54 protein-coding genes (1 of these 54 running past the window's edge) are annotated in these 57,671 nt (G+C 53.4%); 37 read left to right on the top strand and 17 right to left on the bottom strand.

Annotated elements, in window-relative coordinates; translation table 11 throughout:
• Both G5168_RS09305 and pbpC read left to right on the top strand, forming a co-directional pair.
• Positions 1-243 carry the end of an alpha-2-macroglobulin family protein gene (locus G5168_RS09305; protein WP_421252116.1) on the top strand. 4,641 nt of this gene lie to the left of the window's left edge, so only the last 243 of its 4,884 coding nucleotides appear in the window; the start codon falls outside the window, past its left edge; its stop codon occupies positions 241-243.
• The gene (gene pbpC, locus G5168_RS09300) at positions 209-2,641 is read left to right on the top strand and encodes a penicillin-binding protein 1C (protein ID WP_421252115.1); all 2,433 of its coding nucleotides are present in this window, start codon (positions 209-211) and stop codon (positions 2,639-2,641) included. The genes G5168_RS09305 and pbpC overlap by 35 nt, the downstream gene beginning before the upstream one ends.
• Before the next feature lie 426 nt (positions 2,642-3,067).
• Here the strand turns inward: pbpC and G5168_RS09295 are convergent, their stop codons facing one another.
• Positions 3,068-4,033, bottom strand: a complete 966-nt coding sequence (locus G5168_RS09295) for a hypothetical protein (RefSeq protein ID WP_421252114.1) — start codon at positions 4,031-4,033, stop codon at positions 3,068-3,070.
• A 177-nt stretch (positions 4,034-4,210) separates the two neighbouring features.
• Between G5168_RS09295 and thiI the strand changes: the two genes are divergently transcribed.
• Positions 4,211-5,659, top strand: a complete 1,449-nt coding sequence (gene thiI / locus G5168_RS09290; protein ID WP_421173042.1) for a tRNA uracil 4-sulfurtransferase ThiI — start codon at positions 4,211-4,213, stop codon at positions 5,657-5,659.
• A 72-nt stretch (positions 5,660-5,731) separates the two neighbouring features.
• Here the strand turns inward: thiI and G5168_RS09285 are convergent, their stop codons facing one another.
• Together G5168_RS09285 and G5168_RS09280 are read right to left on the bottom strand one after the other, a co-directional pair.
• On the bottom strand, positions 5,732-6,124 hold the full coding sequence (locus G5168_RS09285) for a hypothetical protein (protein WP_042053183.1): 393 nt from the start codon (positions 6,122-6,124) through the stop codon (positions 5,732-5,734).
• 99 nt (positions 6,125-6,223) lie between these two features.
• The gene (locus G5168_RS09280; RefSeq protein ID WP_129503709.1) at positions 6,224-6,856 is read right to left on the bottom strand and encodes a trimeric intracellular cation channel family protein; all 633 of its coding nucleotides are present in this window, start codon (positions 6,854-6,856) and stop codon (positions 6,224-6,226) included.
• Between the two features lie 382 nt (positions 6,857-7,238).
• Here G5168_RS09280 and flaA point away from each other — a divergent pair, with 382 nt between their 5' ends.
• The 12 genes from flaA to G5168_RS09220 all read left to right on the top strand — a co-directional run bounded on the left by flaA (position 7,239) and on the right by G5168_RS09220 (position 18,840).
• Complete coding sequence (gene flaA, locus G5168_RS09275; RefSeq protein WP_129503710.1) at positions 7,239-8,150, top strand: flagellin A; 912 nt, start codon at positions 7,239-7,241, stop codon at positions 8,148-8,150.
• Positions 8,151-8,729: 579 nt separating this feature from the next.
• Positions 8,730-9,635, top strand: coding sequence for a flagellin B (gene flaB / locus G5168_RS09270; protein ID WP_129503711.1), 906 nt, complete (start codon positions 8,730-8,732; stop codon positions 9,633-9,635).
• A gap of 33 nt (positions 9,636-9,668) precedes the next feature.
• Complete coding sequence (locus G5168_RS09265; RefSeq protein WP_129503712.1) at positions 9,669-10,109, top strand: flagellar protein FlaG; 441 nt, start codon at positions 9,669-9,671, stop codon at positions 10,107-10,109.
• Positions 10,110-10,135: 26 nt separating this feature from the next.
• Complete coding sequence (gene fliD, locus G5168_RS09260; protein WP_216954022.1) at positions 10,136-11,554, top strand: flagellar filament capping protein FliD; 1,419 nt, start codon at positions 10,136-10,138, stop codon at positions 11,552-11,554.
• 25 nt (positions 11,555-11,579) lie between these two features.
• Positions 11,580-12,002, top strand: a complete 423-nt coding sequence (gene fliS, locus G5168_RS09255) for a flagellar export chaperone FliS (RefSeq protein WP_005346697.1) — start codon at positions 11,580-11,582, stop codon at positions 12,000-12,002.
• Positions 11,999-12,307: a hypothetical protein gene (locus tag G5168_RS09250; protein ID WP_129503714.1), complete on the top strand. Its 309-nt coding sequence runs from the start codon at positions 11,999-12,001 to the stop codon at positions 12,305-12,307. Before fliS ends, G5168_RS09250 begins: the two co-directional genes overlap by 4 nt.
• Positions 12,308-12,313: 6 nt before the next feature.
• On the top strand, positions 12,314-14,398 hold the full coding sequence (locus G5168_RS09245; RefSeq protein ID WP_421173043.1) for a 6-hydroxymethylpterin diphosphokinase MptE-like protein: 2,085 nt from the start codon (positions 12,314-12,316) through the stop codon (positions 14,396-14,398).
• 85 nt (positions 14,399-14,483) lie between these two features.
• Positions 14,484-16,103, top strand: coding sequence for an HAD-IIIC family phosphatase (locus G5168_RS09240; RefSeq protein ID WP_421173044.1), 1,620 nt, complete (start codon positions 14,484-14,486; stop codon positions 16,101-16,103).
• Positions 16,096-16,329, top strand: coding sequence for an acyl carrier protein (locus tag G5168_RS09235; RefSeq protein WP_227340795.1), 234 nt, complete (start codon positions 16,096-16,098; stop codon positions 16,327-16,329). Before G5168_RS09240 ends, G5168_RS09235 begins: the two co-directional genes overlap by 8 nt.
• Positions 16,326-17,081 (top strand): AAC(3) family N-acetyltransferase, encoded by a 756-nt coding sequence (locus tag G5168_RS09230; RefSeq protein WP_408082949.1) that lies wholly within the window; start codon positions 16,326-16,328, stop codon positions 17,079-17,081. Before G5168_RS09235 ends, G5168_RS09230 begins: the two co-directional genes overlap by 4 nt.
• Positions 17,078-17,482 carry a VOC family protein gene (locus tag G5168_RS09225; RefSeq protein WP_005346679.1) on the top strand — a complete coding sequence of 135 codons (405 nt, stop codon included), beginning with the start codon at positions 17,078-17,080 and terminating at the stop codon, positions 17,480-17,482. Before G5168_RS09230 ends, G5168_RS09225 begins: the two co-directional genes overlap by 4 nt.
• Positions 17,479-18,840 (top strand): DUF4910 domain-containing protein, encoded by a 1,362-nt coding sequence (locus tag G5168_RS09220; protein WP_227340793.1) that lies wholly within the window; start codon positions 17,479-17,481, stop codon positions 18,838-18,840. Before G5168_RS09225 ends, G5168_RS09220 begins: the two co-directional genes overlap by 4 nt.
• Here the strand turns inward: G5168_RS09220 and G5168_RS09215 are convergent.
• From G5168_RS09215 to pseF, 6 genes are read right to left on the bottom strand one after another with little or no spacing between them, the layout of a single operon-like run.
• Positions 18,822-19,568: a crotonobetainyl-CoA--carnitine CoA-transferase gene (locus tag G5168_RS09215; protein ID WP_005306746.1), complete on the bottom strand. Its 747-nt coding sequence runs from the start codon at positions 19,566-19,568 to the stop codon at positions 18,822-18,824. The genes G5168_RS09220 and G5168_RS09215 overlap by 19 nt on opposite strands.
• A complete protein-coding gene (locus G5168_RS09210) occupies positions 19,568-19,828 on the bottom strand; it encodes a hypothetical protein (RefSeq protein ID WP_010635733.1) in 261 nt (86 codons plus the stop codon). Before G5168_RS09210 ends, G5168_RS09215 begins: the two co-directional genes overlap by 1 nt.
• The gene (locus tag G5168_RS09205) at positions 19,825-21,120 is read right to left on the bottom strand and encodes a motility associated factor glycosyltransferase family protein (RefSeq protein WP_421252113.1); all 1,296 of its coding nucleotides are present in this window, start codon (positions 21,118-21,120) and stop codon (positions 19,825-19,827) included. Before G5168_RS09205 ends, G5168_RS09210 begins: the two co-directional genes overlap by 4 nt.
• On the bottom strand, positions 21,113-22,159 hold the full coding sequence (gene pseI, locus G5168_RS09200; RefSeq protein WP_421249889.1) for a pseudaminic acid synthase: 1,047 nt from the start codon (positions 22,157-22,159) through the stop codon (positions 21,113-21,115). Before pseI ends, G5168_RS09205 begins: the two co-directional genes overlap by 8 nt.
• A gap of 6 nt (positions 22,160-22,165) precedes the next feature.
• Positions 22,166-23,422, bottom strand: a complete 1,257-nt coding sequence (pseG, locus tag G5168_RS09195; RefSeq protein WP_323912166.1) for a UDP-2,4-diacetamido-2,4,6-trideoxy-beta-L-altropyranose hydrolase — start codon at positions 23,420-23,422, stop codon at positions 22,166-22,168.
• Positions 23,412-24,107, bottom strand: coding sequence for a pseudaminic acid cytidylyltransferase (pseF, locus tag G5168_RS09190; RefSeq protein WP_421252112.1), 696 nt, complete (start codon positions 24,105-24,107; stop codon positions 23,412-23,414). The genes pseG and pseF overlap by 11 nt, the downstream gene beginning before the upstream one ends.
• Positions 24,108-24,271: 164 nt before the next feature.
• Between pseF and G5168_RS09185 the strand changes: the two genes are divergently transcribed.
• From G5168_RS09185 to G5168_RS09095, 19 genes are all read left to right on the top strand, one after another.
• Positions 24,272-24,808, top strand: a complete 537-nt coding sequence (locus tag G5168_RS09185; protein WP_323912163.1) for a GNAT family N-acetyltransferase — start codon at positions 24,272-24,274, stop codon at positions 24,806-24,808.
• Complete coding sequence (locus tag G5168_RS09180) at positions 24,805-25,038, top strand: acyl carrier protein (protein WP_021230851.1); 234 nt, start codon at positions 24,805-24,807, stop codon at positions 25,036-25,038. Before G5168_RS09185 ends, G5168_RS09180 begins: the two co-directional genes overlap by 4 nt.
• Positions 25,038-25,787: an SDR family NAD(P)-dependent oxidoreductase gene (locus G5168_RS09175; RefSeq protein ID WP_421249891.1), complete on the top strand. Its 750-nt coding sequence runs from the start codon at positions 25,038-25,040 to the stop codon at positions 25,785-25,787. Before G5168_RS09180 ends, G5168_RS09175 begins: the two co-directional genes overlap by 1 nt.
• A complete protein-coding gene (locus G5168_RS09170) occupies positions 25,784-27,142 on the top strand; it encodes an AMP-binding protein (protein WP_421173047.1) in 1,359 nt (452 codons plus the stop codon). The genes G5168_RS09175 and G5168_RS09170 overlap by 4 nt, the downstream gene beginning before the upstream one ends.
• Positions 27,139-28,194 carry an acyl-protein synthetase gene (locus tag G5168_RS09165; RefSeq protein ID WP_421252111.1) on the top strand — a complete coding sequence of 352 codons (1,056 nt, stop codon included), beginning with the start codon at positions 27,139-27,141 and terminating at the stop codon, positions 28,192-28,194. The genes G5168_RS09170 and G5168_RS09165 overlap by 4 nt, the downstream gene beginning before the upstream one ends.
• On the top strand, positions 28,173-29,378 hold the full coding sequence (locus G5168_RS09160; RefSeq protein ID WP_421252110.1) for an acyl-CoA reductase: 1,206 nt from the start codon (positions 28,173-28,175) through the stop codon (positions 29,376-29,378). Before G5168_RS09165 ends, G5168_RS09160 begins: the two co-directional genes overlap by 22 nt.
• Before the next feature lie 169 nt (positions 29,379-29,547).
• Positions 29,548-30,519 carry a glycosyltransferase family 2 protein gene (locus G5168_RS09155; protein WP_227340783.1) on the top strand — a complete coding sequence of 324 codons (972 nt, stop codon included), beginning with the start codon at positions 29,548-29,550 and terminating at the stop codon, positions 30,517-30,519.
• Entirely contained in the window at positions 30,516-31,697 is a 1,182-nt protein-coding gene (gene glf / locus G5168_RS09150; RefSeq protein WP_216953989.1) for a UDP-galactopyranose mutase, read from the top strand. Before G5168_RS09155 ends, glf begins: the two co-directional genes overlap by 4 nt.
• A 112-nt stretch (positions 31,698-31,809) precedes the next feature.
• Entirely contained in the window at positions 31,810-34,170 is a 2,361-nt protein-coding gene (locus G5168_RS09145; protein ID WP_421204702.1) for an HAD family hydrolase, read from the top strand.
• A gap of 19 nt (positions 34,171-34,189) precedes the next feature.
• Positions 34,190-35,812 carry a glycosyltransferase gene (locus tag G5168_RS09140; protein ID WP_216953985.1) on the top strand — a complete coding sequence of 541 codons (1,623 nt, stop codon included), beginning with the start codon at positions 34,190-34,192 and terminating at the stop codon, positions 35,810-35,812.
• 14 nt (positions 35,813-35,826) lie between these two features.
• Positions 35,827-36,990 (top strand): hypothetical protein, encoded by a 1,164-nt coding sequence (locus G5168_RS09135; RefSeq protein ID WP_421252109.1) that lies wholly within the window; start codon positions 35,827-35,829, stop codon positions 36,988-36,990.
• Positions 36,991-37,050: 60 nt separating this feature from the next.
• Positions 37,051-38,859, top strand: a complete 1,809-nt coding sequence (gene asnB / locus G5168_RS09130) for an asparagine synthase (glutamine-hydrolyzing) (protein WP_129505123.1) — start codon at positions 37,051-37,053, stop codon at positions 38,857-38,859.
• A gap of 220 nt (positions 38,860-39,079) precedes the next feature.
• Positions 39,080-40,078 carry a hypothetical protein gene (locus G5168_RS09125; RefSeq protein WP_421252108.1) on the top strand — a complete coding sequence of 333 codons (999 nt, stop codon included), beginning with the start codon at positions 39,080-39,082 and terminating at the stop codon, positions 40,076-40,078.
• 257 nt (positions 40,079-40,335) lie between these two features.
• Complete coding sequence (locus G5168_RS09120; RefSeq protein ID WP_421252107.1) at positions 40,336-41,925, top strand: hypothetical protein; 1,590 nt, start codon at positions 40,336-40,338, stop codon at positions 41,923-41,925.
• A gap of 1 nt (position 41,926) precedes the next feature.
• Complete coding sequence (locus G5168_RS09115) at positions 41,927-42,628, top strand: WbqC family protein (RefSeq protein ID WP_421252106.1); 702 nt, start codon at positions 41,927-41,929, stop codon at positions 42,626-42,628.
• An 11-nt stretch (positions 42,629-42,639) separates the two neighbouring features.
• Complete coding sequence (locus G5168_RS09110; protein WP_216953974.1) at positions 42,640-43,593, top strand: radical SAM/SPASM domain-containing protein; 954 nt, start codon at positions 42,640-42,642, stop codon at positions 43,591-43,593.
• A complete protein-coding gene (rffA, locus tag G5168_RS09105) occupies positions 43,590-44,729 on the top strand; it encodes a dTDP-4-amino-4,6-dideoxygalactose transaminase (protein WP_227340776.1) in 1,140 nt (379 codons plus the stop codon). The genes G5168_RS09110 and rffA overlap by 4 nt, the downstream gene beginning before the upstream one ends.
• Before the next feature lie 161 nt (positions 44,730-44,890).
• Positions 44,891-45,916: an NAD-dependent epimerase gene (locus G5168_RS09100; RefSeq protein WP_216953972.1), complete on the top strand. Its 1,026-nt coding sequence runs from the start codon at positions 44,891-44,893 to the stop codon at positions 45,914-45,916.
• The gene (locus tag G5168_RS09095) at positions 45,916-47,082 is read left to right on the top strand and encodes a nucleotide sugar dehydrogenase (RefSeq protein WP_216953971.1); all 1,167 of its coding nucleotides are present in this window, start codon (positions 45,916-45,918) and stop codon (positions 47,080-47,082) included. The genes G5168_RS09100 and G5168_RS09095 overlap by 1 nt, the downstream gene beginning before the upstream one ends.
• Here the strand turns inward: G5168_RS09095 and pseC are convergent.
• The 7 genes from pseC to suhB form a co-directional block, all read right to left on the bottom strand.
• Positions 47,079-48,200 (bottom strand): UDP-4-amino-4,6-dideoxy-N-acetyl-beta-L-altrosamine transaminase, encoded by a 1,122-nt coding sequence (pseC, locus tag G5168_RS09090; RefSeq protein ID WP_227340775.1) that lies wholly within the window; start codon positions 48,198-48,200, stop codon positions 47,079-47,081. The genes G5168_RS09095 and pseC overlap by 4 nt on opposite strands.
• A complete protein-coding gene (gene pseB, locus G5168_RS09085; protein ID WP_421252105.1) occupies positions 48,197-49,201 on the bottom strand; it encodes a UDP-N-acetylglucosamine 4,6-dehydratase (inverting) in 1,005 nt (334 codons plus the stop codon). Before pseB ends, pseC begins: the two co-directional genes overlap by 4 nt.
• A 159-nt stretch (positions 49,202-49,360) precedes the next feature.
• Positions 49,361-50,206 carry a cobalamin-binding protein gene (locus G5168_RS09080; RefSeq protein ID WP_227340773.1) on the bottom strand — a complete coding sequence of 282 codons (846 nt, stop codon included), beginning with the start codon at positions 50,204-50,206 and terminating at the stop codon, positions 49,361-49,363.
• Entirely contained in the window at positions 50,199-51,161 is a 963-nt protein-coding gene (locus tag G5168_RS09075; protein ID WP_421173053.1) for a cobalamin biosynthesis protein CobD/CbiB, read from the bottom strand. The genes G5168_RS09080 and G5168_RS09075 overlap by 8 nt, the downstream gene beginning before the upstream one ends.
• Positions 51,158-51,850 carry a 5'-methylthioadenosine/S-adenosylhomocysteine nucleosidase gene (gene mtnN, locus G5168_RS09070; protein ID WP_021230869.1) on the bottom strand — a complete coding sequence of 231 codons (693 nt, stop codon included), beginning with the start codon at positions 51,848-51,850 and terminating at the stop codon, positions 51,158-51,160. Before mtnN ends, G5168_RS09075 begins: the two co-directional genes overlap by 4 nt.
• A gap of 168 nt (positions 51,851-52,018) precedes the next feature.
• On the bottom strand, positions 52,019-52,951 hold the full coding sequence (locus G5168_RS09065; RefSeq protein ID WP_103251745.1) for a ZIP family metal transporter: 933 nt from the start codon (positions 52,949-52,951) through the stop codon (positions 52,019-52,021).
• Between the two features lie 321 nt (positions 52,952-53,272).
• Complete coding sequence (suhB, locus tag G5168_RS09060) at positions 53,273-54,076, bottom strand: inositol-1-monophosphatase (protein WP_021230872.1); 804 nt, start codon at positions 54,074-54,076, stop codon at positions 53,273-53,275.
• Between the two features lie 199 nt (positions 54,077-54,275).
• Here suhB and G5168_RS09055 point away from each other — a divergent pair, with 199 nt between their 5' ends.
• The 3 genes from G5168_RS09055 to emrD all read left to right on the top strand — a co-directional run bounded on the left by G5168_RS09055 (position 54,276) and on the right by emrD (position 57,021).
• Entirely contained in the window at positions 54,276-54,731 is a 456-nt protein-coding gene (locus G5168_RS09055) for a hypothetical protein (RefSeq protein ID WP_227340771.1), read from the top strand.
• A gap of 168 nt (positions 54,732-54,899) precedes the next feature.
• A complete protein-coding gene (locus tag G5168_RS09050) occupies positions 54,900-55,562 on the top strand; it encodes a glutathione S-transferase family protein (protein WP_118853671.1) in 663 nt (220 codons plus the stop codon).
• Between the two features lie 262 nt (positions 55,563-55,824).
• Positions 55,825-57,021: a multidrug efflux MFS transporter EmrD gene (gene emrD / locus G5168_RS09045; RefSeq protein WP_005333920.1), complete on the top strand. Its 1,197-nt coding sequence runs from the start codon at positions 55,825-55,827 to the stop codon at positions 57,019-57,021.
• Between the two features lie 179 nt (positions 57,022-57,200).
• Here emrD and G5168_RS09040 read toward each other — a convergent pair.
• Positions 57,201-57,671 (bottom strand): IS3 family transposase (locus tag G5168_RS09040; RefSeq protein WP_421252104.1); only part of this gene is annotated, 471 nt, incomplete at its 5' end.

Raw genomic sequence — 57,671 nt, 5'->3', positions numbered from 1 at the left:
ATCGAGGGGAAACCGGCGTGGCAGAGCGAGTGGAACGATTATCTCAAGCATCAGGAGTTTCGCGATGACCGCTACACGGCAGCGCTGGATCTGAGCGAGGGGAGCAACCAGCAACTGGTCTACCTGATGCGGGCGGTGACGCCGGGTCGCTATCAGGTGCCGCCGACCCAGGTGGAGGATATGTACCGCCCCGAACTGCGTGCCGTGGGTGAGGATATTCACGAGGTGCGTATCTCTGAGTAACAAACCCTCACTTGAGCGGGTTCGCCCGCTCACTTTCTGGCAGCGTGGCTGGCTGAAATTAGTTCGCACTGGCCACGCTTGCTGGCGCTGGCTTGGTCGCCTGCCACGCTGGCTGCTCTTCTCGGTGCTGGGAGTTGTAGCACTGCTCCTGTCATTGCTGGCGCTGGATAGACTCTTCCCGCCGCCACCGCTCGACCCTGCCTACGCACGGGTGGTGCTCGACATGAAGGGACGACCGCTGCGTGCCTTTGCCGATACCAGCGGCGTGTGGCGTTACCCCGTGACCCTGGAGCAGATCTCCCCCCGCTATATCGAGGCGCTGCTGGGCTACGAGGATCGCTACTTCTGGCGTCATCCCGGGGTCAATCCGGTGGCCATGGTGCGCGGGGTCTGGCAGTGGCTGCGCTATGGGCGGGCTGTATCGGGCGGCTCGACCCTTACCATGCAGGTGGCGCGTCTTATCGAGCCCTACCACCGGAGCGTGCCCGGCAAGCTGCGCCAGATGGCCCGCGCGCTGCAACTGGAGTGGCACTACGACAAGCGCACCCTGCTCACCGTCTACCTCAACCGGGCGCCGTTTGGCGGCAATCTGGAGGGGGTGCAGGCGGCAAGTTTTGCCTATCTCGGCAAGAGTGCGGCCAAGCTGACCTATGCCGAGGCGGCGCTGCTGGCAGTGCTGCCGCAGGCCCCCAGCCGCAACCGGCCTGACCGGCATCCTGAGCGGGCCCGCACCGCCCGTGACAAGGTGATGCAGCGGCTGGTAGCGCAAGGCGTCTGGCCCGAACAGGTGTGGCTGGAGGGGCGTATCGAGCCGGTGCTGGCCCGCGGTCACTTCACGCCGATGGAGGCGCCGCTCTTTGCCCGTCTCGCCGCCGACAATCAGGCCGGGGCGCTGGTGCACACCACCATTGATGGCGATCTGCAGCGCTGGTTGGAGGGGCGGGTGGCGAGCTACATTCGCCGCTTCCCCGAGCAGACCTCAGCGGCGTTGCTCTTGGTAGATAACAAAACCATGGCGGTGCGCGCCTATGTGGGCAGCGCCGAGTATGGCAATTTGCGCCGCCACGGTTATCTGGACATGGTGCAGGCGATTCGCTCTCCCGGCTCTACGCTGAAGCCCTTCATCTACGGTCTGGCCATGGACGAAGGGTTGGTGCACTCGGCCTCTCTGCTCTCCGATGCGCCAAGGCTGGGCTCGGAATATCGCCCCGCCAACTTCTCCGGTGCCTTTCAGGGACCGGTGACGCTGGCTCAGGCGCTGCAGCAATCCCTCAACGTGCCGGTGGTGCAGGTGCTGGAGGCGCTGGGGCCGGACAAACTGGTCAGTCGCCTCGACAACGCCGGAGTGCGGCTGGCGCTCTCTGACAAACCCAATCCTGCCATCGCGCTGGGGGCGGCGGGCATTCGACTCGAGCAGCTGGTGGCGCTCTACAGCGCGCTGACCCGGCAGGGGCAGGTGGCGATGCCGGTCTGGCTGGCGGGGCAGCAGGCGGTGTCACGCCCCTTGCTGAGCCCGGGAGCGGCCTGGATCATCTGGCAGATATTGAGCGCGCAGGGACGGGCGGACCAACCCTTTGCCAGCGAGGCGACCGGCCGGGTCAACAGGCTTGCTTGGAAGACCGGTACCAGCTACGGCTATCGCGACAGCTGGGCGATGGGGGTCTCCGGTCGCTGGACCATCGGCGTCTGGCTGGGGCGCCCCGACGGTACCCCTATGCCCGGTTTTTACGGCCAGAGCGCGGCGGTGCCGCTGCTGCTTTCGGTCTACTCGCGACTGGCTGACAACAGCCCTCTGCCGGCACAGCCCAACACGGTGAGCGAGGCCGAGATTTGCTGGCCGCTGGGGCGCAAGGCGAACGCGACCCTGCCTGAAGCCTGTTTGCAGCGCCAGAGCGCCTGGTTGCTTGAAGGGCGCGATCCTCCCACCTTGCCGGATCCCATGGACTGGCCCTCGCCGCTGCGGCAAGTTGCACTCACTGCCGAAGGCAAGCCGACGCTGACCCGTTGCCCCGATGCGGCACAATCCGGTTTTCGGGCACTCTGGCCATTGTCGCTGGAGCCGTGGCGGTCCCCCGGCGAGCGGCGGCAGTCGCTGCTCGCCAGCAGTTGTGCAGGGGAGGGGCAGAGCGCCGAGCTGCAGGCCCCCATTCGCATCGTGGCGCTGGGGGAGGGCAACCTTATCCGCAGCCAGCGCTATCGGTTGCAGCCCAAGGTGCTGGGCGGTGTCGGCAAGTCGGCTTGGTTTCTCAACGGCCAGCGACTGCGCTGGGACGGGGATCAGGTGCTGAGTGTGGCGGGTCGTTATCAGCTGGTGGTGGTGGATGAAGCGGGCAACAGCGATCGTATCGAGTTTCGCGTGGTGCATCCTGACAGTGATGCCAGCACCATCACCCGTTGATCGTTTTGCCGACAGCCATTGAGTTGGATGTAATTAACTATTTGAAATGCATCAATATTTGATTGGATGAATTAATTTGCGAATAATTACGAATTCATTCAAATCCAATCGGGAGTTCTCTTTTGCTGCGTGTTCTGTATCCCTTGCTGGTGCTGATGAGTTCGGGTTGTGCCACAACCAATCATGGTGATCACCATGTTTCTCCTGAACGTACCGGGTTCTATTCACCTTTCGAACCTGCTTCCGAGAGTTTTGCGCGTTGCTATCAGAAACAGTTTGCCTGTACCCCTGCCAATATCCGCCGTGACAGGGCGATGGAGGCGCGCAGGCAGGCGCAAGAGCGGGCTAATCACCGGGGTGATGATTGGTAGGCCGCAGAAAACGAGAGGGGTTGGCAGATGCCAACCCCTTTTTCATTCCGCCAATTCAGCCCGGTTGGCGCAGATGACCGAGCCGGGTGAAGAAGTGCTGGCTCTTGCGTTGGTGAAAGTGGCTCTTCTTGATGGGATGGAAGATGAGGTTGCTTTCGGGATGGCTCGCTTTTAACTGGTGGAGCATGGCTACGGCGGGCAGGCTGGTGCTGACCAGGGTTGTGAGTGGCATGCTGAGGGTCTCGGGCCCGAGCAGTTGATTGAGCCCTTGCTGAGCCTGCTCAAAGCGGGTCAGGGCCGCCGGGTCGGCATAGCCGCTACCCAGCATGGTGAGCAGGTTGTCGAGGGCCAGATGAAATTCGGCCAACTGCTGGCGAAAGCCGCTGCGCCGGCGCAGGGCGATAAGCTCGGCGAAGGAGATCTCGCCGAGGTGAGTGGGTACTTGCAACGGGATTTCGAGGTGGAAGCAATCCTGACCGCCGCGATTGTGGTAGCGGGATTCGAGCAGATGGAGCAGGCGGTCGAGATAGTCGTGATCGGTAATAAGCGCCCCGTCATTGGCGAGTGCCCACTCACGGGCAAGGCGCATGGAGATCAGGTTGGCAAAGCGCCGCGCCATTCTGATCCCCCCTTCATCTCGGGTCGCAAAGCCGTGAGTAAGGCAAAAGCCGTGCAGCCGCTCCAGCCCCACCTGATCCGGGCAGAAGCAGTCGTGGTTGGCCTCCTGACGCCAGCGACCAATCAGCTCCTTGTTGCCAAACACCTTGTGGCGGACGAAATCGGGGGCCACCAGACCGCTTATCTGGCTCTCCAGCTGCGGGGTAATGGCGGCAAAGAAGGCGGCATCGGGCCGCTCGGCCAGCAGATCGGTCTGCTGTTGCAGGGTATCGAGCAGGGTGGTGAGGCCACTTTTTTCACTGACGGTGAAGACGAAGGCGAGCCGCTCCAGATAGAGCAGGGCAAATTTGAGCCAGAGCTCGTCGCGTACCTCCATGCCGGGGTAGTAGATATAGGTCTTCATCGGATCAGTCTGTTGTCAAAAATCTGGCGAGGCGCAGGGTCGGGAATATACGCAAGATTGGCGCTGCACGGCAAACACTGCGTGGGGGAATGTGAGCAAACGCTCATCCAGTAGGCGCTGGCCACAAAGTTCTGATATAATTCGCGCCCTTAAATCAAGGTCACCCGAGTCATTACCATGAAGTTCATTATCAAGCTGTTCCCGGAAATCACCATCAAGAGCAAGTCGGTTCGCCAGCGCTTTATCAAGATCCTGCAGGGCAATATCCGCAATGTCCTGCGCCGCTTCGACGACGATGCCCGCGTACGGATGGATTGGGACAAGCTGATCGTGAGCTCCCGCAATGACCAGTTCCGCGAGCAGGCAATCGAAGCCCTGGCCTGCATTCCCGGCATTCAGGCCTTCCTCGAGGTACAAGCCAGCAAGTTTACCGATCTGCACGACATCTTCGAGCAGGTGAAAGCCGTGTGGGGCGACCAGCTCAAGGGCAAAACCTTCTGCGTGCGCGCCAAGCGCCACGGCAAGCACGAGTTTTCCTCTCTCGAGATTGAGCGCTATGTGGGCGGTGGACTGAACCAGCACTGCGAAAGCAATGGTGTGCGCCTCAAGAACCCGGATGTGAAGATCAACCTCGAGATCGACGGCGAAGAGCTCTTTATTGTCAGCGCCATCCATCAGGGCCTGAGCGGCATGCCCATCGCGACCCAGGAAGATGTGCTGAGCCTGCTCTCCGGCGGTTTTGACTCCGGCGTGGCATCGTTCCAGTTCATCAAGCGCGGCTGCCGCGTGCACTACTGCTTCTTCAATCTGGGCGGTGCTGCCCACGAAATCGGCGTCAAGCAGGTGGCCTACCACCTGTGGAACCGTTTCGGCTCCTCCCACCGGGTACGTTTCACCGCCGTGGACTTCGAGCCGGTGGTTGCCGAGATCCTCGAGAAGATCGACAACGGTCAGATGGGCGTGGTGCTCAAGCGGATGATGATGCGTGCCGCTGCCAAGGTGGCCGATGAGTTCCAGATCCCGGCGCTGGTGACCGGCGAGTGTGTGGGTCAGGTCTCCAGCCAGACCCTCACCAACCTGAACGTGATCGACCGGGTCACCGACAAGGTGATCCTGCGCCCGCTCATTACTTGGGACAAGCCGGATATCATCAGTGAAGCCCGCCGCATCGGCACCCTGGAGTTCGCCGAAACCATGCCGGAGTATTGTGGGGTCATCTCCAAAAAGCCGACCGTTAAGGCCGATCTGGCGCGCATTGAAGAGGAAGAGGCCAACTTCGACTTCTCCATTCTGGACAAGGTGGTGGCCGAGGCCCGTTACCTTGACATTCGTCGCATTGGTGAAGAGACCGCCGCCGAGGTGCAGGAAGTGGAGACTACCGCCGAGAGCGGTGACAACGAGGTGATCCTCGATATCCGCTCCATGGACGAGCACGACGAGAAGCCATTGCTGGTGGAAGGGCGTGAGGTCATGCATATCCCCTTCTTCAAGCTGGCCACCGCCTTTGGCGATCTGCCCAAGGAGAAGACCTACCTGCTCTACTGCGATCGCGGCGTGATGAGCAAGCTACAGGCGCTTTACCTGAAAGAGAAAGGCTTTGCCAACGTCAAAGTTTACCGTCCGTAATTTGACGCTCAATCTCCCATAAAAAATCCGGCCAATGTGCCGGATTTTTGTTTTATAGCTCGGAGCTTGGATTTATGGACAGGGAACGGGAGTGAAGGAGTGCTCCCCCAGGCAGCGCCAACCCATTTCCGCTCCCCTCATTTGCCAAAGGTTATCGCTGCGATAGAGAGTCAGGATATAGAGCATGTCGTTCTTGCTGCCATCGAGGGCAACCGAGAGTACCAGATCATTATCCAGTTGCTGGGCATGGATGCGACTGGGGATGTCGCTATGACCGACAAAACGAAGTGCTACCTCACGGTAGTCATTGACCCATTTCTGATGTAGCTCGTTCGCCTGACGTATCTGCTGGTTGAACTGCTGCACTGGCGCCGATGCCAGTCGTCCAAAAACGGCTTGTGCTTCGGCATGTGCTGCCGTCACGTTCGCAAGGAGGAGAGTGGTAAGCATACCGATTTTGTGCATGAGAATATCCGGCTAACAACGACTGCTTCTATGACAACAGAAAAGCCCATTTGGTTCAACGCACAACCCACAGAGCCATATTCCACTGCGGGTGTGCTTTCAGTTGCGTTGCAGCGAGAAGGTTGGTAGCGACAGGTGCCAGTAGATAGCAGCTACCCGCAAACCGAACACGGCTGTCATACAGATGAGCATGGCGGTTACTCTGTCCATGTTCGCCTCCAGTGCCAGGGTGTAGAGGATTCCGCCCAAAATGCAGGCTGTTGCATAGATCTCTTTTTGCAACACCATAGGCACTTCCCTGGCCAGTACATCACGGATCATGCCGCCTGCTACCCCTGTCATGGTCCCCATCAGCACGGCGATCAGTCCCGGGGTACCGAAGTTGAGGGCTTTTTGCGCCCCAATCACCGTAAAGAGGGCCAGTCCGAAGGCATCCGCCACCGGCAGCACATACCAAGGCATTCTGCGGGGCAGTTTGACCATCCACATACCGATCAGCGCCGTTGCAATGACCACCCAGATATAGAGAGGATCGCGAACCCAGAACACCGGGGTTGCTCCCAGGATCATGTCGCGGATGGTACCACCGCCGATGGCGGTGACTGCCGCCAACACCATGACGCCAAATCCGTCCATTCTGAGCCGGCCCGCCACCAGAACCCCTGAAAACGCGAATACCGCAGTACCAAACATATCGCTGATGTAAACAATCTGCTCAACCAGTGTCTGCATGGAAAACAACTCACGCCAAATTGTTGATGGGGCCGCGATTTTAGGGGCTGGAGAGCCCAATCGCCAACTGTGCTCGACAAAATTGAGAGTCGACACCGTTTTTTTCTCGCATCATGGACAAGGAGGGGCTCGAGTGTGCCTGTTTACCTCCTTGTTGGAGGAGGGGCGCGATGAGTTTCTGCCACGTTTTAGTGGGCGTTTTTTTCCTTAAGTTTATCCCCGACCTGTCGATATATAGGGTAAGCGGCGTTAACGTGATGAAGCGTTGAAAAAAATGCTAAAGACATCGAAAAACGGGCCGTTAAATAAGACGCATCGGGCACAGAAAATAATAAAGCCAGAGCAAATAGAAGAGTAAATTTAATAGCTTAGGAGAATAGTCATGGGCCTTTATATCAACACTAACGTTTCATCACTCAACGCTCAGCGTAACCTGATGAACACGACCAAATCACTGGATACATCCTACACTCGACTGGCATCCGGTCTGCGTATCAACAGCGCCAAAGACGATGCCGCCGGCCTGCAAATTGCCAACCGTTTGACCTCCCAGATCAACGGTCTGGATCAAGGTAATCGTAATGCCAATGACGGTATCTCTGTTGCCCAAACTGCCGAAGGGGCAATGGATGAAATTACCTCCATGCTGCAACGGATGCGTACGCTGGCTCAACAGTCAGCCAACGGTTCCAATAACACTGATGACCGTACTGCGCTGCAGCAAGAGTATACCCAGTTGATGACTGAAATTGACCGGGTAGCCAAAGATACCACGTTTGGTGGTCAGAACCTGCTTAATGGCGGCTATGTGGGCACCTTCCAGGTGGGGGCAGACGCAGGGCAGACCATCACCTTCCGGATGACGACCGCCTTTACTATCTCGGGCATGGCCTCTGCCACCAGTGGTAGTGCGACAGTGGCAACCACGACCTCGGGCGAGCCGTATAACATCACGAAGACAGCAGGAACGCCGGTCACATCTACCAGTATGTCGACCATTACAGCTGCAAGCTCGGCCCAGTCGGCTATGGCCAACCTGGATTACATGATAAAGGTGGTGGACAGCAAGCGTGCTGAACTGGGGGCGGTACAAAACCGGTTTGACTCGACCATTCGCAACCAGGCGAACGTCTCCGAAAACGTTAGTGCTGCACGCTCACGTATCCGTGATGCAGACTTCGCCACCGAGACTGCAAACCTGACCAAGCAGAATATCTTGCAACAGGCCGCATCAACCATACTGGCCCAGGCGAACCAGCGCCCCCAGTCAGCTCTTTCGCTGCTGCAAGGCTAACAAAAGAAAACAGGGCGGTTGTTCAGGCCGCCCTGGTCAAGAGATGGAACAAAGGGGTGTTCGGTTCGCACTCTGTTCTATCGGGAGAGATATAATTCTCTACTAGTAATGCCAAGTGTTGTCCAGCTGTTCAGTTCTGTCACGCTTGGTCATATTCTCCTGAGCATATGCTCATCTTTAGGCCGGTTTACCGGCCTCTTTTTATTGTGTCGTCAAATCGACGTCACTCTACCCAACCTAAGCACAAATCGTGCCACAAAAATAATCCTGTCACACCATCCTGCAACCCCTCTATTACGTCTTGCACTATGTTTGCCATCTCGCTTTCCTTGCCATGTACCGGAGAAAAATTGCCGCGTTAGGCAACAATTTTCCTAAAGCTTGCCTCTGCACTGCCGTTAAACAAGGTGAAGCAATCGAGGGGTGTTCGGAATCCAACGTTTGCACTACTGCGGGTGACCTGTCCGTTCAAACAGACACCCGCCAGAAGACTCAGGCTCGTTCAACCTGTTCTTCTAACGGTGGGACGCCGCTTTGACGGCGCAACCCGCAGTCGCATGTTCTTCGGGAGAATATTTTATGGCCATGTATATCAACACGAATACTTCATCACTGAACGCCCAGCGTAACCTGATGAATACCAACAAGTCTCTGGATACCTCTTACACCAGACTGGCATCGGGACTTCGTATCAACACTGCCAAAGATGATGCTGCCGGTTTGCAGATCTCCAACCGTTTGACTTCCCAGATCAACGGTTTGGATCAAGGTAACCGCAACGCCAACGATGGTATCTCGGTTGCTCAAACGGCTGAAGGGGCCATGGATGAAGTGACCAGTATGCTGCAGCGTATGCGCACGCTGGCACAGCAATCTGCTAACGGTTCCAACAACACCGATGACCGTACTGCATTGCAGCAAGAGTTTGACCAACTGACTACAGAGATCAACCGTATCTCCAACGACACCACTTTCGGTGGCCAGAAGCTGCTGGATGGCAACTACAAGGGGTCGTTTCAGGTGGGGGCGGATGCTGGTCAGACTATCACCTTCAAGATGACTTCCGCCTTTACCATCAGTGGGATTGCGGCATCAACCAAGGGAAGCGCGACCGTTGCTACCAGTGCCTCTGGCGAGCCCTATACCGTGACCAAGGGAACATCTGCAGTAACCTCTACCAGCGTCAGCAGCATCAGCTCTGCCAGCGCCGCCCAGCTGGCCATGGCCAACCTTGATTTCATGATCAAGGCGGTAGACAGCAAGCGGGCAGAGCTGGGTGCGGTGCAGAACCGGTTTGACTCCACCATTCGCAACCAGTCCAACGTCTCTGAAAACCTGAGCGCAGCACGTTCTCGTATTCGTGACGCAGACTTTGCAACCGAGACCGCTAATCTGACCAAGCAGAACATTCTGCAACAGGCTGCTTCCAGCATCCTGGCTCAAGCCAACCAAAGACCGCAATCAGCCCTGTCCCTGCTGGGTTAACAGGCTGTGATGAGATAAAAAAGGAGCGACGATATGGCCAATGAAATTGGAATTCCGTCATCGGTCACTCCTTCTTCTCTTCAGTCAAGTAGCAAGAGCGGCCAGTCGGCCGCTCAAGTGCTATCTGGCACAGCAGAAGAGCAGCGGGGGACGGCAAAGGACATGGAAAAGCAACAGGGGCTGCCTGAGCAGGAGAGGGCTGGCAAGCCGAAGATTTCAGACAAGGAAATTGAGAAAGGGGTACAAAACTTGCAAGAGTTCAGTCAGTTGCAAGGATGGACCGTCAATTTCAGTGTTGAAAAGGAACTGGAGCAGGTTGTTATCAAGGTTATGGATGCCGATACCAAATCAATGATCCGTCAGATACCAAGCGAAGAGTTGCTGGCTATCAGCAAACGAATCCAGGCTCTGCGCGAAGGTGATGTGATTGGCGGTGGCTCTCGAGTCGGGTTATTGCTTGATAAAGAGATTTAATAGTTACGTTTGCGAGGAGAGTGAGTATGGCTACTATTACGTCTGCTGGTGCGGGCTCTGGACTGGACTTGGAGTCTGTCATCGCTGCAAGCGTTGATGCCAAAAAGGCGCAGCTGTTGCAGCCAATTACCACCAAAAAGACCAACGCCCAGATCACTCTCTCAGGGGTAGGCCAGCTGAAGTCAGCGATCGCGACTTTTGTCACCACTCTGCAGGCTATGTCAAAGGATGACGCGTTTAACAAACGTGCGATAAACATCACCCAGGATAAAGATAATCCGGTTCTCAAGGTGGAGAGCAAGAGTGGCGCTTCCAACGGGCAATATGACATCAGTGTCGAAAAATTGGCGAAGACCAGCAAATTTGAAGGTAGTTTCGCCTCTTCGACCACGCCCATGATCACTCAAGATGGCACCCTGACATTCAAGGCAGGTGACAAGACCTTTGATGTGGATGTTAAAGCAGGGGATTCACTCCAGTCCATTCGCAAGCGGATCAACAATGATAGTGACAACTTTGGTCTTAGCGTCAATATCATGAATACCTCCGATGGCAAGGCGGCCCTTGTGATTGACTCCGGTGTCAGTGGAACAGGTAAAGATCTGCAGATAACCGGCAGTACACCTGAACTGACTGACAATTTCATCTCCAAGCTGACCCAGAAGCAACAAGCCCGTGATGCCGAGATAAGCGTGGATGGCAATAAATTGACCAGTGCGACCAACACCTTTGATGGCACCATTGTGGGTCTCAAGATTACGGTGTTGAAAGAGTCGGAGAGCACCACTACCACGAACCCGAGTGATGGTACCGTGACGACCACTTACAAGCCAAACAGAGTGGATGTGACGACAGACAAGGCTGGCATCAAGACCATGGTGCAGAGCTTCATCGATGGCTATAACGCTCTGGTGAAGAAGAGCACCGATCTGGGCAAACGCAGCTCTATCGTGGCCGGTGTCAGCCAGAATGATGGTGGAGCCCTGGCGGGGGATGCGACGACCAAGGCTGTGACCAACCTGATGAGTGGCACCGTCACCGAGCCTTCTAACAACTCTTCGACCTTCTCTACCATCTTTCAGTTGGGGGTCAAGATGGACAACAAGGGAGTGCTCTCACTTGATTCGACGAAATTCGATGAAGCGGTCGAGAAGAACTTCGACCAGGTAGTGGCTGTATTTGGTGGCAAGGACGGTGTTGCTGGCAAGTTGGCCAGCCAGCTTGAGACCTACTCCAAGACAGGGGGACTGCTTGCCAAGCGGGAAGAGACACTCAATTCTGATCTGCGTGATGTCAACCGCAAACAAGCAGATGTCGCGGCGCAGCTCACCAAGTATGAAGAGACGTTGAGGGCACGCTACGGCAGTCTGGATACCTTGCTGGCCAAGATGAACAAATCTGCCTCCTATCTCAACCTGCTCAATACCAACAACAAAACCAGTTAATTTGTAGTCAGGAGCTGAGTCTCGTATGTATCGAAAAACGATCAAGGCCTATACAACCCAGAGTTTGCAGTCTGAGCTGGCAGTGGCGGATCCCTATCGCGTGATCCAGTTATTGATGCAAGGGTGTCTCGAACGTCTCGCTCAGGCTCGCGGTGCAGTCGAGCGTCGCGATTTCGAGGGTAAGTCCCAATCTATCTCCAAGACGCTGGCCATTATCAATGGTCTGCAAGATTCACTTGATCTCTCTTATGGCAAGGTCCCCGAAGACCTGTTCGCACTTTATGACTATATGAAAGTGCGCATGATGGATGCCAGCCGTGACATGGATGTAGGCGCCATTGATGAAGTGATGAACCTGATGCTGACGGTCAAGAGCGGTTGGGATGCCATCCCTGTCGATGAGCGAGACAAGGCGCTGGCACAGCAAAAGGTAGGCAGACCGGCATGAATGAGGTCAATAGTACTTCTGTGTCTGCCTTGATGAGACAGGGCGAGCAGTTGCAGTCTCTACTGGTGCAAGGTGAGCTGGTTGCAGCAGAACAGCTGGCTGAACTTTATCTGCATGCTCTGGAAGAGGTATTCGGGTCACTGCCTTGGGGAGAGACTCTCAATGTGGAACAGCGGCAGGCACTGATGCAGTTCCAGCTTATTTATGATTGGGTGGGTCAGGAAAAGCAGCAGGCTGAAGCACAATTACGACAATTCTCCCAGGCCGGACGTGCATCCGGTCTTTACAAGCTGAATGCAGGTTAGTCTGACATGGATATCCATCACAAGATTCATGATGTAGAAAGTGAACTGGCACGCCTGGCTCTGCAAAAGCAGCAGGAGGCCGCCATGCTGGAAGTACTCCCCGTTCGTTATGAACTCAATATGGCTGCGTTTGCCAAATACATGCCCGCCATTCATGACTTTTTCAAGGAGTACCAGCCTGCCAGGCCTTTTCGTTTCTTCTGTAATGAAAACGGCGTTCCCAATATTCTGTGGCTCGACGAGGGTATCTCGCTTTATGGGGATGATCCATTTAGCGAGGTTCAGTCGCAGATTGCCGAGGTCATTGAACACAGTGTCTTGCAGTGCATCGATTTTGTGCCCCAGTGGTATATCGATGGCCAAATCCATATCAAATACAACAATGAAATCTCCAAATTAAAAGAGAAGTCAGCTCTGGAAGGGTTGCGTCTAAAGGCAGCATTACATACCGATATTCCTCTGGCACTGATGTATGGCATTGGTTTGGGCTACCAGCTCGGTTGCTTGTATGAACAGTGCAAGATCAAGAATCTGTTTGCTTTCGAGCCTGATCTTGACATGTTTTACGCCTCGCTCTTCTGTTTTGATTGGCATCAGCTGCTCGCCTACATGGAGGAGGAGTCGATCAGTCTGCACCTCTTTATCGGTGTTGACGAGCGATTGCTGGTCGCTGACATGATGGAGGCGCTGCATCGCAAGGGGGCATTCTGGTCGGCAAGCTATTTCTCGTTCTGTCATTACCATTCCCCCAAGCTGCACGCCTTGATAACACAGGTGGAAAGGGAGTTCTATCTGCTCAAAACGGGGTGGGGGTTCTTTGATGACAACATCTATGCACTTGCCCATAGCCACACCCATCTGCAAGACGGCACCCCCTTTCTGAAACGGTGGCGCGATAGCCGTGCCTTCGAGCAGATCCCTGTCTTTGTGGTTGGCAATGGCCCCTCGCTGGATCAGAGCATCGAGTTCATCCGGCAGCATCAGCAGCAGGCAATCATTATCGCCTGCGGTACTGCGGTCAGTGCACTCTACAAAGCTGGCGTAAAACCGGATATCTACGTTGCAGTGGAGCGCACCAAGAGCTCAGCCGATTTTCTGAGCATTCTCAATGCCGATGACTTTATCAAGGACACCGTGTTTCTGAGCGTTGATGTCATTCACCCTGAATGCAAGCGCTTCTTTCGTAAAACAGGGTTGGCGTTCAAGCCCAACGAGCCGATGTTCTCCATGCTGATTAGCGCGTTTGGTCAGGCATTTGAGTACGATACCATTGAATTTTCCAACCCGTTCGTCGGCAATACCGGCCTCAATTATGCGGCCTTGCTTGGTTTCAAGCAGGTGTATTTGTTTGGTATCGACAATGGCTATAAAACAGCCGGACAGCATCACTCCAGCCTGAGTCTCTATTACAACGACAAGCAAGAGGCGAAATACGAGGAAAATTTAAAGGATACTTTCCCGGCACCGGGTAACTTTGGCGACGAAGTGCGTATCAATCATCTGTTTGGGCTAGCCATTCACAATATGGCCAGTGTATTGCGTGATTATCCCGAGATGCAGTGCGTCAACAGTAGTGACGGCGCTTATATAGAAGGGGCAATCCCTCGTCGTGTTGAATCGTTGCAACCTGAATGGCCGGTACTCGACAAAATCCCGCTCATGGATGAAGTGATGGCCACTTGTTTCCAGTCCTTTGACATGAGCAGCGTTGATTTCGCTGCTGCATTGCAGGTGCCGCTGTTCGTTGAGCTGGTAGACAAGTTGCGCGATGACTGGCGCCAGGTAGCCTGTGAACACAATGCGGTATTGGCCATGATGCAACGCCATCACGACTATCTGCTCTATCTGCTGATGAGCCGCGAATCACATCTCTATCGTGTGTTGATTGGTTCAATTAACTATTTCTACGCCAATATCATCAGCCTAATGATGGCGCAGGTGACAGCAGAACCCGAGGTGCTGGCGGGCAAGATAAAAGAGGCGCAGGCAATTCTGGAGTTATTCTTCGAGGATAGCAAAGTGATGTATGCCGATGCGTTCGATGGCCATGATACCACCTATTTTACCGGCCTGGATGTGTTCAAGCGCTAGTCCTTGAATCGGATGGGGATGACTCTGTTCATCTCCATTCCCTAACAGTATGATATAGAAGTATTTAATCCTTTCAGGTGCATATATGGCCACCCTTTCCCTGGCATCCACCGCATTTCTCATGCCCGGTAATGTGGCATGGGCTCCTTTGGCCCGACATGCACAGTTGCAATTTTGCCCTCAAGGTCAATGGCAGCCGATGGCCGCTTGTGACGGACATCTGGTGCTCTGGTTTTGGGAGCAACTGCTGACCGACAGCGAATGCCAGCATTGGTACACCTTGGCTGAACCCGCATTGTCCGAGACCATCGACACCTGGTTGGAAGCATTGCTCTCGCCACTGCGGGGGCTCCCTCATCTTTATCTTGGTGCCTGTTCACTGCAAGGCGGTGGTGTGAGTAGCGCTCTTCATCCCTGGATGATGCAGCTGGATGTCTGCTTTACCCGAGCGCTTGCACGTCACCACATTAGGGATTTGGGGCTGGGTCGCTGGCTCTCTGAGCAGGGGCGAGCCCATTGTGTGGACGAGCGTAATCGTTACCTTCTTTCTTGTCCTCTCTCGATGCACGGCTTGACCAGCCTTGCCGACTGGATTGCCGCGCGTTGGATGCTTGATCAGGCGCCAATACGCAAGGTGCTGGTGCTCGATTGTGACAATACCCTGTGGGGGGGGGTAGTGGGTGAAGAGGGGTTGACTGGCCTTTACCTTGGTCAGGACGGTCTCGGCAAACTCTATCAGTCGTTTCAGGATGCGGCGCTCTACTGGTATCAGCGCGGCGTGTTGTTGGCATTGTGCTCTAAAAACGAGCCTGCAGATGTTTGGCTGGTGTTTGAGCAGCATGGCGCCATGAGACTCAAAAGGCGAAATATTGCAGCATCTGCCATTGGTTGGGGCTCTAAATCTCAAGGTTTGCGACATATTGCTGCCAGCCTCAATCTGGGGCTTGAGGCCTTGGTCTTCTGGGATGATTCCCCCCTGGAAAGGGCTGAAGTTCGCCATGCCCTGCCACAAGTCGATGTCATTGAACCACCAGCAGATATTTGGGCATGGCCTACAACCTTGCTCACTTATGGGGGGTTCTCGCGCATATTCAGTGGTGATGATGCTCTTCGTCAAGCCTCCTATCTGGCATTGGCAGACGCCGCCCGGTTACGTAGCGAGGTTGGCAGTGAACAACATTTTCTCGCCTCCTTGTCGTTGCGTGCGGCGATACAGCCGTTGGCGGTGGATAACCTTGCTCGTGCCGAGCAGATCATCCATAAAACCAACCAGTTTAATCTCTCCTGTCTGCGATATGAGGCGAGCGAGCTCAAACGGCTGGCGCAGTCTGGCTGGTGCTGGCTAGTGTCGTTGCAGGATCGCTTTGCCGATCATGGCTTGGTTGGCTTGGTGCTGATCATAAACATCACGCCCAAACTGGCATTGCTCGATACGCTGGCTCTGAGTTGCAGAGTGTTGTCCAGAGGACTCGAATATTGGTTACTGGATAGCGTCTCGGCTGCATTGCGCGAGGCGGGGATCGAGCGTCTGGTTATTGGCTCGAATCGTTGTGCACGTAATGAACCTGCGCTGACATGGTTGGCATCCCTGCCGTTGACCCCCTGTGATAATCCGGATCCCGCCCGTTTTTCCCATGAGCATTACCATAGTCTGGCGCTCGAACAGCTGAATTTGCCTTTTTTGGAGTTTTATCACCATGACTGATCTCTTCACTTTGTTGGAACAGCAGTTTCCTTCTGCAACCGTCACGCGAGGCGACTATCAGTTGGGACTTGGGGCCTTTCCGGAATGGGATTCGCTTGGTCATTTCAATTTTCTGCTGCTGGTTGAGCAGACGTTCTCGGTACGCTTCGAGCCTGAAGAGCTGGCGAAGATGAAGCAACTTCAGGACATTCGTGATGCGCTGTTGCGGCGTGGTCTTGTGCTGTGATTGAAGCTCTCTCTCATGTTCTTGGCTCCCTTGGGATCGCACGAGGGAGCGCTATCATGGTTCACACTGACGCCATGGCTGTGGCCCAGTTTCCTGGACGGGGCAATGAAGCCGGCATGCATGCTTTTTGGTTGGGGATGCAGGAGTGGCTTGGAAACGAGGGCACTCTGCTGGTGCCAACATTCACGTATAGCCTGACTCGCCAGAGCTGTTTCGACAGGGCGACATCCCCCAGTGAAGTCGGGTTGATGACGGAGCAGTTTCGCACTCTGCCAGGGGTTGCGCGGACCCGCGATCCCATCTTCAGCGTTGCGGTATGGGGCGCGGGGCGTGACCAGGTGGTTGCAGCAGGGGGTCATGACTGCTTTGGTGAAGAGAGCCCCTTCGCCTGGTTGGCGGCTCACGATGGCTGGATTGCCGGTTTTGCCTGTCATCCCGATCGCATTACCTTCACCCACTATGTCGAGCAGCAACTAGGTGTCGATTATCGCTTTATGAAACGCTTTGAGGGTGATGTCCGCGAGCAGGGAATGGTGCGCCCCTGGCATTGTGACTACTTTGTGCGAAGACTCGATCTGGCCAGCGAGATAGATCTTTCCCGTCTGGTTGAAGCCCTTAAAAATCAGGACAAATGGCACCAGGGGTTATTTGGCCGTTTACCAGTCTGGGCCGTTCGCTGCGCCGACTTTGCCGCGGTGGCAAAAGAGCTGATCGCTGTCCATCCCCATGCGCTTATCAGGGAGGGGAGATGAAACTGCACCATATTGGACTGGTGGTGGCCGAACTGGATCTTGGCGTACGTTATTGTTGCGAGACCCTCGGGCTTTCCCGCTTTAGCGAGCCGGTGCTCGATCCGTTGCAGCGGGTGCATATCTGTTTTGCCTATGATGATGCGGGGATTTGCTATGAACTGATTGCACCTGCCAGTGATGATAGCCCCGTCAGTCAGGCGCTACGAACCCGTCATAACCTGCTCAATCATCTGGCCTATGAGGTGGCAGACCTGGCAATGGCTGCCGAAAAACTGCGGGCCCAGCGTCATCTTCCCCTCGGGCCCAGCCAGCCAGCCATCGCGTTTGGCGGCGCCCACGTCCAGTTTTTCCTGAGCCCCCTTGGCCACATTGTCGAATTGATCGAGGCACCCACCCCATGAGTTTTTCACCCAAGAGCGGCTATCTGCCCACCGACTGGGACGACCAGGCACAAGTCGGTGAACAGCTGCATCGGCTGCTCACCCTGCTGTTTCCGCTCAATCGCAGCCTGACCGGGGACGGGGTTCGGCAGTCGCTGGCCCTGTGGCGCGAGCACTGCCTGCCCGAGCTGCGGATCCATGAAGTGGCCAGCGGCACCGAGTGCTTCGACTGGACAGTGCCTGACGAGTGGAACGTGCGGGAAGCCTACATAGTGGGGCCGGATGGACGCAGAGTGGTGGACTTCCAGGATCACAACCTGCATCTGGTCGGTTACTCGGAGCCGGTGCGCTGCACCCTCTCGCTTGCCGAGCTGCAGCCCCATCTCCACTCTCTGCCCGAGCAGCCGGATGCCATTCCCTATGTGACCTCCTACTACAAGCGCCGCTGGGGCTTCTGTCTGCCCCATCGGCTGCGTGAAGCGCTGCCGGAGGGAGAATATCAGGTGGTGATCGATGCCACCCTGGCCCCGGGCTCGCTCACCTATGGTGACTGGGTGCTGCCGGGGGAGAGCGAGCAGGAGATCCTGCTGTCGAGCTACACCTGCCACCCCTCCATGGCCAACAACGAGCTCTCCGGCCCCTGTGTCGGTGTATTCCTGATGGCCTGGCTTGCGTCACTGCCCACACGTCGCTACAGCTACCGGCTGATGCTGGTGCCTGAAACCCTGGGGGCCATCGTCTATCTCTCCCGTCATCTGGACCAGCTCAAGCAGCGCACCTTGGCCGGCTTCAACCTGACCTGTCTTGGCGATGACCGCAGCTACTCCTTCCTGCCCTCACGCCAGGGCAACACGTTGGCGGATCGCATCGGTCGCCATGTGCTGGGTCATCTGGCGCCGGGCTACAAGGCTTACAGCTTCCTGGAGCGGGGATCCAACGAGCGGCAGCTGTGCGCGCCCGGCATCGATCTGCCGGTCACTTCTGTGATGCGCAGTCGATACGGCTGTTATGCCGAGTACCACACCTCGCTCGATGACCTCTCGCTGGTGACGTCGGCCGGTCTGGCCGGCGGCTTCATGGCGCTGCGCCGTGCCATCGAGTGTCTGGAGCTGGACGAGCGCTGCGAGGTCACTGTGCTGGGTGAACCCCAGCTCGGCAAGCGGGGGCTCTACCCGGATTTGTCGACCCGCTATTCGGGCTGGCAAGTGAGGGAGATGATGAATCTGCTGGCCTACAGCGACGGCAAGCTGACCCTGTTCGAGATCGCCGAGACCATAGGGGCGCCGTTCTGGCGGGTGGAGCCGCTGGCGCGGATGCTGCTGGAGGCCGGGCTGCTGCGTCGTCTCAGCCCGCAACCGGACTACTCGATCACCAGATAGGCTGGTCCCGGGTTGTGCGGGGTGCGACGGATGGCGTAGCGATCCAGCCCCAGCACCTCCTTGAGGGCCAGAGTCTCCCCCGGAAAGGCGGGCCAGTTGAGCTCATCGAATGCCAGCACCGACCCCTTGGTCAGGTGCGGCTTGATGAGCTCGAGGCAGCGGCGGGTCGGCTCGTAGAGATCAAAGTCAAAATAGGCCAGCGCTATCATTGTTTCCGGCTGACGAGCCAGATAGGCCGGCAGCGTCTCGGTCACATCCCCCTTCACCAGCTCATGCTTGACGATATGGTCCAGCGGGCTTTCCGCCTCATGGGCGGCGAGCAGTTGGGCCAGATGCTGCTCATAGCCCGGCGTCACCCCGTAGGCACCGGGCTGGATGGCGGCGTCGCTGCCATCTTGCGGAGCGTGGGAAGGGAAGCCGCTGAAGGTATCGAATCCCACCAACTTGCGGTTGTAGTTGTAGGGCTCATACATGCCGCGAAACGAGGAGAAAAGCGCCAGGTTCTGACCCCAGCGGGTACCGAAATCCATGATGACGCCGTGGACCGGCACGATCTTCTGATACAGCTCGTGCATGAACAGGATGCGGGAGAGCGACTGGCGCTTGAGGTAGAGGCCCAGGTTGTTCTGCAGCTCGGCCGCGGGCAGCGGGCTGGCGTGCAGCAACTCGCTGAAGGTCTGGCGGCGTGACAGCTCCTGCTCGGAGGCGTTGGAAATGGCCTTGATCATCAGTGGTCTCCTGTGGTGGTGTCGCCGGCCGGGGTCGACAGGCAGTGCACCACTTCATATTCGAGGTAATCGGCCAGCCCCAGCCAGTCCTGGCGCTCCTGGCACTGCAGCAGTGCGGCTACCAGTCCGGGTGGCAGGTTGCCCTGCTCGGTGAGCACCTCTTGCAGCAGTTCCGGCAATGCCTGACTCGCTGCAACCGACTGCCCCAGCCGAAACTGGTGCGCCAGGGCGGTGAGGCGGGTGATCTGGCCGTTTTTCATTGCACGTACTCCGGGTGATAGCGGCAGCCGGCGATTTCCGCCCCTTCCCGGCTGCAGTTCCAGAACTGCACATCGGTGTGGCGCGCTATGTAGCGCTCGAGCTCGGTGCGGTAGGCGGAAAAGTTTGGATTGGTCTTGACCCGCCGGCCATGGCCGTCGAGGGCCCAGCTGAGGGCCAGCGCGGCGCTGGGGCCGAGCGCACCGTCGGCCCAGCCCGAGTGGGTGAGCTCGCCGGGAAAGGCGAAGTCAGTGCCCAGCAGGATGACCTGGCGGCAACCCATCTGCACGGCGAGATCCACGGCGGGATGAATGACGCTGCCGCCCGAGTGCAGCACGCCCTTGGGGATCGTCTGTCGCAGCTGCTGATACATGGGGCTGCGGGAGTAGGCGGTCATGCGTGGCCCCTGCCAGGCCAGCAGGGCTGCCGTGGGAACCGTGGGGTAATAGACCAGGGTGGTCTGGGCCGACTGGGCGGCGGGCAGCCGGTTGCCGTGGATGGCGTCATCGATGGTGACGACGATGTCGGGCCGGATACCGTGGCTGAGCAAAAACGCCAGCGCGGTATCGACGCTAATCAGAAGATAGTCCTGCCGACGGCGCTGCAACTGGGCCTGCAGGGTGGCCAGGTTGTGCTGCAGGGTTGGGCCACTCGCCACGATCAGCGCCTGCTTGCCCTGAGCCAGACCGAACAGGGAGGCCACATCGCCGTCGCCGGCCAGCAGATCGCGGTTTTCCGCCAGCCGCCGGGTGATGTCGGGGTGCTCGGCGTCGAACCTGGCCCGGGCGAACGGCAAATCGATTTCACTCACCAGCCGGTCGCGGATGCGGGCGGCAGCATCTTCCACCAGCAGCAGCTCGGGCGGCAGGGCGAAGAAGGGCAGCCGCACCTCCCCTTCGTCGCCGGCCATCATCAGCTCGACCCTGGGGTCCGTCAGCCAGTCCTGCTGGTCTAGCAGCCGCAGTACAAGGGCAAACAGGGCGCCATTCATGATCTTCACTTCCAGCCGCTTGAGGCCACTGCGCCCCAGCAGGGTGCGCGGCAGATCGCCGAGCCCGGTGCCGTAGAGGTGCAGCACCGGCTGCTCGGGCAGGCTGGCGGCCTGCAGCTCGGCTTCCTTCACCCGGTCGTGCCGGCTGGTGAGCTGTATGCCGTGGAGGCTGAGGGTGGAGCCGAGACCTTCGGTCAGCTCGGCCGGCAGGCTTTCAACGTCCTGTGCCAGCAAGCGGGGCCAGAGGGCGGGCCAGCGCTGGCTGATGAGCCTACCGTGCTGGTTGAAGAGATCATCACTCATCGTTGTCTATCCACTCCCAGCTCAGCGGTTGATTGGCACTCAGGCTGCGGTTGACCCGCTTGCCGATGAGCCGATCGTAATCGGCCGGGGGCAGGCCGAGGGCGGGGCGCACCGACTTGATATGCGCTGCGGTGAGCTGCTCGCCGGCGGCCATCTCCTTGACCAGATAGAGGGAGCGGCGAAATGCACGGTTACCCTGTTCACTGGCGGTGAGCTGGTAGTCAGCCACCCCAAGGGCGGCATGGGCGGTATTGACCGAGGCCACCAGCTCGGTGAGCTCGGCCGGTTCCATGGAGAAGGCGCAATCCGGTCCGCCGTCGGCGCGGGCCAGGGTGAAGTGTTTCTCGATGAGGGTCGCCCCGAGCGCGGTGGCGGCGATGGCGGTGGCAGAGCCGAGGGTGTGATCGGAGAGCCCCACCTCGACCCCGAAGCGCTGGCGCAACATGGGGATGGTACGCAGGTTGTACTCGGCTGCCGGCGCCGGATAGCCGCTGACACAGTGCAGCAGGGCCAGCTGGCCGTTGCCATGCTTGAGCGCAATATCGACCGCGGCGGAGATCTCGGCCTCGTTCGCCATGCCGGTGGACATGATAAGCGGCTTGCCGGTCTGGGCGGCGTAGCGAATGAGGGGCAGATCCACCAGCTCGAAGGAGGCGATCTTGTAGGCCGGGCAGTCCAGTGATTCAAGCAAGTCCACCGCACTGAAATCGAACGGGCTGCTAAAGACAGTCAGCCCCAGCTCGCGCCCTTTGGCAAACAGCGCTTGGTGCCATTCCCAGGGGGTGTGCGCCCACTCATAAAGATCGTAGAGGCTGTGGCCATCCCACAAACCGCCGTGGATCTGAAATTCCGGTCGATCACTTTTGAGGGTGATGGTATCCGGGCGGTAGGTTTGCAGTTTGACGGCGCTGGCACCCGCTGCTTTGGCGGCGGTCATAATGGCCAGGGCGCGGTCCAGATTGCCATTGTGGTTGGCCGACAGTTCGGCAATCACATAGGGGGCCTGTTCCTGGTTGATGGGGCGATGATCGATCTGCATCTGTGTTCAGATTCCTGTGCCAAGTTGCCAGCCTTGCGGCGCCGGCTGCCAAGGGGCAGGGGGCGCTATCTGCGGTGGCTCGGCAAGATAGAGGGGAAATTGGGAGAAAATTGTCTGCAAGCGATGTGCCAGCTCTTGCCACACCAGTGGTTGAAGTGGCCGGGCGGCCTGCCATGTCAGATGCTGACCGTCCAGAATCAGGGTGAGCAGCAGTTGGTCATCATGGCGTAGTTGCCACTGTTGGCCATCCGGTGACAGTTGATAATCGGGTTGTGGCAGCAGCCAGGCGGTGAGGCGATCCAGCCCCAGCCCGTCCACCTGCTGCTGCCCGCGGCGGCGGTAGTCGTCTGACTGTTGCTCAAGCCGGTGCAGGGCTTGCAGCAGCCGCTCAGGTTCGGCCAGCTCGCTCAGGGTCAGCCGCTCAGCCAGCTGGAAGCGGGCGATCACATCGTCGTTGAACTGCTGATTGTCGACGATGGGCACCGTCAGGGTCGGCAGGCCGAGACAGGCTCGCTCCCAGGTCATGCCCCCCGCAGCACCGATGGCGAAGTCGTGCCGGCTCATCAGGTCGGCCATCTGGTCGCTCTGGCGCAGCAGCACCAAACCGAGGTTGGCCAGCTCGGCCACTCTCTGCTCCAGCTCGGGCCAGAAAGGATTTGCCCCACCGGCTACCAGAGTCCAGCTGACGGTTTTAGCCCATGGCAGTCGAGCCAGCGTGTTGAGGGTGATGAGGCAGGCTCCGGCCGGATCGGCACCACCAAAGCAGATGAGGCCATGTCGCCACCGGCTGGCCTTTTGGCGTGCTAGCTGGCGATAGGCAGGGCGCAGCAGGGCATAGTCGGTGCCCAGCAGCAGCCGACAGTCAGCAGGGACGAGAGACTGGTAATCGGCTGTGCTGCGCAGCGGCCCCTGATCCAGCAGCAACTGACCATGATGAGGGCGATCGGCCAGATCGTCGATCACCAGCAACTGACCACAGTGACTTGCCAGTGTCTGCTCGATTTGCCGATCAATCTGGTAGTGATCACATACCAGCCACTCCGGACGCAAGGTGGGCAAGGGGCCTGCGTCGTCCAGAGCGCAAAGAGGGTGATGTTGGTGGGCTTGCAGCAGTGGCAGCAGGTGAGTCGGTAGTTGATAGCAGAGAAAGTGGCACTCGGCGCCAGCCGTTTTCAGCCGGTCGGCGATGGCCAGACAGCGCATCAGATGACCCAGCCCAATCTCGGCGCCAGCGTCGAGCCGGAAGGCAACCTTAAACGTCATCTTGGGCCAGCACTTGATAGAGAAGTTCGGCCAGGTGCCAATCTTCCTGTGTATCGATATCGACCACCCTGTGTCGCGGCAATATGTGGCCAATCCCTTCTCCCCCCACCGGGCTGATCCCTCCCAACCAGGCCGCGCGGCTGCCCCAGTAGAACTGGCCGGCATCCTGATAGGCAGGCTCCAGATCCTGAGAGCGTTTCGCCATCTGTTCTGGCCAGAAGGGGGTGACCCGGCCCTGCTCATCCATGCGCACGGCGCGCTGGATAGGGAAGCCGAATTCGGCCACGGTGTAGACAAAGGGAGCATTACTTGCGATCAGTCGCTGATGGGCGGCCTTCAAGTCATCGGCTTGAATAAGCGGGACAGTGGCATAGATGCAGCAGTAGTGCTCTGCCTGGATGCCGAGCTGGTCGAGCCGCTGGATAGTGTCGATCACCACAGGGGTGGTACCTGTGTGATCATCGGCGAGACTGGCTGGCCGCAGAAATGGTACTTCCGCGCCCAGTTGACGAGCGACCTTGGCAATCTCCTCATCATCGGTGGAGACCACCACCTTGCTGAAACAGCCAGATTTCTGCGCCGCCTGGATGGCATAGGCGAGCATGGGCTGGCCGCAGAAGGGGCGGATATTCTTGCGTGGAATGCGTTTGCTGCCACCCCGGGCCGGGATAATGGCGATGGCCATGATGGGCTCTCTCCGCTGGATCAATGACTGGCCAAAGCCAGGATAATCGATGACAACTCTTTGATTATTTTTGATATTATACTGGTTTTTCTGCTTGTATTATCGATTTTTGCTACGGAATGGCAGCAGTGTGGTCGATAAGAGAGACAGGTCATTAAAAGTGGATGGCGTTTAAGATGAGCTATGGCGTTGAGTTACGCCCGATAGAGCCGTGGGATCTTCCTGCCTTGCGACGTTGGCGCAATCAGGATGAGGTGCGAATGCAGATGGTATCCCAGACGCGTATTTCGCCACGGCAACAGCGCCAATGGTTCGCCGCCACCCGTGAGCGACAGGATCAGCTGCACTGGGCGCTCTGGTGCAAGGGCGTGCGAGCGGGTTACGTCAATCTGAAAGGTGAGTGCCAGGGCAAGCTGCAGGGTCAGGCGATTGCCGATGCGGGACTCTATCTGGGCAACTCGACCGTGCGGCATCCCATGTTGGCGATTGCTGCTGCCTTATCCCAGCTTGATCAGGGTTTTGATGAGTTGCACATCGGTTGTATCCGCACCCTGGTTCGGGAGAACAATCGCTCTGCCCTGCGCTTGAATGAACAACTGGGTTATCGCCAAGTTGGGCAAGAGAATGGATTTTTTGCATTGGAACTGCTGCCGGCGAATTATTATGCCGCCCGTGAGCGGCTACGGAGATTTTTCAGATGACAATCGCATTGGAACAGGTTTTTGCCGAGGCGCTGGGTCTCGATATCGGCAGCGTCAGCGATGGGCTGGCCTACAACAGTATCCCGCAGTGGGATTCTGTCGCCCACATGGGGCTGATTGCCCAGTTGGAGGATAACTACGGCGTGCTGCTCGACACCGATGACATTATCGACATGAGTTCGGTCGGCAAGGCGCGCGAGATCCTGGCCAAGTATGGAGTCGCTTTCTGATGCAGGGGCTGTTGCAGGGCAAGCGGGTGTTGATCACCGGTGCCGGGCGTGGCATCGGTCTTGCCATCGCCCGCCAGTTTGCCTCTCAGGGGGCTGAACTGTGGCTGGGAGGCCGTGATGAGGTGACCATGAGCCAGCTGGTGACCGCGATTGGTACCGAGTTTGGCGTGCCTTGCCAGCCTCTCTGTTTTGATGTGGCTGATCCGTCGGCGGTCAAGCAGGCTTTTCAGCAGCTGTTTGCTCAGACTCGTCAGCTGGACGTGTTGGTCAACAATGCCGGCATGCTGGAAGAGGCGTTATTGGGAATGGCGAACCAGACCCATCTGCAAAAGACATTCAGCAACAATACCTTTAGCGTGATCTACTGCAGCCAGTATGCCGTCCGCCTGATGCAACGCAGCGGTGGTGGCAGCATCATCAATCTCGCCTCCCTGATGGGGCAGGTGGGGGCGGCGGGGCTCAGCAGCTATGCCGGTAGCAAGGCGGCGGTGATCGGTATTACCCAGTCACTGGCCAAGGAGCTGGCTGCCAGCCAGATCCGGGTCAATGCGATTGCCCCGGGTTTTATTGATACCGATATGGCGCACGCTATCCCGGAAGAGAAGTTTGCCGAGCGGGTGGCCAGCATCGCCATGGGACGGATTGGCACGCCAGATGAAGTGGCCAAAGTGGCCCTGTTTCTCGCGTCCGACTTGTCGAGCTATGTGACCGGGCAGGTGATTGGGGTCGATGGGGGGATGGTGATTTGAACCGGCCTGATTTGCTGACCCATCTGGTTGACGACATTGACGAGCCCGCCTGGCGAGACCCGCAAGAGGGGTGGCTCAGTTATGGTGAGCTGGCTCGGCGTGTGGCGCAGTTGGCCACCACCTATCCTGCTGGCCGCCATTTGGTCTACCTGCCATTTGTGACGTCTACCCTGCATCTGCTGCACTACTTGCTGGCCCTGCGTGATGGCCACGCCATCATGCTGGCCGATCCTGCACAGGATGCCCGGTTGCACCATGAGCAGTGCCAGCGCTTTGGTGTCAGCCTGCGGGTATTGGAAGATGGGGCAGTTGCGCATCTTGGCGATGCGCCCTCGCTTCACCCTGAGCTGGCCATGCTGCTGCCGACATCGGGCAGTACCGGCTCCTGCAAATGGGTGCGATTGTCGCGAACCAATCTTGATGCCAATGCCACGGCCATCGCCGAATATCTGGCGCTGAACGGGCGTGAGCGAGCCATCACCTCGTTGCCACTTTTTTACTCCTTCGGGATGTCGGTACTTAACAGCCATCTTTTGGTTGGCGCCTCGCTGGTTTCATGCACTGCCAGTCCCCTTGAGCGCCACTTCTGGGATGAGGTCAATCGCCACCAGGTCACCAGTGTGGCGGGGGTACCCTTTACCTTTCAGATGCTAAACCGCTTGCGTTTTGACTGGGCCCGCTATCCCAGTCTGATGACCCTGACCCAGGCCGGAGGACGACTTGAGCCAGCACTGGCAAAACAGTTTGCCGAGCAGGCCGCTGCACTGGAACGCCGTTTTTTCGTGATGTATGGCCAGACCGAAGCGGCACCGCGCATCGCCTGGTTGGCACACGATGAAGTGATGATTGCCCCGGATGCCATCGGCCGTGCCGTACCGGGCGGGCGTCTCTCTCTGCGTCATGAGCCCGGCTTTCCCGACGGGGAAGGGGAGTTAGTCTACCAAGGGCCAAACGTGATGCTGGGCTATGCGGAGCGCCCTGAAGATCTGGCTCGGGGGCGTGATATGGATGCGCTCTTTACTGGCGATCTGGCTCGTTGTGATGAGGCGGGCCGATTCTATCTGACCGGACGGCTCAACCGTTTCCTGAAGCTGTTTGGCAAACGGGTGAGCTTGGCTGAATTGGAAGCCTGGTTGCAGGGGAGGGGCTATTCCTGCGCCGCGACCGGCCGCGATGATCGCCTGTTGGTAGCCATCGAGGCAGACGCGTGCCCCTGTGACGCACTACAGCTGGAGGTGGCCCGCTGGCTGATGGTGCCACCATCAAGCGTGCGTATCTACCAACACCATTTGCCACGACGCAGCAATATGAAGATTGATTATCCGGCCCTGTTAACAGAGCTGGAGCAACTATGAACAAGCTGTTTGATGCGCCGGTTTTTGGGCTGCCCCAACAGGAAAAAAGTGGGCTGCTCCTTGCTCGCCTGAATGAATTGACGCAGCGCCATGGGCAGGGGTGTCCAGCTTTTGCCAATATTCTGTCGGCGTTTGGCTGGGGTCAGGCCTCGACCTACCAAGAGCTTCCCTATCTGGCCGCCCGCCTGTTCAAATTGGCCCAATGGCAGAGCGTGCCGCAAGAAGAGGTATTCAAGGTGCTCACCTCGTCGGGCACCACGGGGACGCCGTCACGCATTGTGCTGGATCGGGATACAGCCGCGTTGCAGAGCAAGGTGCTGGTGAAGATCCTGCAAGAGTTCGTCGGCAAGCAACGGCTGCCTATGCTGCTGGTGGAGCAACCCGCCCTGATTCAAAACCGCAGCGGTTTTTCCGCTCGGGGAGCCGGTGCGCTGGGGCTCTCCTTCCTTGGCCGTGACCATACCTATGCCCTCGATGAGCAGATGCGGCCCAACTGGCCTGTCATCGAGGCGTTTTGTGACAAATATGCGGGCCAGCCGGTCCTGCTGTTCGGCTTCACCTTCATGGTCTGGCAATGTTTGCTGGAGCCGCTGCGTGAGCGAGGTCTGCAACTGCCGTTGACGCACGGCACGCTTTTTCACAGCGGTGGCTGGAAAAAACTGCAACACCTCGCGGTGGATAATCCGGCTTTCAAGCAACGTTGCCATGAACAGCTGGGGCTGAGTCGGGTGCACAACTTCTATGGCATGGTGGAGCAGGTGGGGTCGGTATTTGTCGAGTGTGAGCATGGCCATCTGCACGCCCCCCTTTTTGCCGATCTGCTGGTGCGGGATCCGCTGACTCATCGACCGCTCGGGGTCGGCCAGCCAGGCTTGTTGCAGGTGATCTCCGCCATTCCCCAAAGTTATCCCGGCCACAGTTTGCTCAGCGAGGATCTTGGTGTGCTGCTGGGGGAGGATGATTGCCCCTGCGGCCGTCGTGGCCGTTATTTCCATGTATCAGGACGTCAGCAAGGCGCCGAGGTGAGGGGATGCAGCGACACTTTCCAGTGAGCCGATCAGATGTAGAAGATGTCATGTGGCAAGCGGGGCCAGAGGTCGCTTTCGTGGCTCCCGTCTGCGGTTGGCAAGGTTTTGTCATTCGCCCGTTGCCAAGCTTTGCGCCCGTCATCTGCGACTTTGTGGCTGCGCTCTCTGCACGTCTGCAGCAGGAGGGACGAGCGAATCCGGATCTGGCCGCCTTTGGTTTTTGGTTGCGGCCACGCCAGATTGAGGTACAGCGCAAACGCATGGCAGGGCGCGCACCCTTGGGGATGGTTTTTCATCTGGTACCCTCCAACGTGCCGACCGTCGCGTTCTACTCCTGGATCATGGCGCTACTGATGGGCAATGGGTCCGTGGTACGTCTCTCATCGCGCATCGACCCGGTGCAAGAGGCCATGCTGACCATCCTGAACGAGCTTTTCTCTCTGCCCGAGTGGCAAGAGATTGCCTCGCGTACCCGTTTTATCCGCTATGACCATGACGAACGCGTCACCGCCTGGCTGTCGGCCCGGTGCCGCCTTCGCATCATTTGGGGCGGTGATGAAACCATCGGTCGGGTACGGGCTATTCCGCTTTCACCCCGCGCTCAGGAAATTGTGTTTCCGGATCGTCGCTCCATGGCGGTGTTGGATAGCCAATGGCTCGCCAACCTGGATGCTGCTGCGTGGCGGCAAGTGGTCGCGGCTTTGCAACAAGACTTTACCCGTTTCAATCAACAAGCCTGCGCCTCACCCACTACGATTTGCTGGTTGGGCACTCCCGCCAGCACGTTGCGCCGTCGTCTGCTCGAAGGGATCTTCGCCCCATTTGCAGATAATCCCTCCCTGATGATGGAACGCCTTATCAATAGTCAACAAAATGTCGCCCATGATGGCCAGATGCAGCTGGACACCTTTTCTGGCGTCACCTTATTGACTCCCACCGCCTCTTTGCGGCTTGCACACATCGGAGGAGGTACAGTCGCCGAATTTGTTGCCGATAACCTTGATGAGTTGCTGCTACAGCCTTGGGATATGCAGACCTGTGTCTGGGCTGGCCCGGATAAAACGCAGCTTGAGCATGCGCTCCTGGTATCGCCAGGTTGTCGTATCGATAGGGTGGCAAGTCCGGGACAGGCGCTGGCATTCGAATGGCTCTGGGACGGCATCGACATGCTAGCCGCCTGCAGCCGTCGGCTTGCCCGCATTGAATAGTGGATGCCAGGTCACATAAATCAAGTCATATCAATCAATTAGCTTGGTCAGGCACAGCTCTTGCAGTAATTATTGTGATGAAGGGCAGGAAAGGTTGACAGAGACCGTGCGGTAGCCTTGTCCATTTTCTTTGTTTTGCTTCTTTTTTACTCAAACCCTGGGTTTCCTTATGAAAATCAGCGTACTGGTGCCGGTATACAACCTCGGGCGCTTCATTGAACCTTGCCTACTTAGCCTGCTGGAACAAAAAACGAATTTCGAATTCGAGGTGATCGCCATTGATGACGGCTCGAGCGATGACTCCTGGGCCATTATGCAGCGGTTGGCGTTACAGTGGCCTCGGCTACGGGCACTACAGAACGCGCAAAATATGGGGTTGGCTAAAACCCAGAAACGCTTGTTGAGAGAGGCGAACGGCGAATATATCGCCTATGTCGACGGGGATGATCTGGCCCTGCCGGGCAAGCTGCAGCGTCAGGCCGATTATCTGGACGCGCATTCCGGTTGCACCCTTTGCTACCACGAAGCGGAGATGTTTGATGATGAGACCGATGCTCGGATCAAGCTCTTCACCCGCGATTATTACAATGCTCGCTATCTCGAACTAGTGATGACGCGGGAGGCATTAATCCGCTTCGGGGTGTTCGTCAATGCCAGTTCCATTATGTTTCGCCGTTATGAAGGGATGGAGAACGCTATCGATGAGGGGTGCAAGATCATCCTCGATTATCCCTGGCATATCTTGAACCTCTCCCACAATCCGGGGACGCTGGATTTTATCCCCGAATTATTGGGCCGCTATCGCTTCCATACCCAGAGCTTTGGCGGGCAAACCCGCAAATCGGCTGAACGTCGTGAACAGTCGCTGCGCGATTTGCTGCGTGCCTGTGACAATGCGGCGGCATTCGGTGCTGATCCCGTGATCATTGCTCAGGGGCGTGCCCATCACTACTACTCTGCCGCGCTCTACTTTTTGCGGCAGGATGATGTCGTGCGCTTCACTCAGCTTATCGAGCAGTCGGTCGATGCTGTGGCAAGGCTAGCCCCGGGTTGGTTCTTCGACGAACGACATCAGTTGGCATGGGCAGAGCGGGCCCATCCCGCGCGTGTCATGCAGCAACTGTTTGGAGATAGAGCGTGAGCTATCAGGCGATCGTCATCGGCGCTGGGCTTTCGGGTGCCGTCATGGCTGAACGAATGGCCAGCCAGCTTGGCTGGAAGGTGCTGGTGCTGGAACAGCGCGATCATCTCGGGGGTAACTGCTTCGACGCGTATGACGAGCACGGCGTGCTGATCCATCGTTATGGGCCACACCTGTTCCATACCGACAAGCAGGAAGTCTGGGATTACCTGTCGCAGTTCACCGAGTGGTTGTCTTATGAGCATCGCGTGCTGTCACGGATAGATGGTCAGTTGGTGCCCATCCCGTTCAACCTGACCAGCATTGAACGCTGCTTTCCGGCGGAGAAGGCAGCGGCCATGATTGAGGCCCTTCAGGCCAGATTTGGTGAGGGGGCCAGAGTGCCCATCATGGCACTGCGGCAGGAAGCTGAGCCTCTGCTGGCTGAGCTGGCCCAGTTCATCTATGAGCGAGCCTTCGTCAACTACACCAGCAAGCAGTGGGGTGTATCGCCAGAGCAGGTCTCGCCCGAGGTCACTGCGCGCGTGCCGGTTGTCGTCAATCGTGATGACCGTTACTTTATTGATCCCTGGCAGGCGGTGCCCGCGCAGGGTTATACCGCCATGTTCGAGCGCATCTTGGCGAACCCCTTGATTGAGGTGAGGCTATCCATTCCCATGGGGTCCCGCGTCTGTCTGGATTGGCAACAGAAACGGATACTGCTGGATGGCGTGCCCTTTGCCGGGCCCTTGGTCTATACGGGGATGCTGGATCAGCTGATGCCGGCGGGGCACGACGGCTTGCCGTACCGTTCACTGCGCTTTGAGCACTGTCATCTGCCGCAAGCTCAATTTCAGCCGGTGACCACGGTCAATTATCCGAATGAAGAGGCCTATACCCGCATCACTGAATTCAAGCATCTGACGGGGCAGCAACATCCCGGCACCAGCATCGTTTATGAATACCCCTGCACCTATGTGGCCGGGCAGGGGCTGGAGCCTTACTACCCGCTGTTTACCGATGCAGCCAAACAGCATTATCAGACTTGCCGCGATGAATTGGCCGAGTTCCCGCAACTGATTGCTTTGGGCCGCCTTGCCGAGTATCGCTATTTCGATATGGATGATGCAGTGGATAACGCGCTGAACAATTTCTCTCGATTGGTTTCCGATGCCTGTTTTGCCGTTTTAAATAAGTAATGAATATAATCTATTGCAGAGATAGATATGTTCATTCCGCAAAAGTATTCGAGTTTTTGAGTGTGAATGCTTTTATGTGATTTCTTTTATTTTGATGCATGTGTAGGTATATATGAGTCATTATGCGGTGATGTCTCCCGAGTTGCGTGATTTACTAGAAAATAGCCAGTTTCTAACTGCTCTTGATCAGTATCTTTGCATTGATAAAATAACACATATTTCATTGGATGTTTTTGATACATTATTGCGTCGTGCATGTGATGAACCCTCGTGGGTTTTTGAGGAAGCAGCGAGACGGTTGCTAAATAGAGGTCTTAATCTGCCAATTGAGGCAGAAGATTATAGATTTTGCCGCCTCGAGGCTGAAGCTCGTGCTCGCAAACTAATTTCAGGTGAAGAAATTAGTTTTGACGATATTTTTGAACAGCTGCCTTTTAGTGATGAAATTAAGGCGGTGCTTAAAGTTGAAGAGCTGAAAGTAGAACGAGAAGTTCTTTATCCAGACCCGATTATTCAAGAGGTTTTGGTACGTGCACAACGTAAAAATAAACTGATTGTTTTTATTTCCGACATGTATTTGCCAGAAGTTTTTTTGCGCGACTGTATTTCAGAAAAATGCCCTGAAATTTCTTATAATTATCTGTTTGTTTCATCAAGTGTTGGGTTGACCAAGCAGAGTGGCGCTCTCTTTAGCCATGTAATTACTCAGATAAAGCTGAAACCAGAGCAAGTTTTGCATATCGGTGACAATCCCAGGGCTGATGTGCAGTCGGCACGGCAACATGGTTTGGCTTCATTGCATTTTGATATCCCAGAGAATCTGTCTGAGGTGTTGGAAAACGAGAAAGTTTATCGGGTAAATGTGCCATCGACCATGCAACATGCCAGGAAGCTGGCCGTCCTGTCGATGCCACAACAGCTTTCCGAGGAGGAGCAATTTTTCTACACATATGGCGCCTTCATCCTTGGACCCGTCCTGACGGCATTTGCCAAGTGGGTTCTGCAGTCAGCCAAACGACTGCAGGTAAAAAACATTTTGTCGCTGATGCGAGAGGGCGGGATCTTTGCTGCCTGTATCAACCGCCAGGTCGATTTTCAATCACAGCAGTACCCAGATATACGCTGTCAGACCTGTTATGCCTCACGCAAGGCAACCTATTTGCCCGCGATAGATGATAGCCAAGTGGAAGAGGCTGTTTCCCAGACCTTGATGCGCCGCAATTACACCGTTCGTGACTTTTTCAATGAATTTGGTGTTCAGGATGTCAGGTTGGCATCCTTTCTTGACACGCCACTGGCGCTTTTGGATCAAATTGCCATCGATGGGCAAGATGGTCTGCAACTGATGGCTGAAGTGTTTGAGCAAAATATCGAGCAGATCAAGAGCAGTATTCAGCAAAGCAGGCTGGACATGCGAGATTATTTTGTTGGCTTGACGGGAGATGCTCCCTATCTGCTAGTCGACTTGGGTGGCGGTGGGACGATTCCCTCTCAAATTAGCAAGGCCATGTTGCAACAGCCAATGAGCAGTCTGTTGCTCTACTGTAACCATAGAGGCAGCAAAAACTCCGTTATCACGCCGATCAGTGCCTTTATTCCGGTGCGTAACGATACCATAAAGGGGATCAAGAAGATTGCCCGTTCACCAGAGATTTTTGAAATTGTTCTCGTTGGTTTGGAAGGGAGCACACTGGGGTATCGGCGCACAGCGGAAGGGAAAGTTGTGCCGCGACAGGCAGAGGTTCGCTACAGTGTCCAGCATCAGCAAAATATCCGGAGTTTTGAGGCTGGAGTTAATGCCTATCAGTTATGGGACCAGTCGCTGGGCATCGCCGAATCCGATTTGAGTGAGCGCATCTCTTTTTTACGCATGATGGAGCGTCTGGTCGAGTGTCCGGTATCGAGCGAGGTGCACTATCTTGGTAATCTGGTTCATGAAGACAACTTTGGCTCGGAGCGTAGTTACAAGGTTATTAATTCCTCCGGGTTGGCGCGGATCCACTCAGAAGGAATAGAAACCTTCTATCGCAAGTTCAGTAAAAACATGTCTTATGGTGAGCGTTGGTTGGCTTGGCCACAAGGTTCCCTGAGTCGGCTGGATCCTGATTTGATGATGGATTTTGTCGGCTTACGCGATGCACGTTATAAGCATGCCCAAGCGATCGATAGACTTCTGGAATTGATGCAAAGTCAACATGCCACCGAAGTCATAGTGTATGGGGCGGGAGAATTCTTTGAGTGTCTGGCACCTGAACTGATTAAAAAAAGCATCCGTATCCGTACCGTGATCGATAAAAAAGCCAACTTTGGACACTACCAAGTGATGGGATATGACGTTATATCATTATCCGAGTGCTCAATTCCATCTGGTTCTGTACTGATTGTCGCGTCCGCCTCCTTTGTGGACGAAATAAAACGAGACATCTTTGCGACTATATCCAGCCAAGATGTGACCATATTGTCATTGAATTGAATTCCAAGGAAACCGACACATGCTGGATCTGTCGATGAAACATGCCCTGCCTTTTGATGCGTTATTGCATCAGGAACTGCTGTCCGGGAAACGCAAGGCGATTGCCTGGGGGGTGGCGGGAAATCTTTATTATCATGTGCTCCAATCCCCTTATCCATTCGTCGCCATCATCGATGGTCTTAACGGTCCTCAAGTCGGTCAGTTCGCCTGTGGCATTCCGATTGTAGGGCCAGAACTGCTTAATAATTACCCAGTAGAGGAGGTGGTCATTGTCATCTTTTCAGATTTACAGCAATTCGGTGGGCAGATTATCGAGCAACTAGGTCATTATGGCGACTATCCCTATATCACTCCCTATGTTGAGGCAACCTGCCAGCCATCGGCGATGTTGCAGCAAAAGCTTGAGCGGTTGATCCGCGAGCGTCGAGCACATCGGCTGCCCCAAGTAGTGCAGCGTGTCGTGCTATATATCCACTCCTTGGTCAAAGGCGGTGCTGAGCGGCAGATGGTATTGCTGGCCATCGGATTGCGCCAGCAGGGATGGGAAGTGCATTTGATCTCGGTGAAGAATAAGGGGTTGGAGGTTAATCACTGGGAGGCGCTTTTGCGTACTCATGGTGTAGAGCTCTACTTCGTGCCTTCTGCCCGTGAGTGCTGGCCGAACTTGGAGCAGGAGGAAAATAGCTACCAGTTGGCTAATCAATTGGCACCCTTCTTTGAGCCCGGACTGCTTCACGGCATTCTCACTGCCTATGACTATATGCAACGTGTTCAGCCCAAACTGGTTATCGCCTATCTAGAAGACGGTAATGTCATTGCTTCTATGGCCGCAATTTTCGCGGGAGTAGAACAGATCATTATCTCTGGAAGGAGTGTTGCACCCTCAGAGTTTCCTGAATACCTGGCCGTTTATGATGAGTCGAGGTTGGCAGCTTACTATCGTCTGATGACCGAGTTGCCAGGAATCGTTTTGAGTGTTAACTCCATGGCAGGGGCGCAGTCGTATGCTCGCTGGCTAAATTTGCCTGAATCGAGCATCCCCGTAGTGAAAAATGCGGTCATGGCCAAGCGGGTTGAGGGACAAGAGCCTTTACAGCAGTTAGATATTCATTTATCGGCCCCAATATTGATGGGGATAATGCGACTGTCTCCGGAAAAGTCCCCATGTCGCTTTATAGAGGTTGTCGCTTCTGTCATTGCCAAACTTCCTCAAACCCATGCAATTTTAATCGGTGATGGACCATTGCGCTCAGAGGTCCTTGCTTGCATTGCGCAGCAGCCGTGCCGCGATAACATTCATGTCGTGGGTGTGAAAGATAATATTTTTGAATGGTTAAGTTGTGCGAGCCTGCTCATTTCCACCTCCAGTCATGAGGGAATGTCTAATGTTATTTTGGAAGCACAGGCACTTGGTTGTCCTGTTGTAGCGACAGATATTCCAGGAAATAGAGAAACTGTACTGACAGAGTTTTCTTGTGACTTGATTCCCTATGGGGAATGGGGTTTGATGGTTGAAAAGATAGTGTCATTATTAATGGGGAGTGGAGAGAAAACATCAGTTGGTTTGGTGGAAAAGATGAGTGAGCATTATTCACCACGTATACTTGCTGAAAAAACACTGGCACTGACTAATAAAAAATAAATCGGAGACGGAATATGGATGTTATCTTGTTCGGTGCTGGTGAAGTTTGTGATTCATTTATAAAAAGACTTCCTAAACGATTTTCAATATTGGCTATTGCTGATAATAACGAAAATTTACATGGTCAGTTTAAGGGTGAGCTTCCTATTATCTCTCCTGATGAAATTCATCTATATAAGCCAAGTTTTATTATTCTCTCTTGTCTTCAGAGGCATGTCTCAGATATCTGTGCTCAACTCGTCAAATTGGGGTTGGATGATTTATATTTACCCTTTCCTTATGATGAGGAAAGTGAAAAAAAAGATCGAGAGAAGCAGGAAGTGAAAGGGCTAATTGGACGTGAGCTCGTGGATGAGATAATAGGAAGTAAAAACACCAGTGGCAGTGTTTTTTATCACATATCACTTGGTAATAATTTCGAGAAATGCCGTAAACAATATATTTCAAAGCCGGTAAATCGATTTTTACATATAGGTTCTGGTCATTCCCTTGGGGTGGAGATATATAGTCTATTACGATGGGGAGGGGAGTGGACCGCGATCGAACCATTCCCGGGACTAAGCGGGAAATATCCTTTCAATGAACATGTTTCAATGATTAAAGATTTAATGGGGCTTTTCAATGTCCCATGTAAGGTAAATGATGGTATTGTATTTAATGATGATGTTGAATCATTCCATCTTCATGATCATCATGGCACTAGACTAAATTACTTCCCTGAGATAAAGCTTGAAGATTTCAATGATGATGAAAAATATGATGTATGCTATTCGTGTGCCGTAATGGAGCATGTTGTAGATATTCATTCATTCGTAGCCAAGACATTTGAGCTATTAGCATCAGGTGGTTTTGCTTTTCACTGGATTGACCTCCGAGACCACCGGGATTTTTCACGACCACTTGATTTCCTGACAATAGGCAAGTCAGAGTGGCGTGACCATTATGGTGATGCTGGCCACTTTTTACATGGTAATCAGCTGCGTTATAGTGATTATCGACAGATATTTTTACAATGTGGCTTCAGGATTGTTGCTGAAGATAAATATATGAAGAATGATAGAGAGCATATTCAGGAAGTCTCTGTCGATTTCGCAGATGAGTATGCATCACTGGGATGGGAGGATTTGGAAGTCGCTGGTGTGCTATTCGTTCTTGAAAAGCCATCGCATGATAGTTGATTATTCTATGATGTCTCATGCGTGACATCATGTGTTGGCTTACCTTTAGGGAGTTATAAAATGTGTGGTATAGCCGGAATAATGAGTATTCATGGTCAACATGATCCTGCGTGGTTGAAACAGCAGGCTAATAGAATGGCGGAGGCGATGACCTATCGAGGGCCTGACGACCGGGGGCTTTGGGAGTCGGATGACGGACGCTGTGTTCTGGCACATTGTCGATTGAGTATTCTGGATGTATCGCCTGCCGGGCATCAACCAATGCATGATGCACAGCAACGAGCCTGTATCGTATTTAATGGGGAGATCTACAACCATCTTCAGTTGGGGGGGCGTCTTAAAGACGCCGGCATATCATTTACTGGCCATTCTGATACCGAGGTATTGGTCAATGGCCTGGTACGGGAAGGTGCTGACTTTCTGACCCGGCTCGAGGGGATGTTTGCACTTGCCTACTATGATCGTGAGCGCAGGGAGTTGCTGCTGGCGCGTGATCCGTTTGGCGAGAAGCCACTCTATTATGCCGAGTTTGACGGTTTGTTGGTCTTTGCCTCCGAGCTGGCGGCTTTGACCCTGGTGCCAGGATTCCCTGCCCGCATTACGGTTGATACAGTCGCCCATTATCTGGCTTTCCAGCACCCCGTCGGGGAACGCACCCTGTATCAACACGCCAGAAAGTTGCTGCCGGGGCACTTGATGCGTGCCGTGACAGGGGCTGTCTCACAGGCAGAGCGTTACTTCCACTTTATCTGTGCCGGTGACCATATGCCGTCACGCCCGCTGGAGGAGCAGGTTGACCAGCTTGAGGATCTGTTGCTGCGTTCTTTATCGCGCCGCTTGGTCGCCGATGTGCCGGTGGGGGCTTTTCTCTCCGGTGGTGTCGACTCCTCGACGGCGGTGGCCCTGATCACCCGTCGTTTGCAACGGCCGATCCGCACCTTCTCCATCGGTTTTGAACAGGCGCCGGAGAGCGAACATGAGGAGGCTCGGGCTTTTGCCGATTTCCTCGGAACCGAGCACACCGAACAGCTGCTTCGTCCAGAGGCTTTTGTTGAACAGGTAGGTGATCTGGCGCGGCGCATGGATGAGCCCAATGCTGATACTTCCTGTGTGCCAACTTATATGGTCTCGCAGCTTGCTCGTCAGCAGGTCACCGTCGCGATTACGGGTGACGGGGGGGATGAGCTGTTTGGCGGTTATGGCCGTTACCTGCAGACACTGGTCGCCGCCGAGGGCAGAGAGCAACAGATGCAGGCGCGTAGCTGGCATCTTGGGCGGGAGTACTACTCTGGTCGCATCTTGCTGTATGCCGATCGCCAGTTGGAACAGTTGTTCGGTCGCATTCCGTCCGGTACTGGTGATCACTTGATGGCGCTGCGCAGGCGTATCGATATGGATAGCCGCCCGTATCTTAATCGCCTTCGTGAGGCCGATATTGCCAATTATCTGCCGTTGGTATTGGCCAAGGTAGATCGAATGAGCATGCTGCACAGCCTTGAGTGCCGCACGCCCTACCTGTCGACCGAAGTAGCTCAGTTTGCCGCAGGTTTGGCACAGTCAGAGCTGATTGCACAAGGACAGGGTAAGTTCCTGTTGCGCCAGTTGGCCAAACGCTACTTGCCGGCGGAATGGATCGACAGGCCGAAAAAGGGTTTCAGCATAGATCCGTTCAATCAACAGGCCAAACAGAGTGCGATTACGCAACTGCGTCAGCAGGCCTCTTCAGGCCAGCTCTGTCTGCATCAGTTTATCGCTCCCGACCGGTTGCGGATGTTGCTGGATAACCAGTTTGACGGTATGACCTTCTATCATGTTTGGGGTTTATTGGTGCTTGAGATCTGGTTGCAGTCCCATGAGTTCAATTTGTGAGATAATGCTTTGGGCTAAAAGTTATTAAATAATATTAATTATAATGACCGAGCCCACTATTATGAATATATTTTATGGCTATATAATAAAGGCGAAGAATTTTTGAAGTTTATAACTGTGGTTGAAATTATAGCCTTGTTTACATTGTTTGTGAAATACAACGCATTCGTGACTTGATAAGTCTTTCTTATAACTTCATATTATATGTTACGGGAGTTCTGTGATGGGCATGACGCCAGCTATGTTTAATAAAATGAAGAATCACTTTCCTGAAAATTTCAATTCGATAATTGAGTTAGGGTGCCAGCAGTTTTATTCATTAAACTCGGCAGAGATGATTGATGAAGAATTAAAGAATTATCAGGATGGTGATTTTACAAAATCTATGTATGAAAACCTAGGTTTAAAATATGATTCTGTGGATGTTTATGATGGGACAATATTTTGCGATTTTAATAATCAGATGCTCGAGTTATCTCATCAGTATGATGTGGTAACTAATCTTGGAACTAGTGAACATGTTTTTAATCAATATAATGTTTTTGCGTCAATACATAACATTACAAAGAAAAATGGATTAATGATTCATTGTTTGCCTTTGAAGCATTCCCCACATGGACTTTTTACATATAATGTTGATTTTTTCATTTCACTTTGTTTTTCAAACAACTATGAAGTCGTTGAGTTAGTATTTGGTTGGAGAGGTACTGATGGTGAGTATACATTTGGCTCATTGTCAGACGTCGTTGAGCATCAGACAACTGAACAATATGCTTTCCTAGTGGCTAGAAAATGTCTGGAAGATAAATTTGTTTCTCCGCAGCAGATAATATATAACCCTTTGATTTCTATTGATAAAGTAATAACGTTGTGCTCTGGTGACATCTATTTGTTGAGCCAAGTTGTTCAATATCCTTTCACGGATAATGTTCTAAATCATACGCTCATCTTCGATGAGGTAAGCAATAGTCATTCTGAAGTACTTCTATATGGTGCTGGTCATATCGGACAGGCCATTTTAAAATTTTCCAAGCACAGGAAAAAAATTAATATTATTGTTGATGAACACTCGCATGCTATGAATGACTTCAAGGTTAACACGTTGGGGGATTTAGATGCTATTAATTCACCAGTCTATATAGCATCGGATTTCTATCGAGAGGAAATTAGACGTGCTTTATTGATGAAATTTGATGGGAGAGTTGTTTTTTTAAACTGATAAATAGCTATAGATATTATAAGTTATTTTATTACTTTCCTTTTGTTTTTAGTCTCCAATTTTTTATGAATTACTCTTTAAATTTATCCTTTGATTCTTCCTTGACGAACCAGTTCGAGCTAGTGTATTGATTTTTAGAGATTCCTATATGTTATAGATTGTTCATTTTTTGAAAAAATGGTATTAATTGCATCAATTATTATTTTAGGCTAGTAATTTTATTCGGCGTGTTATTAACACAGGATTGTGGGGGCGGCGTGAACATTGTTGTTTTTGATTTCAATAAGAGTGTCGGTGGTGCGGAGACATTTAACTGTAGATTTATTGACTATCTTGTTGGATTAGGTGATTCCGTTGCCGTAGTTGGATACGAGGACTCTGCACTTTTTGGGCTATTGGATAACAAGAGTGTAAAGATAAAAAAGTATATCATTCCAGAAATGGATGATTTCTTTGTTTCTATTTCAAATCAATCGTATCTGGGGGCACTTGGACAGAAAATTATTGATAATTTTTTTGGGGAAGATATATATGTTCTCGCTTCATATTTTGAAGTTTTGCATAGGGCTATGCATGTCTTCAATGGAAATAAAAGAGTTCATATATTGACTGGGATGTTGCATCCAGAAGCTTGGAGTATCTGGGAGCCAGGGATTGGATTTAACGCATCTCGTGCATTCAAACCAAAGTTAATTAATGAAACTTGGCACTACCAGCGCCAATTATTATTAAAGTTGGATCGAGCACATGCAATCTGGTATCCCAATGACATATATCGTAAATATAATTCTGAGTATTTTTCTGTTCCACTTAATCATCACTCATCTGCCACTGTTCCTGTTGAGCCCGTAACACAAAAGATACGGTACAATATTTCTGCTCCAGAAGAGTTTATGAAGGTGCTCTGGCTCGGGAGATTTGACTTTTTCAAGAATGAAAGCATCTTGAGTTTTATTGACAGCTTGAATGTTGTTCTTAACAATAAACCTCAGCTGCATATACTTTTTGATTTGATAGGATATGGATATGCTCTCTATGAGGATGAAGTTGAATCATATAAAAAGCTTGCGCATGAACGCCTTGAAATTCGTATCTTAGGAAAGAGAAATGAATCTGATATATACAGCCTAATTGAATCTGAAAAATATCATTTCGGTGTTGCAATGGGCTCCTCAGCATATCATCTTGCAATGATCGGATTACCTGTGATTGCCATAGACTCTTGTGTTAAAGGATACCGTCGTCTAGTGAAAGGGGTGTGGCTTGATGAAGCTTCAGACGAGTTTGATGAAGGCTCAAGTCTTTATCTCTCGCTAATTGGGGAGCCTTCCCCACAGCGAAATGATATTCATGTTATGCTTGAAGATGTATTCCAATATGGTTTTCTCGAAAATAAATCAAGAAGCTGCTGCAACTATGTTGAACAGTTTCATAATATTGACGTTATCTTGCCGAAAATCAGAGGTTTTTTACTTGAAAGTTCATTTTCAGAGAAATTTACGTATCGATTTAAACGAAATTTGCCAGATGAGTTTTACTATCGATTTGGAAGAAAAAGAAATATTAAAATAGCTATTTTTGGCACTGGCTCTGGCGCAAAAAAATTCTATGGAAAACTTCATTCTGACCTTGTTTTTACTGACAGGGAAATAAAGGTGAAGTGTTTTTTTGATAATGACGATAGTAAATTTGGTGCTATATTTTGTAATGCCCCAATAGAAAAATTTACACTGGAGGCCACCAATGAACTTGATGTGGTTATTATTGCTTCTGATTACTGGCCCGAGATTAAAGCACAGATGATTTCATGTGGTTTAACACGTTCAAAAATATTAAGAGCATACTAACTTGCATAAAAAGATAGCAATCATTCAATCTAATTATATTCCTTGGATAGGCTACTTTGATATTATAAACAGGGTGGACGAATTTATATTTCTTGATTCTGTCCAGTATACAACAAGAGATTGGCGTAACCGCAATAGGATTATGACCACACAGGGTGCTGTATGGTTAACAATACCCGTATGTCATGTTGATAGAAATCAGAAAATATCATCCACAAAAGTTGTCGATAATCTATGGTGTCAGAAGCATTTTGCTATAATTAAAGAGCGATACAAAAAGGCGCTTTTTTTTGATAGATATATAGATGAAATTAAATCATGGTATGAAGATGCACGTGAATTTGAGTATATCTCTGATATAAATGTCATGTTTATTAAAAAAATCATGCATTTATTAGGGATCACCACCCCCATCTTTACGGATAGTCATTACTTGAATGGGGGGGGATTTAGCGATGCAACGGAAAGACTGATCGTCATTGCTGAAAGAGCTGATGCAAGTATTTATTTTTCTGGGCCGGCGGCAAAAAATTATTTAGATATCGGGCGCTTTGAAGAAAGGGGTATCGGTGTTGCCTGGATGGAATATCCTGAATATGCTCGCTATCCCCAGAACGGACCTGGTTTTGATTGCCACGTCAGTATTATCGATGCTTTATTATGTGCTGGCGGTGATTTTGTTCATAGCGAACTAAATTATTAGTAGGAGGACTCATGGCTAAATATGGTTTCTATGATCGACTGTCATCGGAGTTTCCATCACAGGTCATTGTAGATATTGCTGAAATTTGTAATTTAAGATGCATACATTGTCCACACCCTCAATTTAAAGAGTCTGAACATTATTCCGCAAGATTGTTAGACCCTGAACTAAACAAGAAGCTGATCGATGATATAAGAGACAATAGCGACGGACATTGCCAGTATATACGATATACCAGCAATGGTGAGCCACTTATGCATCCACATGCACATGAAATGATCCAGTATGCTGTCGAGCATAGTGGCACGTTTGTCACGTTAACCACTAATGGTACAGTTCTTAATGAGAAAAAACTAAAACAGTTATTAGAAAGTGGCCTTCATATGATTGATGTCAGCATTGATGCCTTTAACGATGAGACTTATGCGAAGATTCGTGGCGGGCGTCTTGAGCAAGTGCGACGTAATATAATTAGAATGATCGAACATATCAAGACAGGGCAATACAGAACTCGTATTGTTGTGAGTTTTATTCGTCAGGCAGGAAATGAAGATGAGGTAGATGATTTTTCTCTTTTTTGGAAAAATCAGGGAGCTGATGAAGTGCTGATCAGGAATTTACATTCGGCGGCAGGTATGTTGGCTCAAGGGGAAGCTCATTCCCATGAGTCAAGGCGCCCATGCTTATATCCATGGGAGCGTTTGACCCTGGATCCAAAAGGTGAGCTTTCTTTTTGCCCGACAGATTGGGCGTATGCATCCAGTTTCATTGATTACAGGAAGACAACGCTAAAAACTGCTTGGCAGGGAGCATTTTTAAACGAACTGCGAGAGGCTCATCTTAATAACGATTTCAAATGCCATACTTTTTGTGGGCAATGTCCTGATTGGAGACTGACAACATGGCCTGATTCAGGAAGAAGTTATGCAAATCTTGTCAGTGACATTAAGGTTATTATGAAATGAAATCATATCGCAGTTGGATACCATATAATCGCCCCAATAATATTGGCCATATCACTGAAAGTGATGGAGAATGTTTAGGTATCGGTGTTAATAAAAAAAAATGTGAGGAACTATTACAAGATATATATAATGCAAGGCGAGTTTTTTTAACGCCATCCTGTAGTGCATCTTTGGAGATGGCAGCTTTAGCGATGGATTTGCAGCCAGGGGATGAGGTAATACTGCCAAGCTTTACATTTGTTACCTCTGCAAGTGCTTTTGCCTTAAGGGGCGCAAAATTAGTATTTGTCGATATCAGGCCAGACACTTTGAATATAAATGAGCAGCTTATTGAAGAGGCTATTACAGTTAGAACGAAAGCCGTAGTGGTTGTTCACTATGCCGGTGTTGCATCAGAAATGTCTTCTATAGTCGATATATGCAATCGCTATAATCTTGTATTGGTTGAAGATGCTGCACAAAGTATCATGTCAACATATAAAGGACGGCCACTTGGTTCAATTGGTCAATTTGGCTGCGTCAGCTTTCATCATACTAAAAATATTCATGCCGGTGGTGAGGGCGGGGCTTTTTTAGTAAACGAAGATAAGTACCATGGTATATGTGAAATCATTCAGGAGAAAGGAACTGATCGTTCAAGGTTTTTGCGTGGAGAGGTTGATAGATATACATGGCAAATTTTATCATCTAGTTATGTAATGTCAGAGGTTCAAGCTGTAGTCTTGTTGCAGCAATTACAAAACGCGAGAGAAATTACGAATGCTAGATTAAAAAAATGGCTTTTTTATCATACATGTTTATCTGAGTTGGCTAATGCTGGAGTGCTCACACTTCCTGCCGTTCCGGCACATGTTGAGCATAATGCTCATATATATCATATAAGAACAAGATCCCCTGACGAACAACAGGGATTATTTAAATTCATGCGCAATCTTAATGTGGAAGTTACCTCACACTTTGTACCTCTGCATTCTAGTCCGGCTGGTATTCGATATGGTAGATTTCATGGCGATGATATAAATACCACAGCGGTTTCTAGAATGCTGTTACGTTTACCTTTACATGCAAGCCTGACTGAGTCGGAGCAAGTATTCATTATTGATGCGGTCAGACACTTTTTTGTAGTCAATAATTAAAGCTAATCATAAATTTAAATGAATTAGATGCATTTTATTAATGATCTTATAAATATTCATAAGCTATAATATTTGTAATATACATATGGATATTGGCACTCAGTAAGATAATGATTTCACCTTAGCGTATAACCAAAAGCAATTTTTAACAGGTATGTCGTATGAAATATTTTGTAACTGGTGCAGCGGGATTTATCGGTGCGAAGGTGTGCGAACTACTGTGCTTGAAAGGGTATCAGGTTATAGGTATTGATAACCTAAATGATTACTATGAGGTATCTCTTAAATTAAGTAGACTTGAACAGTTAACTCCATTTTCTAACTTCAAGTTTGTAAAAATGGATGTCTCTGATAGAAAATCTATCCTGACTCTCTTTTCCAAAGAGAAGTTTGACAGAGTAATTCATCTTGCCGCTCAAGCCGGTGTTCGCCATTCAATGGAATCTCCCTTTTCTTATATTGATAGCAACGTAGACGGATTTTTGACAATTCTGGAAGGTTGTCGTCATCATCATATTGAGCATCTTGTTTATGCATCTTCTAGCTCCGTATATGGAATGAATGAGGAAATGCCATTTAGAGTGAGTGAACCCACTGACCATCCTATTTCGTTATATGCAGCGACAAAAAAAATGAATGAGCTGATGGCGCACACATATTCTCATTTGTATGGTATCCCAACCACAGGATTGCGTTTTTTCACAGTTTATGGCCCGTGGGGACGGCCGGATATGGCATTATTTAAATTTACTAAATGTATGCTGTCTGGACAGCCAATAGATGTATATAACAATGGTCTGTTAAGCCGAGATTTCACATATATAGATGACATTGCTGAAGGTGTGATCCGGGTAGCGGACGTGATACCGGTTGAAAATTCTGCCTGGCGTTGCGCAACTGGTTCTCCAGCTGATAGCAGTGCCCCTTATCGTGTATTTAACATTGGTAATGGTAGGCCGATTAAAATAGTTGATTTTATTCAATCTCTCGAGCAAGCGCTGGGGGTTAAAGCTATAAAAAATATGATGCCCATGCAGTCGGGTGATGTTTATGCGACATGGGCGGATACTGAGGATTTATTTGCTACTATTTCATATCGCCCATCAATGAAGATAGAACAGGGCATACAGAATTTTGTTGAATGGTATCGCTCTTATTATCAATTTTTGGATGTGAAGGTTCAATAATGAAAATTGCCGTTGTCGGTATAGGTTACGTAGGTTTGTCTAATGCAATATTGTTAGCTCAGAACCATCATGTTGTTGCATTTGATGTTAATCCAGAAAAAGTGTCCATGATTAACAGGCGACAATCTCCAATTATTGATTCTGATATCGATCTGTTCTTTAAACAACGGACTTTGGATCTTACCGCAACCTTGAATAAATCAACCGCTTACCAACATGCTGACTATATTATAATTGCGACGCCCACTAATTATGATCCTGATACAAATTGCTTTGATACTGCGTCGGTAGAGTCAGTTATTTTTGATATTATGGAAATTAATCCTGAGGCAGTAATTGTAATCAAGTCTACTGTTCCTGTTGGTTTTACCTCTAAAATGCGGATGACTCATAATTACGAGAATATTTTCTTTTCCCCCGAGTTTTTACGTGAAGGGAGAGCATTATATGATAACCTTTATCCATCACGTGTTATAGTCGGGGCAACAAGTGAATATGCACGAACATTTTCTAGACTTATGATTGATGGGGCAATAGAAAAAAATGTGCCAGTCATTTTTACTGAAAGTACGGAAGCAGAGGCTGTAAAATTATTTGCTAACACATATCTGGCGATGCGAATCGCATTTTTTAATGAGTTGGATACATATGCCCAAAAAAATAATCTAGAAACAAAGGATATTATTGATGGTGTTTGCCTGGACCCTCGTATTGGCCACTATTACAACAATCCATCTTTTGGTTATGGAGGTTATTGTCTGCCAAAAGACACCAAGCAGCTTCTGGCAAATTTCAACCAAGTGCCCAGCAACCTGATTAGAGCTATTGTTGATGCTAATACAACGAGAAAAGATTTTATTGCCGATACAGTTATCGCGACTAATCCTAAACGAGTAGGTATTTATCGACTAGTTATGAAGGCTGGTTCGGATAATTTTAGAGCATCGGCAATACAGGGAGTCATGAAAAGAATCAAGGCGAAGGGTATTGAGGTTGTTGTTTATGAGCCATCCTTAATGGAACCTTATTTCTTTAGGTCAAAAGTCATCACTGAAGTATCCGTATTTAAAGGTATGTGTGACATTATACTTGCCAACCGAATGAGTCCTGATTTAGCCGATGTGATTGATAAGGTCTATACACGAGACATTTTTGGCTACGACTAAAGCAGACTGCATATTTTCAATTGCTGTGCTTTTGTCAAACCAGGAAAGAGTGGCAAGGTCATTGCGCCTGCGTAAAATTGCTCAGTAGAGGGCAGGGTAGTATGAGTCCACTTTTGATACCAAGGTTGTTTGTAAATAGGTATATAGTGCACGTTGGCGCCGATATCCTGTGCACGTACTTTTTGGAAGAGCGCACAGCGTTGTTCAGGGGCTACATGGTGAACATAGAGATGGAAGGCACTACGCCGCTCGGTGTTGAAATGACGAGGTAGCTGGTGTGGTGCCAGTCTTTCGAAGTAGTACTGGGCAATCTCGTTACGCGTGTGAATCCATGTCTCCAGATTGGCCATCTGGCTCAACCCCAGCGCAGCCTGAATGTCGGTCATGCGGTAGTTGAAGCCGAGCATCTGCTGCTCATAGTACCAAGGGCCGTCCGGCTCATTGATAAAGTCTTCCGGTTCACGGGTGATGCCATGGCTGCGGAGCATGCGCATCATCTTGGCAAGCGCAGGGTCGTTGGTCATGGCCATGCCACCCTCGCCAGTGGTGATGATCTTCACCGGGTGGAAGCTGAATACTGTGATGTCGCTATAGCGGCCATTGCCGGTAGGCTCACCATGATAACGGGCACCAAGGGCGTGGCAGGCATCTTCGATGATCTTGAAACCGTACTTTTGTCCCAGGCGGTGGATCTCCTGCATGTCGCAGGGGAGGCCGGCAAAGTGCACCGGTATGACTACTTTGGGTAGCTTTCCTTCCGCCTTGGCTGCAATCAGCTTCCTCTCCAGCTCCAAAGCGCACATGTTACCGGTATCTGGTTCAATATCGACAAAATCGACTTGTGCACCGCAGTAGAGAGCACAGTTGGCGGATGCAACAAAGCTGATGGGGGATGTCCAGACCCAGTCGCCGGGGCCAACGCCAAGTGCCAGACAGGCTACATGGAGTGCTGCGGTACCTGAATTGACTGCCACCCCGAATTTGGCTCCACAGTAATCGGCTACTGCTTGCTCGAAGCGGGGGACTACGGGTCCCTGGGTCAGGAAGTCGGACTTGAGAACGTCCACAACAGCATCGATATCTGCCTGGCTGATGGATTGGCGGCCATAAGGGATCATTCAGTTCTCCCCTTTTGGTTCATTTTCAAAAGCTGTTCAATGGTAAAAAAGTGAGGGTTGCTGCGAGAGTTATATTCGAAGCCCTGTTCTACCATTTTTCCTTTTTCGCCCGCCGCTGTTTTGGAGAAATCGTCGTTGCGATTATTGAAGTTGATGGTTGGGCCAATCACGAAGAAGTCATCAAACTCGAAGGTGTGATAAGAGTCATCGGCAGGACACATCACTTCATGGAGCTTCTCTCCCGGGCGAATGCCGATGATCTTGTGTGGCAGGTGCGGTGCCATGGCACTGGCGAGCTCCGTAATTCGGACGGATGGCAACTTGGGAACAAATATTTCCCCCCCCTTCATCCGCCCAAAATTGTCCAGAACGAAATCCACCCCTTGTTGCAAGGTAATCCAGAAGCGCGTCATCTCCTCATGGGTGATGGGTAACGCATCTGCTCCCTGGTCAATCAGCTTTTGGAAGAAGGGGACGACAGAGCCGCGAGAACCGACCACGTTACCGTAGCGGACTACGGCAAAACGGGTGGGATCCTGCCCCGCGATGTTGTTTGCTGCCACGAAGAGTTTGTCTGATGCCAGTTTGGTGGCGCCGTAGAGATTGATCGGGTTGGCGGCTTTGTCAGTGGAGAGGGCAATAACTTTTTTAACCTGATTGAGCAAGGCAGCCTGGATGACGTTTTCTGCACCATGGATATTGGTTTTAATGCACTCCATGGGGTTGTATTCAGCGGCGGGCACTTGCTTGAGTGCGGCTGCATGAACCACGTAATCCACTCCACGCATTGCCATGGTGAGCCGGTTGGCGTCTCTTACATCACCGATAAAATAGCGCATGCAGGGGTCGTTAAACTCTTGCTGCATCTCGAACTGTTTCAGTTCGTCACGAGAATAGATGATAAGGCGTTTGGGTTTATAACGTTCCAGTACTGTCTTGACCAATCGTTGGCCAAACGAGCCGGTGCCACCTGTGATCAGTAGCGTTTTATCGTTGAACATTGTGGGCATCTCGTCATAAAAACAGTAGATGAATCATATGCTAGCAAATAAAGTACCAGTTTTTTTGGCAAAGAGTGTGATCCATTCACACAAAAACAGTTCTAAAGATTTGGTTGCCACCCAGAACACTTCAGGTCGATCCTCATCATTAGTGATGTATCAAGATGTGCTGGTGCTTTGCGAGCTTAGCTGGATAGCTCGGCAAATCTGCTCCACCGCATTGAGGGCTCTTGGGGTGAATCGGTGTAGTTCATCCGAGTTGATCAAATCGAGTCGCTGGTGCTGCACCGCATCGAGATTGGGCCACTTTTGCCAGTGATTCAGGGCGTCAGGATCTTGACTCCCCGCCAGGATCAGCGCGGGGTTCGCTTTGATCACCTGTTCCATGTCCACTTGAGGGTAGGGGGTCTTGGCATTTGCCATGACGTTGACCCCGCCGCAGAGTTCGATGGCCTGAGCCGGCCAGGCATTGCCACTGACGCTGGTGAGCGGTGGGTACCAGAGCTGGTAGAACACCTTGACGCCGGTTGATTGTCCATAATGCTGTTGCAGCTCATGCAGGCGCGCCAGATAGCGATCGGCGGCCTCGTTGGCACTCTTTTCCACACCCAGCAATTTGCCCAGGGCCCGCATCTCGGTGGCCAGCGAGGCAAAATCGGTAGGCTCAGAGTAGAAAACCGGGATCCCGATCTGTGCCAGTGGGGCCAGCATCCGTGATTGAGCCGAGCGCCAGCCGAGGATGAGATCCGGCTTTTGCGCCAGCAGCGCCTCGACATTGATGCTGCGATAATTGGCCACCTTGGGCTTGGTTTTCACCTCGGCGGGATAGTCTGAGGCATCGTCGATGGCAACCAGCTTGTCGCCGGCGCCAATCTCGTAGAGCAATTCGGTCAGGTGAGGAACAACACTCACCACCCGGGTTGGCGTGGCGGCCTGTAGGACACCGGGCAACCAGGCAACCAGCACGCAGGGCAGCCAGACAGCCAAGCGCAACCATCTAACCATGAAATAACCCCGCCACAGTGACAAGCAGCGCCAGTATCAACCAGCCCCAGCCGCACCCTTGCAGAATGTTGAGCACCTTGCGCGGAGTCTCGCTATCTGGCTCAGCACCTGTGCCGATGACTGGCCAGCGCTGGAGAGCCCCCTGATAGTAGCGAGGGCCACCAAGGCGGATCCGGCACTTGTCTACCAGCAGGGTGAGCAGCATCCCCATGGCGGGATAGGGCCAGAGCGCGCCACTTCGCAGCAACTGCGCTGCCTGCTTGAGACGGCTTGCCAGCAGTGGCAGCCCCAGCAACAAAATGACGGGGGCATTGAGCCCCTGATAGAGGGTGCTGGCGGCGCGACCAAAATGGTCGAAGGCGGGATCTTTGCGACTCCAGCTCAGGTTCATCAGCTGCACCAGCCGCCAGAGCAGGGCACCCTGTACGCCAGCCAGGGCAAATCCCAGCAGCGGGCCAGCCCATTGGCCCACCAGGCGCAGGGCGCAGCTCTCCGTCACTGCTTTGGCGAGCCCCATGGTCGAGAGTTTACTGGTCTCCCGCTTGAGCCAGGGAGCCACCTGCAATCTCGCCAGCGGCAGTGTCTCCTGGGTGGTGAGAGAGTGAGTGGCATGGGCGAGTTCGCGCAGTGGACGGGATTCGAGCATCAGCAGCATGAACAGCAGGTCGAAGATCGGTTCGCTCAATGCCAGATTGCGCAACGACCAGAGCCCGGTGGCGCAGGGGAGCCAGACTACCAGCATTGCCAGCAGGCCGGCCTGCATTTGCTGGCCGGGTGAACCATCGGGTCTGTGTACCTTGTGCCCCAGCCGGGTCAGCAGGGGCGTGACGGCCGAAAGACGCAGATGGGATGGCCACGGGATCACCGCCTCCAGCAGGGCTGCCCCCACCAGAATGGCCGCCATCGTAGAAAGGAGGGCGTCGGCCATCAAATCAAGCGAGCCGGTCTCGATCACAGCTTGCCGAGCATCTTGATGATCACTTCGGCGGAGTGCTTGCCAGCCACTTCGATGAAGGCATCGAAGGATTCAACCTGTTCCTTGCCGGCGATATCAGACATGGCGCGTACCACCAGATAGGGCACTTTGAACATGTGGCACACCTGACCGATGGCGGCACCTTCCATCTCGACCGCCAGCATCTGCGGGAAGTCGGCGCGAGCCTTGGCGATGGCGTCCGGTTTGCACATGAACTGATCGCCGGTGCAGATAAGGCCGACCTTGGTCTGGTGCTTGCCCTGCTCGGCGATGCAATCCTGAGCGACCGCGATGAGTTTCTCGTCGCAGGGGAAGGCGGCGGGTTGCTGCGCCATCTGGCCCATCTCGTAACCAAAGGCGGTCACGTCCACATCGTGGAAACGCATCTCGCTGGCAATCACCACATCACCGATGTGCAGGTCCTGGGCAAAGCCGCCGGCAGAGCCGGTATTGATGACGCAGTCGGGGGCAAATTTTTCCAGCAGCAGGCTGGTGGCCACGCTGGCGGCGACCTTACCGATACCGGAGCGGGTCAGGATCACCTCTTTGCCTGCCAGCTCCCCTTGATAGAACTCGCAGCCGCCCAGTTGCAGGGTGGTGGGGTTGCTCATCTGGCTGCGCAGCAGGGCTACTTCTTGCTCCATGGCGCCGATAATACCTACTTTCATTGCTGACCTCGTCTTGATAGCCGTGTGGCTGAATTTAAGTTGCTGTAGATCATAACAAAAGATGGCGTCGGCGCCGAGAGGCACAAGCGAAAGGAGAGATGAAACGCGGCGATCCATATGGAAGCGCCGCAGGTGACAAAAAGCATTGATGAGGAGGGGAGAAGGCCTTTAGCCGAGCGCGGTATCGAGGGTCATCATCAGGGCAAAGCCTGCCATCAGGCCAAGGGTGGCATAGGTCTGGTGACCGTTGCGATGAGTCTCCGGAATTACCTCGTGCGAGACCACAAACAGCATGGCGCCGGCGGCGAGCCCAAGTCCGATGGGGTAGGCGATGGCAAGGCCGCTGGAGAGCCCCACCCCGAGCAGGGCGCCAATCGGTTCGAGCAGGCCGCTGGCGATGGCGACCAGCACGGCGACAGAGGGGCGAAAACCGGCGGCGCACATGGCCAGCGCCACCGCCAGTCCTTCGGGAATATCCTGCAGTGCGATGGCGGTTGTGAGCGGCAGCCCCACCGACATATCCCCCTGCGAGAAGCTGACCCCGATGGCCATCCCCTCCGGCAGGTTGTGCAGGGCGATGGCAAAGACGAACAGCCAGACCCGGGAGCAGCTCTCATGGCCGGGGCCGCAGGGGCCGGTTTTGTCATGCTCGTGCGGGGTGAACTGGTCCAGTCCCAGCATCAACAGCACCCCGAGGGTCATGCCGACTACCACTACGGCGGCGGCACTAAAGCCGTTGCCGGTGATCCCCTCGGCAGCCTCCAGCCCCGGCAGCAGCAGGGAGAAGGCGCTGGCCGCCAGCATCATGCCGGCGGCAAAGCCGAGCATGGTGTCCTCCACTTTTTGCGGTACCGAGCGTAGAAACAGAGCGGGCAGGGCGCCGATGGCGGTGGCGGCAAACCCGGCAGCACCACCGACAAGGCCGTAGCGCACGCCGCTGGTCACCTCGCCGGTAGCGAGCATGATGAGACTCTGCAACAGCAGTAACAAGACGGCAGCCAGCGCGATAAAGAGACCGAGGGCAGTGAGCGGGCGGCTTTGCATCTGGCTACGCAGTTGCTGTGACCAGGATAACGGAGGAAGAGCTGAGAGATGGTCCATGGCATGACCTCGAGTGTGCAAAGTGGATGGTGGCATTACATCTACTTGGCCGCCCCTTGTCCATGCCTGCAAGGCGATTGCCGCTATCTGAAAATCTGGAAAGAGTTTATCCAGGCAACCACATGGGAACTCTTATCGGTAGCCAAAGGCGGGGGGCAAGAGGGGTTGTCTGCAAATGGCTGAAGTGGATGTTGAGAGGCCAGTGGGGATGCATCGCGAACTCTTTTAAATCAGCTGTAGATGTCTGCCTTGGTGTTCGGATAACAGATACAAGAAAACCGGCTTGCGCCGGTTTTGTTATCTGTCTGCTCGAAGGCTGGCTTATTTCGCCAGGGACTCCGGCAGCTCTTCACGGATCTTGCCGAGCATCTCTTTCAGGACACGCGGGTTGGCAACCACGATGTTGCCGGAGTTTTCGTAGTTGTGACCACCTACGAAGTCGGTGACGATGGCGCCAGCTTCTTTGGCCAGCAGTTCACCGGCAGCGGTGTCCCAGGGCTTGAGGCCGATTTCCCAGAAACCGTCGACGCGACCGGCAGCCACGTAGGCCAGATCCAGTGCGGCAGAGCCGGAACGACGGATGTCGGCACATTCGATGAACATGCTCTGGAACATCTTCAGGTAAGGCTCGATGTGATGCTTCTGCTTGAACGGGAAACCGGTCGCCAGCACGGTGCCAGCCAGCTCTTTGGCTTTGCCGACACGAATGCGGTAGCCGTTCAGCTGGGCGCCGCTACCACGGGTAGCAGTAAACAGCTCGTCACGGATGGGATCGTAAACAACGGCTTGTTCAGTCTTGCCCTTGACACGCAGGGCGATGGAGACGGCAAAGTGCGGAATGCCTTTGACCAGGTTGGTCGTGCCATCCAGTGGGTCAATGATCCATTGATAGTCCGGATTGGTACCGGCAATCTCACCAGACTCTTCAGCAACAATGCTGTGCTCAGGGTAAGATTTTTTGATGGTGTGAATGATGGCCGCTTCGGCTTCACGGTCAACGTTGGTCACGAAGTCATTGCTGCCTTTTTGGATAGCCTCAATGTTCTCAGGCTGGGAGAAGGCTTTTACTACAACTTGACCGGCGTTGCGCGCAGCGCGCACGGCGATATTCAGCATCGGATGCATAGGTTCACCACTGGATGTTAAAGAACGGGGGATAAAAGGACGCGGTATGATACCAGTATTTTGTGCGATGGCAACTGTTATCCCCCTACGACCAATTGATTACCACTGCCAGATTTGACGGCTCCAATATAGACCAGATCTGCGCTAGTCTTATCCCAGCAGCCGGATACAGGCTGTCATGAGCATAGGGATGTGAACCATGAATTTGTCATTAGTGAGTCAGAACGTGTCAGCGGCCAGCGAGGGACTGTTGGCCATCTTGCGGTCATCACCCGAGTATGGTGATCACTTTGCCCACATCACCGTGACCCCACTGGCCCAGTGGCAACCGGCCAAGACGGAGGCGGCGATCCTGCTGATCGACGGCGATGCGCCCTGGCAGGATGCCGGATTTACCCGGGGAGAGGATGAGACGATCGGTTTGCCGGTCTTGCCGTTGCTGATCCGCAAGGGAGACAAGGAGCTGACGGTCTGTGGGCCGGATGTGCGTGACCCCCGTTTCTATTTTGTCTCAAACGGCATCGTGCTGGATGAGTCTGAGCTGGCCGAGCCTGCCTGCAGCCGGGTGCTGCTGCGCAAACTGGAGTCTTACTTCCCGTTGCTTTCCCGCCTGATCATGCTGCGCCAGCGCAAGCCGGTCGCCGTGATTAACTAATATCTACCATTGCCAGAGCGCACTAGCGGCGCACCGTAGCCTTGTTTGGCCAGCGGTGCGTCGCTTTTTAATGGTCTGGAGCCGGTCACTTGTTGCAAGATGAGGCGGCTATGGTGTTGCACCCTGTTCCAACCGTGCAATCTGGCTATGACCAACAAGGAGTGAATCATGATCGACTTTTACACCGCCGCGACCCCCAATGGTTTCAAAGTGGCGATCGCCCTCGAAGAGCTGGGTTTGCCCTATCGGGTCATTCCTCTCGATCTCTCTGCACTGGATCAGAAGAAGCCCGAGTTTCTCGCCATCAACCCAAATGGCCGTATTCCGGCTATCGTCGATCGGGATAATGACGATTTTGCCGTATTCGAGTCGGGGGCCATCCTCATCTATCTGGCGGAGAAAGCAGGCAAGTTGCTGCCCGCTGATCCCAAACGCCGCTCTCAGGCCATCCAGTGGCTGATGTTCCAGATGGGCGGGGTAGGACCCATGATGGGGCAGGCCAATGTCTTCTACCGCTATTTCCCCGAGAAGATCCCCGCCGCCATCGAACGTTACCAGAAGGAGGGGCGCCGTCTGTTCGAGGTGCTCGATAGCCATCTGGCCCACCAAGAATATCTGGCGGACGAGTACAGCATCGCCGATATCGCCACCTGGCCCTGGGTGCGTATTTATGACTGGAGCGGCATCTCCATCGAGGGGTTACCCCATCTGCAAGCCTGGATGGATCGCATGGCAGAGAAACCTGCCTGCCAGAAGGGGATCACCATACCGCCGCGCAAGGAGCAGCCCGATGAGCTGATCAAGCAGGCGCAGCAGATGGTAACACGTTGATTTTTAACTGCGGACGGGGCGAAACGCCCCGTAATATTAGAAAAACTAAGGCAAGCCGATTATAAAGATTCGTTCGTTTTTTGTGAGCTGAATCACTATGATGCCCCCATACCACCAAGCGTCCTGTGCGGTGGCTTGGCGGGCTCCCCGCCTACTGTTTCCAACACTGTTTTTGATTGCATCACAGCCTCTGTGATCAGATTCCTCTGGGCCATTTTGTGCCAGAGGGGCGGCAGCATTTTTTCGATTTTTTGGGACTGATATGGATCGGCACAGTTTTTATCCGTTGTTTTTACTGACCATTCTGATGGTCGCTGTGGGCCAGATGACCCAGACCCTTTATGTTCCCTCCATTCCCATGATGGCGGGGGACTTCAATGTGGCCTCGGGCCAGTTACAGGCGGTGATGGCCTGTTACCTGATCCCCTATGGCCTCTCCCAGTTTGTCTACGGGCCGCTGTCGGATCGAATCGGTCGTCGTCCGGTGCTGATCGTCGGCATGATGGTATTTCTGGTAGGCACCCTGATCATTCAGGTCATCCCTCATTTTGCCGCCCTGCTGGTGGGCAGCTTTATTCAGGGGCTGGGTACCGGTGCCGGTGGCGCCATGAGCCGTACCGTGATGCGCGATCGCTACAATGGCGCCGAGCTCAACCGCGCCAACAGTCTGGTCAGCATGGGGGTGATCTTCTCCCCGCTGCTGGCCCCGGTGCTGGGTGGCTGGCTGACCGAGCTGTTCAACTGGCGCGCCGGTTACTGGTTCCTGTTCGGTTTTGGTGCCGTAGCCACTCTGGCGATCATGGCCTGGTTTGGTGAGACGCTGCCTGCTGCTGCTCGTCAGCCGCTGCGCGTCGGTGCTGCCTATCGTCATGTGCTGGGCAACCCCAAGTTTCAGGGCAACCTGCTTTGCCTGATGGCGACCTTTGCCGGTTTGGCAGTGTTCGAGGCTGCGGCCGGTGTGCTGCTGGGCGATGTGCTGAAACTGAGCGCCCGTACCGTGAGCGTGCTGTTCGTGCTGCCGCTGCCCGGCTATCTGTTCGGGGCCTGGCTCTCTGCCAAGCTGAGCTTCCGTTTGACTCAGGGCAAACTGATGCGTCTGGGGATCGCCTTTCTGGCGCTCGGCTCCCTCATCATTCTGGTGCCGGGGCTGTTCGGGGTGGTGAGTGCCGCCTCGCTGGTCGGTGGTGCGGCTGTCTACTTCATCGGTAGCGGTATTCTCTACCCGACTGCCACCTCCTGCGCCATCGAGCCCTTCCCGGGTCAAGCCGGCACCGCGGGAGCCATTCTCGGCGGGATGCAGAATCTGGGGGCGGGCGTGGTGACCCTGCTGGCGGCCGGTTTCCCGATGACCGGGCAGGTGACTCTGGGGGCCATCATGACCCTGATGGTGCTGATCGTGGCGCTGAGCTTTGTCTGGTTACGCCACCATGGTTCGCCCCACGAGCAGATGGCAATTTGATCAGCCGCTCTCTTTGCATCTGGAGCAAGCCCACCCTCAGCGGTGGGCTTTGTTTTATCCGAAGAACGGGCTGGGAGATAGCATTAGCTTGATGTAGTGATCGATGTTGTGAGGTTAACTTCAGTGTCTAGTCCTGAAATAGGTTTACACATTTTCAACTTCAACTCGCATTTCTCTACTCAGAACCCCCTATGTACCGCATCGGGGGTTCTGTATTTCAATGCATGATGCGGCCGCTCCTCGTTGTAAATATCTACTGCTTCACGCACCATTTCCCGCGCGTGCGTCAAATCCTGCGGGCTTTGCAGCAATAACTCTCCTTTCAAAATCCCGTTCACCCGCTCCGCCAACGCATTCTGATAACAGTCATACCCATCCGTCATCGAGCATTTCACCCCGTACCGTTCATGTAGTGACTGATACAGCCCAGAGCAATACTGCACGCCGCGGTCCGAGTGATGGATGAGTTCACCGCCGCCACGCCGTTGCTTCAGTGCTTTCTTGAACGCCATCGCAACCGACTCCGCGTGCATTCCTTCGTGTACGTGGTGGCCTACTATCTTGCGTGAGTACGCATCCGTCACCAGGCTCAGGTACAGCGGCCCGCTCCTGGCTGGCAGATAGGTGATATCAGCGACCCAGACCTGCTC

It is taken from the genome of Aeromonas sp. 600724 (genome assembly GCF_049175135.1).
GTDB classification, from domain to species: Bacteria; Pseudomonadota; Gammaproteobacteria; order Enterobacterales; family Aeromonadaceae; genus Aeromonas; species Aeromonas veronii_A.
This window is presented reverse-complemented; position numbering and strand designations above follow the sequence as displayed.

Coding starts and splice junctions, on each gene's coding strand:
- G5168_RS09295 (WP_421252114.1), bottom strand. CDS start 4,033: ATGAAGACCTATATCTACTACCCCGGCATGGAGGTACGCGACGAGCTC.
- thiI (WP_421173042.1), top strand. CDS start 4,211: ATGAAGTTCATTATCAAGCTGTTCCCGGAAATCACCATCAAGAGCAAG.
- G5168_RS09285 (WP_042053183.1), bottom strand. CDS start 6,124: ATGCACAAAATCGGTATGCTTACCACTCTCCTCCTTGCGAACGTGACG.
- G5168_RS09280 (WP_129503709.1), bottom strand. CDS start 6,856: ATGCAGACACTGGTTGAGCAGATTGTTTACATCAGCGATATGTTTGGT.
- flaA (WP_129503710.1), top strand. CDS start 7,239: ATGGGCCTTTATATCAACACTAACGTTTCATCACTCAACGCTCAGCGT.
- flaB (WP_129503711.1), top strand. CDS start 8,730: ATGGCCATGTATATCAACACGAATACTTCATCACTGAACGCCCAGCGT.
- G5168_RS09265 (WP_129503712.1), top strand. CDS start 9,669: ATGGCCAATGAAATTGGAATTCCGTCATCGGTCACTCCTTCTTCTCTT.
- fliD (WP_216954022.1), top strand. CDS start 10,136: ATGGCTACTATTACGTCTGCTGGTGCGGGCTCTGGACTGGACTTGGAG.
- fliS (WP_005346697.1), top strand. CDS start 11,580: ATGTATCGAAAAACGATCAAGGCCTATACAACCCAGAGTTTGCAGTCT.
- G5168_RS09250 (WP_129503714.1), top strand. CDS start 11,999: ATGAATGAGGTCAATAGTACTTCTGTGTCTGCCTTGATGAGACAGGGC.
- G5168_RS09245 (WP_421173043.1), top strand. CDS start 12,314: ATGGATATCCATCACAAGATTCATGATGTAGAAAGTGAACTGGCACGC.
- G5168_RS09240 (WP_421173044.1), top strand. CDS start 14,484: ATGGCCACCCTTTCCCTGGCATCCACCGCATTTCTCATGCCCGGTAAT.
- G5168_RS09235 (WP_227340795.1), top strand. CDS start 16,096: ATGACTGATCTCTTCACTTTGTTGGAACAGCAGTTTCCTTCTGCAACC.
- G5168_RS09225 (WP_005346679.1), top strand. CDS start 17,078: ATGAAACTGCACCATATTGGACTGGTGGTGGCCGAACTGGATCTTGGC.
- G5168_RS09220 (WP_227340793.1), top strand. CDS start 17,479: ATGAGTTTTTCACCCAAGAGCGGCTATCTGCCCACCGACTGGGACGAC.
- G5168_RS09215 (WP_005306746.1), bottom strand. CDS start 19,568: ATGATCAAGGCCATTTCCAACGCCTCCGAGCAGGAGCTGTCACGCCGC.
- G5168_RS09210 (WP_010635733.1), bottom strand. CDS start 19,828: ATGAAAAACGGCCAGATCACCCGCCTCACCGCCCTGGCGCACCAGTTT.
- G5168_RS09205 (WP_421252113.1), bottom strand. CDS start 21,120: ATGAGTGATGATCTCTTCAACCAGCACGGTAGGCTCATCAGCCAGCGC.
- pseI (WP_421249889.1), bottom strand. CDS start 22,159: ATGCAGATCGATCATCGCCCCATCAACCAGGAACAGGCCCCCTATGTG.
- pseG (WP_323912166.1), bottom strand. CDS start 23,422: ATGACGTTTAAGGTTGCCTTCCGGCTCGACGCTGGCGCCGAGATTGGG.
- pseF (WP_421252112.1), bottom strand. CDS start 24,107: ATGGCCATCGCCATTATCCCGGCCCGGGGTGGCAGCAAACGCATTCCA.
- G5168_RS09185 (WP_323912163.1), top strand. CDS start 24,272: ATGGCGTTTAAGATGAGCTATGGCGTTGAGTTACGCCCGATAGAGCCG.
- G5168_RS09180 (WP_021230851.1), top strand. CDS start 24,805: ATGACAATCGCATTGGAACAGGTTTTTGCCGAGGCGCTGGGTCTCGAT.
- G5168_RS09175 (WP_421249891.1), top strand. CDS start 25,038: ATGCAGGGGCTGTTGCAGGGCAAGCGGGTGTTGATCACCGGTGCCGGG.
- G5168_RS09165 (WP_421252111.1), top strand. CDS start 27,139: ATGAACAAGCTGTTTGATGCGCCGGTTTTTGGGCTGCCCCAACAGGAA.
- G5168_RS09160 (WP_421252110.1), top strand. CDS start 28,173: ATGCAGCGACACTTTCCAGTGAGCCGATCAGATGTAGAAGATGTCATG.
- G5168_RS09155 (WP_227340783.1), top strand. CDS start 29,548: ATGAAAATCAGCGTACTGGTGCCGGTATACAACCTCGGGCGCTTCATT.
- G5168_RS09145 (WP_421204702.1), top strand. CDS start 31,810: ATGAGTCATTATGCGGTGATGTCTCCCGAGTTGCGTGATTTACTAGAA.
- G5168_RS09140 (WP_216953985.1), top strand. CDS start 34,190: ATGCTGGATCTGTCGATGAAACATGCCCTGCCTTTTGATGCGTTATTG.
- G5168_RS09135 (WP_421252109.1), top strand. CDS start 35,827: ATGGATGTTATCTTGTTCGGTGCTGGTGAAGTTTGTGATTCATTTATA.
- asnB (WP_129505123.1), top strand. CDS start 37,051: ATGTGTGGTATAGCCGGAATAATGAGTATTCATGGTCAACATGATCCT.
- G5168_RS09110 (WP_216953974.1), top strand. CDS start 42,640: ATGGCTAAATATGGTTTCTATGATCGACTGTCATCGGAGTTTCCATCA.
- rffA (WP_227340776.1), top strand. CDS start 43,590: ATGAAATCATATCGCAGTTGGATACCATATAATCGCCCCAATAATATT.
- G5168_RS09100 (WP_216953972.1), top strand. CDS start 44,891: ATGAAATATTTTGTAACTGGTGCAGCGGGATTTATCGGTGCGAAGGTG.
- G5168_RS09095 (WP_216953971.1), top strand. CDS start 45,916: ATGAAAATTGCCGTTGTCGGTATAGGTTACGTAGGTTTGTCTAATGCA.
- pseC (WP_227340775.1), bottom strand. CDS start 48,200: ATGATCCCTTATGGCCGCCAATCCATCAGCCAGGCAGATATCGATGCT.
- pseB (WP_421252105.1), bottom strand. CDS start 49,201: ATGTTCAACGATAAAACGCTACTGATCACAGGTGGCACCGGCTCGTTT.
- G5168_RS09080 (WP_227340773.1), bottom strand. CDS start 50,206: ATGGTTAGATGGTTGCGCTTGGCTGTCTGGCTGCCCTGCGTGCTGGTT.
- mtnN (WP_021230869.1), bottom strand. CDS start 51,850: ATGAAAGTAGGTATTATCGGCGCCATGGAGCAAGAAGTAGCCCTGCTG.
- G5168_RS09065 (WP_103251745.1), bottom strand. CDS start 52,951: ATGGACCATCTCTCAGCTCTTCCTCCGTTATCCTGGTCACAGCAACTG.
- suhB (WP_021230872.1), bottom strand. CDS start 54,076: ATGCATCCGATGCTGAATATCGCCGTGCGCGCTGCGCGCAACGCCGGT.
- G5168_RS09055 (WP_227340771.1), top strand. CDS start 54,276: ATGAATTTGTCATTAGTGAGTCAGAACGTGTCAGCGGCCAGCGAGGGA.
- G5168_RS09050 (WP_118853671.1), top strand. CDS start 54,900: ATGATCGACTTTTACACCGCCGCGACCCCCAATGGTTTCAAAGTGGCG.
- emrD (WP_005333920.1), top strand. CDS start 55,825: ATGGATCGGCACAGTTTTTATCCGTTGTTTTTACTGACCATTCTGATG.